This is a genomic window from Streptomyces sp. NBC_00576, assembly GCF_036345175.1.
Taxonomy (GTDB): Bacteria; Actinomycetota; Actinomycetes; order Streptomycetales; family Streptomycetaceae; genus Streptomyces.
Genome location: NZ_CP107780.1, coordinates 10392836 through 10448596, shown reverse-complemented (window position 1 = coordinate 10448596; position 55761 = coordinate 10392836). Strand labels below are relative to the sequence as shown.

The 55761-nt window shown below is 70.5% G+C and carries 57 protein-coding genes and 4 pseudogenes (2 of these 61 only partly in view); 28 read left to right on the top strand and 33 right to left on the bottom strand.

Features of this window, described 5'->3' with window-relative positions:
- Together OG734_RS45565 and OG734_RS45560 are read left to right on the top strand one after the other, a co-directional pair.
- Positions 1-174 carry the final stretch of a DUF6250 domain-containing protein gene (locus OG734_RS45565; protein ID WP_330293255.1) on the top strand. It extends 558 nt beyond the left edge of the window, so 174 of the gene's 732 nt are visible here — the last part of the coding sequence; its start codon lies off the left edge, out of view; its stop codon occupies positions 172-174.
- On the top strand, positions 167-2929 hold the full coding sequence (locus OG734_RS45560) for an exo-rhamnogalacturonan lyase family protein (protein WP_330293254.1): 2763 nt from the start codon (positions 167-169) through the stop codon (positions 2927-2929). Before OG734_RS45565 ends, OG734_RS45560 begins: the two co-directional genes overlap by 8 nt.
- Positions 2930-3008: 79 nt before the next feature.
- Here OG734_RS45560 and OG734_RS45555 read toward each other — a convergent pair whose 3' ends face one another.
- The 4 genes and pseudogenes from OG734_RS45555 to OG734_RS45540 form a co-directional block, all read right to left on the bottom strand.
- A complete protein-coding gene (locus OG734_RS45555; protein ID WP_330293253.1) occupies positions 3009-5246 on the bottom strand; it encodes a S9 family peptidase in 2238 nt (745 codons plus the stop codon).
- Positions 5219-7003 carry an N-acetylglutaminylglutamine amidotransferase gene (locus OG734_RS45550; RefSeq protein WP_330293252.1) on the bottom strand — a complete coding sequence of 595 codons (1785 nt, stop codon included), beginning with the start codon at positions 7001-7003 and terminating at the stop codon, positions 5219-5221. Before OG734_RS45550 ends, OG734_RS45555 begins: the two co-directional genes overlap by 28 nt.
- Before the next feature lie 196 nt (positions 7004-7199).
- Positions 7200-8384 (bottom strand): carboxylate-amine ligase, encoded by a 1185-nt coding sequence (locus OG734_RS45545; RefSeq protein ID WP_443065131.1) that lies wholly within the window; start codon positions 8382-8384, stop codon positions 7200-7202.
- Positions 8385-8598: 214 nt separating this feature from the next.
- A pseudogene (locus OG734_RS45540) lies at positions 8599-8852 on the bottom strand (catalase); the annotation flags it as partial.
- 205 nt (positions 8853-9057) lie between these two features.
- Here OG734_RS45540 and OG734_RS45535 point away from each other — a divergent pair.
- The gene (locus OG734_RS45535) at positions 9058-10023 is read left to right on the top strand and encodes a YihY/virulence factor BrkB family protein (protein WP_330293250.1); all 966 of its coding nucleotides are present in this window, start codon (positions 9058-9060) and stop codon (positions 10021-10023) included.
- Between the two features lie 50 nt (positions 10024-10073).
- On the opposite strand, the gene OG734_RS45530 is transcribed toward OG734_RS45535, so the two are convergent.
- From OG734_RS45530 to OG734_RS45515, 4 genes are all read right to left on the bottom strand, one after another.
- On the bottom strand, positions 10074-10373 hold the full coding sequence (locus OG734_RS45530; RefSeq protein ID WP_330293249.1) for a hypothetical protein: 300 nt from the start codon (positions 10371-10373) through the stop codon (positions 10074-10076).
- Between the two features lie 160 nt (positions 10374-10533).
- The gene (locus OG734_RS45525; RefSeq protein ID WP_330294025.1) at positions 10534-11676 is read right to left on the bottom strand and encodes an RNA polymerase sigma factor; all 1143 of its coding nucleotides are present in this window, start codon (positions 11674-11676) and stop codon (positions 10534-10536) included.
- Between the two features lie 17 nt (positions 11677-11693).
- Complete coding sequence (locus OG734_RS45520) at positions 11694-12101, bottom strand: YciI family protein (RefSeq protein ID WP_330293248.1); 408 nt, start codon at positions 12099-12101, stop codon at positions 11694-11696.
- Positions 12102-12244: 143 nt separating this feature from the next.
- A complete protein-coding gene (locus OG734_RS45515; RefSeq protein WP_330293247.1) occupies positions 12245-12892 on the bottom strand; it encodes a hypothetical protein in 648 nt (215 codons plus the stop codon).
- An 87-nt stretch (positions 12893-12979) separates the two neighbouring features.
- Between OG734_RS45515 and OG734_RS45510 the strand changes: the two genes are divergently transcribed.
- The 8 genes from OG734_RS45510 (at position 12980) to OG734_RS45475 (ending at position 19595) form a co-directional block, all read left to right on the top strand.
- On the top strand, positions 12980-13729 hold the full coding sequence (locus OG734_RS45510) for a hypothetical protein (protein WP_330293246.1): 750 nt from the start codon (positions 12980-12982) through the stop codon (positions 13727-13729).
- Positions 13713-14381 (top strand): hypothetical protein, encoded by a 669-nt coding sequence (locus OG734_RS45505; RefSeq protein WP_330293245.1) that lies wholly within the window; start codon positions 13713-13715, stop codon positions 14379-14381. The genes OG734_RS45510 and OG734_RS45505 overlap by 17 nt, the downstream gene beginning before the upstream one ends.
- 69 nt (positions 14382-14450) lie before the next feature.
- Positions 14451-14861 carry a VOC family protein gene (locus OG734_RS45500; protein WP_330293244.1) on the top strand — a complete coding sequence of 137 codons (411 nt, stop codon included), beginning with the start codon at positions 14451-14453 and terminating at the stop codon, positions 14859-14861.
- A gap of 87 nt (positions 14862-14948) precedes the next feature.
- Positions 14949-15470: a helix-turn-helix transcriptional regulator gene (locus tag OG734_RS45495; RefSeq protein ID WP_330293243.1), complete on the top strand. Its 522-nt coding sequence runs from the start codon at positions 14949-14951 to the stop codon at positions 15468-15470.
- Complete coding sequence (locus tag OG734_RS45490; protein ID WP_330293242.1) at positions 15470-16153, top strand: glyoxalase; 684 nt, start codon at positions 15470-15472, stop codon at positions 16151-16153. The genes OG734_RS45495 and OG734_RS45490 overlap by 1 nt, the downstream gene beginning before the upstream one ends.
- 234 nt (positions 16154-16387) lie before the next feature.
- A complete protein-coding gene (gene abc-f / locus OG734_RS45485; protein ID WP_330293241.1) occupies positions 16388-18034 on the top strand; it encodes a ribosomal protection-like ABC-F family protein in 1647 nt (548 codons plus the stop codon).
- Between the two features lie 300 nt (positions 18035-18334).
- Positions 18335-18991 (top strand): ClpP family protease, encoded by a 657-nt coding sequence (locus tag OG734_RS45480; RefSeq protein ID WP_330293240.1) that lies wholly within the window; start codon positions 18335-18337, stop codon positions 18989-18991.
- Position 18992: 1 nt separating this feature from the next.
- Positions 18993-19595, top strand: a complete 603-nt coding sequence (locus OG734_RS45475) for a ClpP family protease (protein ID WP_330293239.1) — start codon at positions 18993-18995, stop codon at positions 19593-19595.
- 40 nt (positions 19596-19635) lie between these two features.
- Here OG734_RS45475 and OG734_RS45470 read toward each other — a convergent pair whose 3' ends face one another.
- Complete coding sequence (locus tag OG734_RS45470) at positions 19636-20043, bottom strand: helix-turn-helix domain-containing protein (RefSeq protein WP_330293238.1); 408 nt, start codon at positions 20041-20043, stop codon at positions 19636-19638.
- A gap of 102 nt (positions 20044-20145) precedes the next feature.
- Here OG734_RS45470 and OG734_RS45465 point away from each other — a divergent pair, with 102 nt between their 5' ends.
- Positions 20146-20922: a class I SAM-dependent methyltransferase gene (locus tag OG734_RS45465; protein ID WP_330293237.1), complete on the top strand. Its 777-nt coding sequence runs from the start codon at positions 20146-20148 to the stop codon at positions 20920-20922.
- Between the two features lie 292 nt (positions 20923-21214).
- The gene (locus tag OG734_RS45460) at positions 21215-22102 is read left to right on the top strand and encodes an RNA polymerase sigma factor SigF (protein WP_330293236.1); all 888 of its coding nucleotides are present in this window, start codon (positions 21215-21217) and stop codon (positions 22100-22102) included.
- Positions 22103-22177: 75 nt separating this feature from the next.
- Here OG734_RS45460 and OG734_RS45455 read toward each other — a convergent pair whose 3' ends face one another.
- The gene (locus OG734_RS45455) at positions 22178-22630 is read right to left on the bottom strand and encodes an ATP-binding protein (protein ID WP_330293235.1); all 453 of its coding nucleotides are present in this window, start codon (positions 22628-22630) and stop codon (positions 22178-22180) included.
- Positions 22631-22741: 111 nt separating this feature from the next.
- Positions 22742-24094 (bottom strand): DUF6777 domain-containing protein, encoded by a 1353-nt coding sequence (locus OG734_RS45450; protein ID WP_330293234.1) that lies wholly within the window; start codon positions 24092-24094, stop codon positions 22742-22744.
- A gap of 161 nt (positions 24095-24255) precedes the next feature.
- On the opposite strand from OG734_RS45450, the gene OG734_RS45445 reads away from it, so the two are divergent.
- Both OG734_RS45445 and OG734_RS45440 read left to right on the top strand, forming a co-directional pair.
- Positions 24256-25545, top strand: coding sequence for a streptophobe family protein (locus OG734_RS45445; RefSeq protein ID WP_330293233.1), 1290 nt, complete (start codon positions 24256-24258; stop codon positions 25543-25545).
- 38 nt (positions 25546-25583) lie between these two features.
- Positions 25584-25991, top strand: a complete 408-nt coding sequence (locus tag OG734_RS45440) for a nuclear transport factor 2 family protein (protein ID WP_330293232.1) — start codon at positions 25584-25586, stop codon at positions 25989-25991.
- Between the two features lie 27 nt (positions 25992-26018).
- Here the strand turns inward: OG734_RS45440 and OG734_RS45435 are convergent, their stop codons facing one another.
- The 4 genes from OG734_RS45435 to OG734_RS45420 form a co-directional block, all read right to left on the bottom strand.
- On the bottom strand, positions 26019-27035 hold the full coding sequence (locus tag OG734_RS45435; protein ID WP_330293231.1) for a serine/threonine-protein kinase: 1017 nt from the start codon (positions 27033-27035) through the stop codon (positions 26019-26021).
- Entirely contained in the window at positions 27035-27637 is a 603-nt protein-coding gene (locus OG734_RS45430; protein WP_330293230.1) for a hypothetical protein, read from the bottom strand. Before OG734_RS45430 ends, OG734_RS45435 begins: the two co-directional genes overlap by 1 nt.
- A 14-nt stretch (positions 27638-27651) precedes the next feature.
- Complete coding sequence (locus tag OG734_RS45425; RefSeq protein ID WP_330293229.1) at positions 27652-29994, bottom strand: FHA domain-containing protein; 2343 nt, start codon at positions 29992-29994, stop codon at positions 27652-27654.
- Between the two features lie 67 nt (positions 29995-30061).
- Positions 30062-30472, bottom strand: coding sequence for a hypothetical protein (locus tag OG734_RS45420; RefSeq protein ID WP_330293228.1), 411 nt, complete (start codon positions 30470-30472; stop codon positions 30062-30064).
- Between the two features lie 331 nt (positions 30473-30803).
- Here OG734_RS45420 and OG734_RS45415 point away from each other — a divergent pair, with 331 nt between their 5' ends.
- Positions 30804-31100 carry a DUF1905 domain-containing protein gene (locus OG734_RS45415; RefSeq protein ID WP_330293227.1) on the top strand — a complete coding sequence of 99 codons (297 nt, stop codon included), beginning with the start codon at positions 30804-30806 and terminating at the stop codon, positions 31098-31100.
- Positions 31101-31126: 26 nt separating this feature from the next.
- Here the strand turns inward: OG734_RS45415 and mgrA are convergent, their stop codons facing one another.
- Positions 31127-32119, bottom strand: coding sequence for an L-glyceraldehyde 3-phosphate reductase (mgrA, locus tag OG734_RS45410; protein WP_330293226.1), 993 nt, complete (start codon positions 32117-32119; stop codon positions 31127-31129).
- A gap of 120 nt (positions 32120-32239) precedes the next feature.
- Between mgrA and OG734_RS45405 the strand changes: the two genes are divergently transcribed.
- Both OG734_RS45405 and OG734_RS45400 read left to right on the top strand, forming a co-directional pair.
- Positions 32240-33127, top strand: a complete 888-nt coding sequence (locus tag OG734_RS45405; RefSeq protein ID WP_330293225.1) for a LysR family transcriptional regulator — start codon at positions 32240-32242, stop codon at positions 33125-33127.
- A gap of 54 nt (positions 33128-33181) precedes the next feature.
- Positions 33182-33697: a mycothiol transferase gene (locus OG734_RS45400; RefSeq protein ID WP_330293224.1), complete on the top strand. Its 516-nt coding sequence runs from the start codon at positions 33182-33184 to the stop codon at positions 33695-33697.
- On the opposite strand, the gene OG734_RS45395 is transcribed toward OG734_RS45400, so the two are convergent.
- Positions 33679-34749 carry an adenosine deaminase gene (locus OG734_RS45395; protein ID WP_330293223.1) on the bottom strand — a complete coding sequence of 357 codons (1071 nt, stop codon included), beginning with the start codon at positions 34747-34749 and terminating at the stop codon, positions 33679-33681. The two genes, OG734_RS45400 and OG734_RS45395, sit on opposite strands and share 19 nt — an antisense overlap.
- A 59-nt stretch (positions 34750-34808) precedes the next feature.
- Entirely contained in the window at positions 34809-35204 is a 396-nt protein-coding gene (locus tag OG734_RS45390; protein WP_330293222.1) for a VOC family protein, read from the bottom strand.
- A 185-nt stretch (positions 35205-35389) separates the two neighbouring features.
- On the opposite strand from OG734_RS45390, the gene OG734_RS45385 reads away from it, so the two are divergent.
- Complete coding sequence (locus OG734_RS45385) at positions 35390-36271, top strand: phosphatase PAP2 family protein (RefSeq protein WP_330293221.1); 882 nt, start codon at positions 35390-35392, stop codon at positions 36269-36271.
- Complete coding sequence (locus OG734_RS45380; protein ID WP_330293220.1) at positions 36207-36914, top strand: dienelactone hydrolase family protein; 708 nt, start codon at positions 36207-36209, stop codon at positions 36912-36914. The genes OG734_RS45385 and OG734_RS45380 overlap by 65 nt, the downstream gene beginning before the upstream one ends.
- A gap of 83 nt (positions 36915-36997) precedes the next feature.
- Here the strand turns inward: OG734_RS45380 and OG734_RS45375 are convergent.
- The 3 genes and pseudogenes from OG734_RS45375 to OG734_RS45365 form a co-directional block, all read right to left on the bottom strand.
- A pseudogene (locus OG734_RS45375) lies at positions 36998-37951 on the bottom strand (hydrolase); the annotation flags it as partial.
- 210 nt (positions 37952-38161) lie between these two features.
- Positions 38162-39061 (bottom strand): aldo/keto reductase, encoded by a 900-nt coding sequence (locus OG734_RS45370; protein WP_330293219.1) that lies wholly within the window; start codon positions 39059-39061, stop codon positions 38162-38164.
- Positions 39062-39157: 96 nt separating this feature from the next.
- Positions 39158-40528, bottom strand: coding sequence for an RICIN domain-containing protein (locus tag OG734_RS45365; RefSeq protein ID WP_330293218.1), 1371 nt, complete (start codon positions 40526-40528; stop codon positions 39158-39160).
- A gap of 186 nt (positions 40529-40714) precedes the next feature.
- Between OG734_RS45365 and OG734_RS45360 the strand changes: the two genes are divergently transcribed.
- From OG734_RS45360 to OG734_RS45345, 3 genes and pseudogenes are all read left to right on the top strand, one after another.
- Positions 40715-41023 (top strand): hypothetical protein, encoded by a 309-nt coding sequence (locus tag OG734_RS45360; RefSeq protein ID WP_330293217.1) that lies wholly within the window; start codon positions 40715-40717, stop codon positions 41021-41023.
- A gap of 83 nt (positions 41024-41106) precedes the next feature.
- Positions 41107-41873: pseudogene (locus OG734_RS48235) on the top strand (SDR family NAD(P)-dependent oxidoreductase).
- Positions 41874-42115: 242 nt separating this feature from the next.
- Entirely contained in the window at positions 42116-42886 is a 771-nt protein-coding gene (locus OG734_RS45345) for a FadR/GntR family transcriptional regulator (RefSeq protein WP_330293215.1), read from the top strand.
- 95 nt (positions 42887-42981) lie between these two features.
- Here OG734_RS45345 and OG734_RS45340 read toward each other — a convergent pair whose 3' ends face one another.
- From OG734_RS45340 to OG734_RS45330, 3 genes are read right to left on the bottom strand one after another with little or no spacing between them, the layout of a single operon-like run.
- A complete protein-coding gene (locus tag OG734_RS45340) occupies positions 42982-43242 on the bottom strand; it encodes an NAD(P)-binding domain-containing protein (protein WP_330293214.1) in 261 nt (86 codons plus the stop codon).
- A 41-nt stretch (positions 43243-43283) separates the two neighbouring features.
- Entirely contained in the window at positions 43284-43847 is a 564-nt protein-coding gene (locus OG734_RS45335; protein WP_330293213.1) for a DoxX family protein, read from the bottom strand.
- On the bottom strand, positions 43844-44458 hold the full coding sequence (locus OG734_RS45330) for a hypothetical protein (RefSeq protein WP_330293212.1): 615 nt from the start codon (positions 44456-44458) through the stop codon (positions 43844-43846). Before OG734_RS45330 ends, OG734_RS45335 begins: the two co-directional genes overlap by 4 nt.
- 571 nt (positions 44459-45029) lie before the next feature.
- Between OG734_RS45330 and OG734_RS45325 the strand changes: the two genes are divergently transcribed.
- Positions 45030-45680: a TetR/AcrR family transcriptional regulator gene (locus OG734_RS45325; protein WP_330293211.1), complete on the top strand. Its 651-nt coding sequence runs from the start codon at positions 45030-45032 to the stop codon at positions 45678-45680.
- A 98-nt stretch (positions 45681-45778) separates the two neighbouring features.
- Here the strand turns inward: OG734_RS45325 and OG734_RS45320 are convergent, their stop codons facing one another.
- From OG734_RS45320 to OG734_RS45310, 3 genes are all read right to left on the bottom strand, one after another.
- Complete coding sequence (locus OG734_RS45320) at positions 45779-47104, bottom strand: aldehyde dehydrogenase family protein (RefSeq protein ID WP_330293210.1); 1326 nt, start codon at positions 47102-47104, stop codon at positions 45779-45781.
- Between the two features lie 166 nt (positions 47105-47270).
- Positions 47271-47711: a MarR family winged helix-turn-helix transcriptional regulator gene (locus OG734_RS45315; RefSeq protein ID WP_330293209.1), complete on the bottom strand. Its 441-nt coding sequence runs from the start codon at positions 47709-47711 to the stop codon at positions 47271-47273.
- An 89-nt stretch (positions 47712-47800) separates the two neighbouring features.
- Positions 47801-48154, bottom strand: a complete 354-nt coding sequence (locus tag OG734_RS45310) for a YciI family protein (RefSeq protein ID WP_330294023.1) — start codon at positions 48152-48154, stop codon at positions 47801-47803.
- A gap of 98 nt (positions 48155-48252) precedes the next feature.
- Here OG734_RS45310 and OG734_RS45305 point away from each other — a divergent pair, with 98 nt between their 5' ends.
- Positions 48253-49302 (top strand): acyl-CoA dehydrogenase family protein, encoded by a 1050-nt coding sequence (locus OG734_RS45305; protein WP_330293208.1) that lies wholly within the window; start codon positions 48253-48255, stop codon positions 49300-49302.
- On the opposite strand, the gene OG734_RS45300 is transcribed toward OG734_RS45305, so the two are convergent.
- The gene (locus tag OG734_RS45300) at positions 49299-50141 is read right to left on the bottom strand and encodes a helix-turn-helix transcriptional regulator (protein WP_330293207.1); all 843 of its coding nucleotides are present in this window, start codon (positions 50139-50141) and stop codon (positions 49299-49301) included. The genes OG734_RS45305 and OG734_RS45300 overlap by 4 nt on opposite strands.
- Positions 50142-50242: 101 nt before the next feature.
- On the opposite strand from OG734_RS45300, the gene OG734_RS45295 reads away from it, so the two are divergent.
- The gene (locus OG734_RS45295; protein ID WP_330293206.1) at positions 50243-51004 is read left to right on the top strand and encodes an SDR family oxidoreductase; all 762 of its coding nucleotides are present in this window, start codon (positions 50243-50245) and stop codon (positions 51002-51004) included.
- An 88-nt stretch (positions 51005-51092) separates the two neighbouring features.
- On the opposite strand, the gene OG734_RS45290 is transcribed toward OG734_RS45295, so the two are convergent.
- The 5 genes and pseudogenes from OG734_RS45290 to OG734_RS48225 all read right to left on the bottom strand — a co-directional run bounded on the left by OG734_RS45290 (position 51093) and on the right by OG734_RS48225 (position 54487).
- The gene (locus tag OG734_RS45290) at positions 51093-52238 is read right to left on the bottom strand and encodes an LLM class flavin-dependent oxidoreductase (protein WP_330293205.1); all 1146 of its coding nucleotides are present in this window, start codon (positions 52236-52238) and stop codon (positions 51093-51095) included.
- Positions 52239-52274: 36 nt separating this feature from the next.
- Positions 52275-53459 (bottom strand): SfnB family sulfur acquisition oxidoreductase, encoded by a 1185-nt coding sequence (locus OG734_RS45285; protein WP_330293204.1) that lies wholly within the window; start codon positions 53457-53459, stop codon positions 52275-52277.
- 5 nt (positions 53460-53464) lie between these two features.
- Positions 53465-54019, bottom strand: a complete 555-nt coding sequence (gene ssuE, locus OG734_RS45280; protein WP_330293203.1) for an NADPH-dependent FMN reductase — start codon at positions 54017-54019, stop codon at positions 53465-53467.
- 98 nt (positions 54020-54117) lie between these two features.
- Positions 54118-54340 (bottom strand): annotated as a pseudogene (locus tag OG734_RS48230) (hypothetical protein); the annotation flags it as partial.
- A 69-nt stretch (positions 54341-54409) separates the two neighbouring features.
- Positions 54410-54487 (bottom strand): putative leader peptide, encoded by a 78-nt coding sequence (locus OG734_RS48225; protein WP_359016820.1) that lies wholly within the window; start codon positions 54485-54487, stop codon positions 54410-54412.
- A 143-nt stretch (positions 54488-54630) separates the two neighbouring features.
- Here OG734_RS48225 and OG734_RS45270 point away from each other — a divergent pair, with 143 nt between their 5' ends.
- Together OG734_RS45270 and OG734_RS45265 are read left to right on the top strand one after the other, a co-directional pair.
- Positions 54631-55593 (top strand): LysR family transcriptional regulator, encoded by a 963-nt coding sequence (locus OG734_RS45270; protein WP_330293202.1) that lies wholly within the window; start codon positions 54631-54633, stop codon positions 55591-55593.
- A 79-nt stretch (positions 55594-55672) separates the two neighbouring features.
- Positions 55673-55761, top strand: partial view of an SPW repeat protein gene (locus OG734_RS45265; RefSeq protein ID WP_330293201.1) — the 5' portion only. Its footprint extends 352 nt past the window's final position; only the first 89 of its 441 coding nucleotides appear in the window; it begins with the start codon at positions 55673-55675; its stop codon lies off the right edge, out of view.

Genomic DNA, 55761 nt, shown 5'->3' with positions numbered 1-55761 from the left:
CGGCTGGTGTCCGACGGCAAGCACATCCAGTACTGGGACAACGGCGAGCTCGTCTTCGACTACACCGACGAGGACCCGTACACCAGCGGCTGGTTCGCCTTCCGGACCACCTGGAGTCACTTCCACATCACCGACTTCCGCGTCTGGCGGCTCCAGGACGGTCACCGTGGCTGAGATATCGCGAAGAGACGCCCTCAAGGCGGCAGCGGCAGCCGTTGCGGCGACCCAGCTCTCCTGGGCGCTCGCCGCCGACCCTGCCGCGGCAGCGCCGGCCGACGCCACCACCGCCGACCCCGTGAAGCTCACCTGGCTGGAGGGCGGCGCCCCGGCCGAGGCTCCCGGCACCACCTTCGGCGTGGCCTGGCCCCAGGGCTCGCTCCCCGCCGACCAGGCCTTCGCCCTCACCGCCGGCAACGGCACCTCCGTCCCCGTCCAGTCCTGGCCCACCGCCTACTGGCCCGACGGCACCCTGAAATGGACCGCCCACGCGGTCGGCGGCACCGCGGAGAACGACGCCGGCTACACCCTGGCCCCGGGCACACCCGCGAAGGCGGACACCGCGCTCACCGTGGACACCAAGGGCGGCACGATCGACGTCGACACCGGCGTCATCCAGGTCAGCATCGCCAAGGCCGGCGCACATGACGTCGTACGAAGCATCAGACGCGGCAACACCAGGATCGCGAGCAAGGCCGAACTGGTCGTACTGCGCCAGCCGGAGATCGACGACGACCACGACGGCAGCGGTTCCAGCACCCGATGGGAACGCTTCACCGGCCGCGTCGGCTCCGTCACCGTCGAGCAGGCGGGACCGGTGCGCGCCGTCATCCGTATCGAGGGCGAGCACGAGCGCGGCGGCCGCTCCTGGCTGCCCTTCGTCATCCGCCTCTACCTGTACGCGGGGTCCGAGGCGATCCGCGTCGTCCACACCATCACGTACGACGGCACGCAAGAGGCCGGCAAGGCAGGCGGCGACTTCATCAAGGGCCTGGGCCTGCGTATCCGTGTCCCCCTGTCAGACGAGCTCTACAACCGTCACGTCCGCCTCGCAGGCGCCGACGACGGCTTCCTCACCGAGGCCGTCCAGGGCGTCACCGGTCTGCGCCGCGACCCGGGCGCGGCCGTGCGTACCGCGCAGGTGAAGGGCGAGAGGCTGCCGGACATCTCCACCTGGGACACCCGAGTCTCCTCCGCCCTCCAGTACGTCCCGGCCTGGGGCGACTACTCCCTCGCCCAGCTGTCTGCGGACGGCTTCACCGTCCGCAAGCGCACCAAGGCCGGCCACGGCTGGATCCACACCACCGGCGGCACCCGGGCCCCCGGATTCGGCTACGTCGGCGGGGTCAGCGGCGGGCTCTCCTTCGGACTGCGGGACTTCTGGCAGAAGCACCCCGCCCAGCTCGACATCCGCGGCGCCGCCTCCGACGAGGCGACCGTCACCCTCTGGCTCTGGTCGCCCGAGGCCCAGCCGCTCGACCTGCGCTTCTACCACGACGGCCTCGGCCAGGACACCTACGACGAGCAGACCGCCGGGCTCAACATCACCTACGAGGACTACGAACCCGGGTTCGGCACCCCGTACGGCATCGCCCGCACCTCCGAGCTCTACCTGTGGGCCAACGCCGCCACCCCAACCGCCGGCACCCTGGTCGCGCAGAAGGACGCGCTGACCACCCCGCCGCAGCTCGTCGCCGCCCCCGAGACCCTGCACAAGGCGGGCGTCTTCGCCGGCCTCTGGTCCCCCGTGGACCGCTCGACCACCTCGAGGAAGACCGTCGAGGACCGCCTCGACCTGCTCTTCACCTACTACCAGGACCAGCGCGAACAGCGCCGCTGGTACGGCTTCCTGGACTACGGCGACGTCCAGCACACCTACGACCCGGCCCGCCACACCTGGTGCTACGACGTCGGCGGCTACGCCTGGGACAACTCCGAGCTCTCCACCGACCTGTGGCTCTGGCTGGCCTACCTGCGCTCCGGACGCGCCGACATCTACCGCTTCGCCGAGGCCATGACCCGCCACACCGGCGAGGTCGACGTCTACCACCTCGGGAAATGGGCCGGCCTGGGCACCCGGCACGGAGTGCAGCACTTCGGCGACAGCGCCAAGCAGGTCCGTATCTCGACGCCCGTCTACCGCCGCCTCTTCTACTACCTCACCGCGGACGAGCGCACCGGCGACCTGATGCACGCGCAGGTCGACGCGGACAAGACCTTCCTGGCCCTCGATCCCAACCGCAAGGTCCGCGCCGACGGCTACACGCCCGGGGACCGGCACGCCCTGTCCATCGGCTTCGGCACCGACTGGAGCGGCCTCGGCTGGGCCTGGTGGACCGAGTGGGAGCGGCGCGGCCCCAAGTGGCAGACGGCGAGGAAGAAACTGCTGGCCAGCGCCTCGACCATCGCCGCCCAGCCCAACGGCTTCGTGCAGGGCAGCGGCCTGTACGACCTCGACACGGGCGCCTTCGCCATCCAGACCACGCCGGTCATTGCCGTCTCCCACCTCTCCGCGAGCTTCGGCCTGCCCGAACTGGCCACCGAGCTGATCGACGCCCTCGACGAGAGCGACATCCCTGGCTTCAGGGCCGCCTGGCTGGACTACTGCCGCTACTTCAACGCCACCTCCGCCGAGCAGAAGGCCCGCTACGGCGCGAGTTTCAAGGTGAGCCTGGTCCAGGGCCACTCCCGCCTGGACGCGTACGCGGCGAGCCTGACCGGCGAGGCCGCGCTCGCCGCCCGGGCCTGGACCAAGTTCAGTGCGGGCGACGGCTACCCGGACGCGAGCACCTCCTGGGCGACGACGAAGATCAACGGCCCCACCGTGCTCAACGCCGGGAGCGACGCCCCCTGGATCAGCACCAACTCCACAGCGCTGTACGGGATCGCGGCCATCGAGAACCTCGCTCTGGTCGGTGAGGCACTGAACTGAGCCCGGGGCCCGCGCCGGTCATCAGGAGAAGCTCACGCCATGAAGCGGCCGGAACAACCGGCATGCCGTGCCCGCCCGGTCAGCTGCCGAGGTGCCGTTGCAGCCAGTCCGCGGCGGCCCGGCGGAACAGTCGCCGGTTGTCCGCGCGGAGAAAGGCGTGGCCCTCGTCGCGCAGGGCGAGCAGTTCGGCGGGGATGCCACGTTCCCTGGCGGCCCTGACGAACTGCTCGGACTCCCCCGGCGGCACGTTGGTGTCGTGTTCGCCGTGGACGGCGAGCAGCGGGACACGCAGTGCGTCGACGCGGCTCATCGGGGAGAGTGCGCGCAGCAGTGCGCGGTCGTGCTCGGGATGGCCGTACTTGTGCGCCGCCGACTCCGCGAGCCATGGCTCCGTACCGGCGAAGAAGGTCAGGAGGTCGGACATGCCGCAGACGGCGACCCCGGTGCGGAAGAGGTCCGGATGCCACACGAGGGAGGCGAACGTCAGATAGCCGCCGTACGAGCGGCCCATGACCGCCAGGCGGGTCGGGTCGGCGGGGCCCGCCGTCACCGCGTGGGCCGTGCAGTCCGCGACGTCGTCCAGGGCGGCGAAGCGGCCGGTGCCCAGGTCGGCGTCGACGAAGGACCTGCCGTGCCCCGAGGAACCGCGGACGTCGGGGGCGAAGACGTCCAGCCCGCGGCCGAGCAGTTCGTGGTAAAGCGGGTTGAAAACGGGGCGTTCCTGCTCTTCCGGGCCGCCGTGCAGATGGATCACGCAGGGCGCCGGCTCGCCCGGGGCGCGTCCCGGCGCCCTGTAGTACCAGCCGCTCAGGGGCAGCCCGTCCCGTGCGGTGAGGCGCTGGGGAACCGGAGTCACAGGTGGGCGGCCCGGCGGTACGGCGTCCTCGTCACGGGAGGACCACCGGGTGCGCAGCAGGGACACGCCTTCATGGGCCCACCACACACCCGGGCGGCGTCGCGAACCGGACAGCGCGAGCAGCATGCGCCTCGGTCCGGCAGCCACCACACGCGTGACGACCTCGTGCGGCAGCGAGACGGGTCTCGCCGGCCCCGTGTCGTCCGGGGCGTGTCGCGCCGGGAAGGTCTCGACGAGTTCGAGTTCTCCGGCGCCCTGTGCGTTCCACACCAGCACGGCTGTGCGGCCGTCGTGGGCCATCGCCAGGAGTTCCAGTTCCTGGTCCTCGCGCTGTGCCACGACCGACCTCTCGCGCGGCTCGCCGTCGGCGTCGAGAGTGACCGCGAGCAGCGCCGCGTACTCCCGGTCGGCGTCGCTGCGCAGCCAGAGGGTCAGCCCGTCCGGGGAGAACCGGCCGATCCACGGGTCCCCGTCGGCTACCGGCACCGTGCAGGTCGTCGCCGAGTCGACCGTGCGCCGTACGACCGCCTCGCGCCGTCCACGCGGTCCCCGGCGCAGCAACGCGAGTGTTCCGTCGCGGCTGAGGTCGCACACCCGCAGCGTGGCGGCATGCGTCTCCGTGGCGAGGAGCGCCGGGGATGCCTGGCCGTCGGGATCGATCAGGTAGGCCGACAGACCGCCGCCGGACCGGACCGCCGGCGCCTGCGGTGCCCTGAGGTCGACCGGCAGCGGTGCCGTCCGCTGCCCGGTGTGGTACCGGGCGCCGCCCAATAGCGTCCCACGGCCGTCCCGGTCAGCCCGGTCGGGTGGGAGCGGGGCACCGGCGGGATCGGCGTCCGCCGAGGTGGATCCCGTGCGCTCCAGGTAGGCGGGGGCGGTCGGTGCGGCGACGGTGACGGCGACGGTCGACCCGTCGTGCGTCCAGCACCCCAGGTAGGCGGAACTGCCCGGGTCCGCTCCGGCCAGGAGGCGGCGGCCGGTGCCGTCGGGCCGCACACACAGCACCCGGGTGAGCTCGCCGCCGCCCGGCGCGGTGGTGTACGCGATCCAGCGGCCGTCCGGCGACCAGGACACCTCCTTGACGGGATCCGGGGAGGAGTCGAGCAGCCGCACCTCGTCACCGTCCACCGGCCCGGCCCACAACTGCGGGACACCTCCCCGGTCGCAGATGAAGGCCGCCTCGGTGCCGTCGGCATTGGCGGAGGGGTACCAGCAGCCGTGTGCGTGGAGCCGGGTCACGGCGTCCCGCGGGCCTCCCGCCTCGGGCAACGGCACCGGGACGGGCGCGGGGGCGGCAGGCTCGTGTGTGTCCGCCGACCGCGCGTCCGGCGGTTCCGGAGCCGGTGAGGCGAGGCCGGGTGCCTCGGGGCGGGCCACAGCTGACGGCCGGGCGGCCGCCGCTGTGGGCACGGCCCGCGTTCCCGGCTCGTCGGTCACTTGATTCCGTGCGTCTGCAGCCATATCTCCAGGAGAGCCACCTGCCACAGGGCGTTGGCTCCGCGCTTGGTCCGGTGCTCGTCGGGTGCCGCCAGGAGGTCGGCCACGTACGACGTCTGGAAGACGCCGCGTTTCTTCGCCTCGGGTGCTTCGAGCGCCTCGCGCACCCGGTCCAGGACGGGGCCCGCCATGTGCTTGACGGCCGGGACCGGGAAGTAGCCCTTGGGCCGGTCGACGATCTCCCGGGGCAGGAGCTTTCGGCCCGCCTCCTTCAGTACGCCCTTGCCACCGTCGGCCAGTTTGAGCTCCGGCGGGCAGGCCGCCGCCAGTTCCACCAGTTCGTGGTCGAGGAACGGCACCCGTGCCTCCAGGCCCCAGGCCATGGTCATGTTGTCGACGCGCTTGACGGGATCGTCGACCAGCATGACGTGGGTGTCCAGCCGAAGGGCCGCGTCCAGGGCCGTCTCCGCGCCCGGCACGGCCATGTGTTCCCTGACGAAACGGGCTGAGACATCGTCATGGGGCAGCAGGTGGGGCTGCAGGATCCGGGCGAGGTCGGCGTGCGGCCGGTCGAAGTACGTCTCGGCGTACCTTTCCGGCTCCTCCTCACGGGCGACCTCCGCCAGCTCCGGGTACCAGTGGTAGCCGGCGAACACCTCGTCCGCGCCCTGCCCGCTCTGTACGACCTTCACCTCCTTCGCCACCTGCTCGGACAACAGGTAGAAGGCGACCGCGTCATGGCTGGTCATCGGCTCGCTCATCGCCGCGACGGCCCCGTCCAGGGCCGCCGAAACACGGCCGGAGGGAATCATCAGCCGACGGTGGTCGGTGTTGAACTCCCGGGCCACCAGATCCGAGTACCGGAACTCGTCCCCCTCCTCTCCGCCCTCGGCCTCGAATCCCACGCTGAACGTCCTCAGGTCATGCTGACCCTCGTCGGCCAGCAACGCGACGACCAGGCTGGAGTCCAGTCCGCCGGAGAGCAGGACGCCGACCGGCACGTCGGAGACCGTCCGACGGCGTACGGCGGTGCGCAGCGCCTCCAGCACCGCGTCGCGCCATTCGTCCGGGGCCATGTCGGCGTACTCGGGCCGCCGTGTGTAGGACGGCTGCCAGTAGCAGTGGTCGCTCTGGGTGCCGTCCGGCTCCACGACTCGCACGGTGGCCGGTGGCAGCTTGCGGACGCCGTTGAGGACGGTGCGCGGCGCCGCCACCGTGGCGTGCCAGCTCAGGTACTGGTGAAGGGCCACCGGATCGAGGGAGGTGTCCACGTCCCCGGCGGCGAGAAGGGCCGGCAGCGAGGAGGCGAACCGCAGCCGCCCCGGCGTCCGTGCCAGATACAGGGGCTTGATCCCGAGCCGGTCACGGCCCAGGACCAGCCGGCCGGTGCGGTGCTCCACGATGGCGAAGGCGAACATGCCGTAGAAGTGTTCGACGCAGGCGGTTCCCCACTGCTGGTAGCCCTTCAGCACCACCTCGGTGTCGGACGTCGACTCGAAGCGGTGACCCAGCTCTCGGAGCTCTTCGCGCAGCTCCTGGTAGTTGTACACGCAGCCGTTGAAGACGCCGGTGAGCTGTCCCCGGACGTCGGTCATCGGCTGTGCTCCGTGTTCCGACAGATCGATGATCTTCAGGCGGCGATGCCCCAGTGCGACCGCGCCCCGCGTCCGGATGCCCTGTCCGTCGGGGCCGCGGGCGGCCAGCCTGTCGCTCATACGCTCGACGGCGGCGAGGTCGGGTCGCCGGCCGTCGAAGCGGATCTCCCCGCTCAGACCGCACATGACTTACCGCCTCCCTTCCGTACACCGGCGGCCGCGCGACGCGACGCAAGGGCCGGGGCGCGTTTTCGGCGCACGATTAGGGCGATGTCGCTGGACATGACGAAACATCTCCTGACCAGATGGGTGAGAGACAGGGCGTGGTACGGCAGCCGTGGTGACCACGGGCTGTGCCGGCCTCATGACGTTCACTGGCATGTCAGCGGCCGATGACCTCCGGTGCCCCGGAGCCGAACGGCGGGCCTTGCACGTCCGCGCCGACGTTCGGAGGGTCGACGCGGCCGAGCGATGGTGACGTGCGGTTTCTGCGTTCGCCGCGGGTTTCGGCGATCAGCAGGTCGACACAGGCCAGTAGATCCTCTTCCTGCGCCGCACGCCGTATCCGGGCGGCGGCGCTGCCCTCGGCGAGGGCCTCGTCCGTCAGCGCCCTCACGGTCGGCCAGTCCCCGTGGGCCTCGAGTGCGGGGCGCAGCCGTGTCAGCAGCTTCCGGACGACCTGCGGCGCGGGCAGTTCCCGGTGCGTCGCGGGGTCCACCAGGGTGCCCTCCAGGCCGGATCGTGCGGCCCGCCAGGCGGCGCCGCGCAGCCACTCGTGTCGGCCCGGGCAGGGCGCGTCGTCCTGGCGCAGCCGCTCACGGGCCTCGGTCACCAGTGCGCGGAACAGTCCGGCGATGAGCACGACGGTCTCCGCACGCGGGCAGGCGTCGCAGATCCGCAGTTCCAGGGTGCGTAGATGCGCGGAGGGACGTATGTCGTAATAGATCATCCCGGCGTCGCTGATGATCCCGGCCCGGACCAGGTCGCGCACCGCGGCGTCGTACTCGGTCGCGCTCGGGAAGCAGCCGATCGGGCCGGCGGTGGGCCAGCGCTGCCAGAGCATCGTGCGCCAGCTCGCGTAGCCGGTGTCGGTGCCCTGCCAGAACGGTGAGCTGGCGGACAGCGCCAGGAGCACGGGCAGCCAGGGCGAGACCTCGCACATCACCCGTACCGCGGTGTCGCGGTCGGGTATGTCCACGTGGACCTGGGCTCCGCAGATGAGCTGCTCGTCGGCGACCTGACGGTATTCCTCGACCATGTGGCGATAGCGCGCCTCTGCGGTGGGGGGGCCGGAGGAGGCGGGTGCGAGGGGCGCCGTACCCGCGGCCACCGCGGCGAGCCCCAGCGAGGCGGCGGCCGCGTCGAGCCGCTGTCTCGTTCCGGCGAGATCGGCGTACAGGTCGTGCAGGGACGCGTGCACCCCGCTGTTCGATTCCACGATGGACCGGTGAAGTTCACTGGTGAAGGTCCGCCGAGGCAGCCGTCGAAGGACCGGATCGGCACGCGGCACGAGCAGGCCGCTCTCTACCTCCAGAACGTGGAACTCTTCTTCCACTCCGATGCAGATACTCACGGTCAACTCCTTGAGGGCCTCAATGCCTTCCGTCCCGGGAGTGCGGTCCCCCACCGGGAGGCTGCAGCGGCTGTGACAGGCCCCGAGTTCCCCGGGCACCCACACGTAAGCTCAGATATGCACCTCTGGATCGATATCATCACAAATGAGCGCATCGCGCATATTGCAGATCCTGCCGCTCGGGTCCTTACCGCGTCACGACGTGCCGTTCGTCGCCCCAGCTGCCGTAAGCCTCGAAATAGCCGTATGCCAGGACGCCCCGGGCGTGCACGACACGCTCGGGGATGCGCTCCCGGTCGAAGTGGCTGATCTTCTCCAGGAACTGGTAGTTCTCCAGCGTGGCGGGGCCCCGGGCACCGACCGTGCGCTGGTTCTGGTTGTCGTGGACCGGATGCCCTGCCGGTTGGTGAGCACCCTCCCGTCATCGCCGGGAGCGGGGCCGGTACTGGATACGTCCGCCATGATCATGAACTCCTTCGGGCTCGTCCCCACGGCAGCGGGCGGGGGTGGTCCTGCCGGGTACCCGGCAGGACCTCGGAGTCACCTCGATCGGTAGTCTCATGCGGAACGTCCAACGGTGACGGCCGGTGAACCGGCCGTTCGCAGGCAGGCCAACAGGGCATACGCGGGGGTCGGGCCCCGGTCAAGTGGAGGGAACCGGTACGCGATGGGAACCGCCGTCCACGTCCCGCAGACCAGGGACATGATCGGAGAGGAGCTCTCCGGGGACGAGGCGTTCACCGCACTGCGGCGCTACGGCGGCGTCCCGCTACTGATGGACTCGTTCGCCCGCTTCCGCTACGCCGACGGCTTCACCAACGCACGTGCCCTGGCATTCCAGATCGTGCTCGGACTGGTTCCCCTCAGCCTGGCTCTGGTGGGCCTTGCCACGTCCGTGGACACCGAGTCGGTGGGCCGGGTCGTCGAAGGTGCTCTCGGCGACATCGTCCCCGGTGCCGGCGCCGGCGTGCTCGACGAGGCGTTCGCCGGGACGCGGCGCAGCGCCCAGGGTGGTGTCTGGAGCACCCTCGCACTGTGGCTGGGGCTCGCCTTCGCCGTACTGAACCTCACGTCGGCGATGAGCCAGATCGAGCGAGGTGCCAACCGCATCTACGGCATCGAGCGCGACCGCCCCTTCGCCAGTAAGTACGGTCGTGCGCTGCTGCTGTCGATGGCGGGCGGCCTGCCCATGGTGCTCGGGTTCGTGGTGCTCGTGGGCGGTGAGGCGGTCGGAGACGCCGTCGCGCGGACCCTGGGCTCCGCCGGCGGCAACGACCGCTGGTGGGGCGCCCTTGAAGTCCCGGTGGGACTGGCGCTGGCGTGGATCGCCTCCGCCGTGATCTTCCGCTGGTCGCCGCGCCGCAGCCAACCGGGCTACACCTGGCTCGCGTTCGGCAGCGCGGTCCATCTCGTCCTGTGGGTCTCGGCCACCTGGCTGCTGTCGCTGTACGTCAGCAAGAGCGATGCGTTCGGAGCCGTGTACGGGCCGCTCACCGCGTTCGTCGCCCTGCTGCTGTGGGCCAACGTCACTGGCGTCGCCCTGTTCCTCGGTATCGCCTTCGCCGCCCAGCTGGAAGCGGCACGCGCCGGGATCGAGTCCGCCGTACGTCCGGATCCCGGGCCCGGGTCCTGAGGCGACAGCTCCGGGGCGGCTGTGACCGTCCCGGAGACGACTGCCTGCCGTCAGGCGGCGCCGGTGACCCCAGGGGCGATGAAACGCCTGTACAGGGGGCTGAAGCCGGTGGTCGGGGCGCCTTCGATGCCGGCCTTCTCGATCGCGGGTGCCAGTCGCTGGGCGAAGAAGGTCTCGAAGGCCTGCTCCGACTCCCAGACGTCGATCACATGCAGCCCTTGGGCGTCGAACCAGGCCACGTGCACTTCACCGCCGCCCGGGGCGACCTCCTCCCAGCCGACCGTGTCCCGCACCATGTCGTACTGCTCAGGGCTGACCCCGGCCCAGCTCATCGACATCACTACCGTCATTTTCCCGCCCCCTGTGTCCAGCTCTGTGTGTGCCCGAGCATCGTCCCGCCGGAGTGGCCGCCGGCGAAGAGCGCACAGAGGCAGCACATGACCGCGCTCCACCCCCGCACGCCCGGCGTGCGGCGGACTCAGCGGCAGAGCCGCGCCGAGTTCTTCCGGCTCAACGCCCGCGGGCGTTGAGCCGGGCCGCCTGGCGGGTGAGGTGGTCGCGTTCGGCGAGGTTGGGGGCTTTCTGGGCCGCCTCGACGTACAGACGTGCCGCTGACGCCAGGTCGCCGTCGCGCTCGTGGAGGTAGGCCGCGACCGCGGTGTGGCGGGGCAGTGACTCGTTCAGTGCCGCGAGCGCGGCCAGACCGGCGCGCGGTCCGTCGGCCTCGCCGACGGCGACCGCGCGGTTGAGCCGGACGACGGGGCTGTCGGTCAGGCGTACGAGTTCGTCGTACCACTCGACGATCTGCACCCAGTCGGTCTCCTCGGCGGTGTACGCGTCGGCGTGGAGGGCTGCGACGGCGGCCTGGGCCTGGAACTCGCCCAGCCGGTCACGGGCGAGGGCCACCTGGAGGATGGTGATGCCCTCGGCGATCGCGGTCGTGTCCCATCGGCTGCGGTCCTGCTCGGCGAGCGGGACGAGGCTGCCGTCGGGCGCGGTGCGGGCGGTGCGGCGGGCGTGGTGGAGCAGCATGAGGGCGAGCAGTCCCGCCACCTCGGGGTGGTCGATGGCGGCCGCGAGCTGGCGGGTGAGGCGGATGGCCTCGGCGGCGAGGTCGAGGTCGCCGGAGTAGCCCTCGTTGAAGACGAGGTAGAGGACGCGCAGGACGGTGGCGACATCGCCGGGCGTCTCGAAGCGCACGCCGGCCACGGTGCGTTTGGCCCGGCTGATGCGCTGGGCCATGGTCGCCTCGGGCACCAGGTAGGCCTCGGCGATCTGGCGGGTGGTCAGCCCGCCCACGGCGCGCAGGGTGAGCGCGACCGCGGACGATGGCGTCAGCGACGGGTGCGCGCACAGGAAGTACAGCTGGAGGGTGTCGTCCGCCGCGGGGGCGGGCCCTGGCGCCGGCTCCTCGTCGAGGCGGTCCTCACGCCGGCGGCGGGCGGTGTCCGCGCGGGTCGCGTCGAGGAACCGCCGCCAGGCCACGGTGACCAGCCAGCCCTTCGCATCCCGTGGCGCATCGGCCGGCCAGACGCGGACCGCCTCGACGAGGGCGTCCTGTACGGCGTCCTCGGCCGCCGCGAAGTCGGCTCCGCGGCGGACGAGGACGGCGAGCACGCTCGGGGTGAGGCTGCGGAGCAGGGCCTCGTTGATCTGGGGCACCTGAGTGGTCACTCCGTGATGGTGGGCGGCTCGGCCAGGAACGGGCGCAGCTCCAGCCACTCGTGGATCGGCCTGCCGCCCGCTCCGGGGGCCGCCGACAGTTGCCCGGCCAGCTCGACGGCGCGTTCGTAGCTGTCGACGTCGATGATCATCCAGCCGGCGATGAGGTCCTTGGTCTCGGCGAACGGGCCGTCGGTGACCGGCGGGCGCCCCTCGCCGTCGTACTTGACCCACGTCCCCTCGGGGGCGAGCGCCTGGCCGTCGACGAACTCGCCGGTTCCTTCGAGGCGGGCCGCGAAGTCCCGCATGTACTGCACGTGGTCCGAGATCTCCTGCGGCGTCCACTTGTCCATGGGGATGTCGTTCACCGCAGCGGGGGCGCCGCGGTAGTGCTTCAGAAGCAGGTACTTGGCCATGATGGTTCTCCTCCGTGCGGCTGCGACCCATTCTGGTCGCGTTCACTACGGAGACGAAGCCAGCCACGGGTTCTCGACATCGCCGGCCGAATTCGCCGAAATTATTTTTTGTTGGGGGACTGGGACCGGGACCGGGGTGCCTGTCACAGGTTGACCGCGCCGGCCACGACCGCCGCCACTCCGGCGATCAGCAGGATGACGATCATGCCGATGGTCGCCTCGTGGTCACGTCGCTCAGCTGCGAGGTCCGGGGTGTGGACCGTCAGGTCGTCGGGGGCGTAGTGGAGGGTGAGGTCGCGCCCGAGGGACCGACTGGGGTCAGGGATGCCGTCACGTGAGAGGACGGTGACGTGGGTGCCCTCGCGGGTGGTGAAGGTGACGACGGGGGCGTGATTGACGATCTCGCTGCCCTCCCCGTCCTTGTACACGTCCTTGGTGACGGCCACGACTCCCGCCGGGACGGCGACGGCCGAGGACAGCAGGGCGTCACGGGTACGCACCGTGCGGAGGTCGCCGCCTGTCACCGTGCGTACTGTGAGCAGGGCGCCGAAGCCGAGCAGCGCCCACGGGTAGCCCCAGGCGACGGTCGCCTGGACGACCAGGCCGACCAGGAGCAGGGCGACCGTGCAGTTCGGGACGACCCGACCGTTCTTCTCGTCCCCGGTGTCGTCCACGACGCGGAACCGGTCCGGCCGCCCGCGGGTAGCGCACCGCGAGTTCACGGCAAACGGGGTGAACTCGACCTCGCGGAGCGGCTGTTCGCCGAGGCGTCCGCGTTCTTCGAGCGGCAACAGTGGTTCGGAGACCTGGCGGTCTGCGAACAGGCCCGCGCCTTCCTCGCCGGCCGGCGCGGCGACAGCGTCGGCGCGGGCGACCTGATGGCTGCGAGCCTCGCCCCGTTCGAGGAACTCGGCGCCTCGATCGCGGCCGCCGACACCATACTGTTGGGTGCCCAACTCGCCTACGACCAGGGCGACATCACCGAGATGAAGCGGCTGGCCCAAGGGGCCCGCGACGTCTACCAGGCGCGGGAGGTGTACGAGCGGTGCGCACAGGTCGACCTCATGCTCGCGAGAACCCTTGAGGACAACCTGAACCGGACCGACCACGGCGTCCACGAGAGGCGGTCCGTCGACAACGCGCTCTCCCTCGCGCTTCCCGCCGCACTGACCCTTCAGGCGGCGCGCTACGACTTCACCACCGCCCACGCTCGCCATCAGTGGCTCCAACTCGCGGACGAGGCGATGGAGTTGGCCTTCCGTCTTGCCGTACGCCGCCAGGACCAGGGGCTGCTCTTCGAACTGGTGGAACAGCGCAGCGCGGGCGCCCTGCTGGCGCTGGACCGTACGCCGCCCTCGGCGCCACGTACCTCTCCCCCAGGGTCCGTCGAAGACGCCGGATCGGTCTTTCCGAGCGCGGCCATGAAGACGTACGCGCGCGCCGACGGCCCGATGACCCTCGGCGGTGTGGCCGCGGAGGCCGCCGCCTCCGCCGGCCTGCGTGTCGCGCCGCCGCCGAAGGTGCGGATGGCGGCGCAGGGACCCGGGCGTGTCGCGCTGCAGGAGTACATCGCTGGGGCCGCCCGGATCGGACCCGGAGCTGCTGTCCTTCGTGCAGGGGCGTCTTGACGCGGGTGCCGTCGTGCCGTCCGTCTCCACCCCGGTGGAGGCGTTCCGCCGCACCGACCTGGATCGGGACTGGCTGAGCGATGTGCTCCGCAAGGGGGCCCGCAGACTTCTGTACGTCGGACATGTGAGCGGCGCGCCGGTCGAGGGCGGGCAGAGCGAGGACGGCACACTCCATCTGTGCTGCGATCCGGGAACCGCCGACCTGGCCGACCCGGTCCGCGGCCATCGCCCGTTGTCGGCCAAGGACCTCCTGCTGGGCACGCTGCCTCTGCGCGCCGACGGCGAGCCGGGGGCAGGGCTGTGGCCCGCGCCGCCGCGTGTCGCGCTCATCGGCTGCGAGAGCGGCGGCGACCTCCGCTTCGCCGAGTCGTTCGGCCTCGCGACGGCGATGATCCACAACGGTGCCGAACTCGTCACCGCCACCCGCTGGGTGCTGCCGACCAACTTCGCCTTCCACCAGCTGGCGGGCCTGCCCAAGTCCGTACGCCCGCTGACCGAAGCGATCGTCGCCGTCGACACCGCCCACGAAGACCCCGACCCCGTGGAACGGCTCGGCCGCTGGCAGCGCGACCGACTCGACCGCTGGCGGGCCGGCGGCGGGATCGAGCACTCGCCGCTGCTGTGGGCGGCCATTCCTTCCATCGTCGTTTGACCTGGGATTGAGGAACATCGGTCAGCAATCGAGAAGCGCGGACCGTGGAGCCGCCATAACCTACCCGCCATGGACATCACGATTCACACGACGTCTCTCCCGCACGACGACCCGGATGCGTCGCTCGCCTTCTACCGCGAGGTCCTCGGCTTCGAGGTCCGCAGCGACGTCGGGCAGGGCAGGATGCGCTGGATCACGGTCGGCCCTGCCGGTCAGCCCGACACATCGATCCTTCTGGCACCGCCGGCCGCTGATCCGGGAGTGACGGAGGACGAGCGCCGCACCATCACCGAGATGATGGCCAAGGGCACCTACGGTTGGATCCTGCTGGCCACCCGGGACCTCGATGCCACGTTCGAGAAGGTGCAGGCCGGCGATACCGAGGTCGTCCAGGAGCCGACCGAGCAGCCGTACGGCATTCGCGACTGCGCGATCCGCGACCCTGCGGGCAACCTGATCCGTATCCAGGAGCTTCGCTGAACCGCGCGGGCGCCGATACGGCCGTACGGGCCTGCATCGCGAGCACCCGCAAGTCATCACCGGACGAAAAAAAGGGGGAGTGTTCTCATGTGTCAGCCCGAGTGGCGGCGTGCACGCGTCGAGGCGCAGCGTCTGGCTGATCTCGCGCGGTTGCGCCGCGTCCGCGACCGGATCGACAGGGAGTACGCGCAGCCACTGAACGTGGAGGCGCTCGCCCGGGGTGTGAACATGTCCGCCGGGCATCTCAGCCGTCAGTTTCGGGCCGCCTACGGTGAGTCGCCGTACTCGTACCTCATGACGCGTCGCATCGAGCGCGCGACAGCACTGCTGCGGCGGGGCGATCTCAGCGTCACCGAGATCTGCTTCGCGGTCGGCTGTGCGTCGTTGGGCACGTTCACCACCCGCTTCACGGAGTTGGTCGGCATGCCGCCCGGGGCCTTCCGGCGCCAGGCGGCGGAGATGGCGGATACGGCGGGCGACCCTGCGGGTGCTGCGGGTGCTGCGGGTGCTGCGATCACGGTGGAGGGGATGCCGGCGTGTGTGGCGAAGCAGGTGACAAGACCGGTCAGGAATCGAGAAGCCCCGGCCGCCGAGCACCCCCTAGCGTGATGGCCATGGCAATCACCGCTTCCACCGCATCCACCACGTCCATCGCATCCGTCACCCTCGAGGTGGCAGACCCCGAGGCCGCCCACCGCTTCTACTCCGCCTTCGGAGTGGACACGCACATACACCTGAGGGCGTCCGAGGCACACTCCACCGGATTCCGCGGCTTCACCCTGGCGCTCACAGTGTCCCAGCCGGCCACTGTCGACAGCTTCCTGGGCGCGGCAGTGGACGCCGGCGCCACAGTGCTGAAGCCCGCCGCGAAGTCACTGTGGGGCTACGGCGGCGTCGTCCAGGCCCCGGACGGGACGATCTGGAAGGTCGCGACCTCGGCGAAGAAGGACACCGGCCCGGCCACCCACGACATCGACGAGATCGTCCTTCTGCTCGGTGTCGAGGACGTGAAGGCCAGCAAGCAGTTCTACGTCGGCCGGGGCCTGACCGTGGCCAGAAGCTTCGGCGGCAAGTACGCCGAGTTCACCTCCGGCGAGTCCAGCCCCGTCAAGCTCGCGCTGTACAAGCGGCGGGGCCTGGCGAAGGATCTCGGCGTCCCCGCCGACGGCACCGGCTCTCACCGCATCGCCCTCGGCAGCACCGCCGGCCCCTTCACCGATCCGGACGGATTCGCCTGGGAGACCGCCGGCCCCCTCGCCTCCGCGCCGTCCCCGGCGCCTGAACTGTCCTGACCCACGGCCTCGCGCTCCCGCCCCGACCCGCCCCGTCCCGTCCCGAGCCGTCCCGTCCCGTCCCGTCCCGTCCTTCTATGAGGCACGGACTTCGCGGCGCAAACGAGTAGAGGCGAGACGTATCGTCTTGCTATGGTGAGGGCATGGCTTTCTTCTACTTTCTCTGAGTCCGGGCACGGCCGACGCCGCCGTTTCTGCTGCCCGCAGACCCTTCGCATTCCCAAGGAAAGCCATATGCGCGAACGCGCCCATACCGCTGTGCCCACTGCCGTGGCGCAGCTGTCGGTCACAGACGTCACCAAGTCCTACGGCACCCGGACCGTTCTCGACCAGGTCCGTTTCACCGTCCGCCCGGGTGAAAGGGCGGCAGTCATCGGCGAGAACGGCTCCGGCAAGTCCACCTTGCTGCGGCTGCTGGCCGCGGCCGAGACGCCGGACGCCGGGGAGATCACCGTCAGCTTCCCCGGCGGCACCGGACATCTCGCCCAGACCCTCGACCTCGACCCGGCGTGCACCGTACAGGACGCTGTCGATCTCGCGCTGGCCGAACTGCGCGGCATGGAGCGCCGCTTGCGCATGGCGGAGGAGCGCCTCGGCGAGGCGTCGGAGGGGGAACTCGCCGCGTACGGCGAGCTGCTGATCGTGTACGAGGAACACGGCGGCTACGAGGCGGACGCCCGCGTGGATGCCGCCATGCACGGACTCGGGCTCGCCGGGATCACCCGCGACCGCGTGCTCGGCTCGCTCTCCGGCGGCGAGCAGTCGCGGCTCGCACTGGCCTGCGTGCTGGCCGCCTCCCCCGAGTTACTGCTGCTCGACGAGCCTACGAACCATCTTGACGCGGCGGCCGTGCGCTGGCTGGAGGAGCACCTGCGCGCGCACCGAGGCACCGTTGTCGCGGTCACCCATGACCGCGGCTTCCTGGAGCGCGTGGCCACCACGATCCTTGAAGTCGACCGGGATGCGCGCACGGTGCACCGGTACGGCGACGGCTGGGCGGGCTACCGCGCCGCGAAGGCCGCCGCCCGACGCCGAGCGAAGCAGGAATTCGCGGACTGGCTCCAGGAGGTGGCCCGTACCGAGGAGCTGCTCGAAGCCGCCGGCAGGCGGCTGGGCGGTACCGGCAAGGACCCGCGGCAGGGCTTCGGCAAGCATCGCCGCTCGCATGAGGCAAAGCTCGGCGGGCAGGTGCGCTCGATCCGGGAGCGGTTGGCCCATCTGCGGCGCAATCCGGTGGCGGCGCCGCCCGAATCGCTGCGGTTCACGGCGGCACTGTCGGCGGCGGGCGACGCACATCCTGTCGCGGGCCCGCTTGCCGAGCTCGACGGCGTGAGCGTCGGCGAGCGGCTGCGTCTGGACGGGCTGCTGGCGATCGAGCCCGGGCAACGGCTGCTGGTCACGGGCGAGAACGGGGCGGGCAAGACGACCCTGCTGCGTGTCCTGGCGGGCGACCTGGAGCCGGATACGGGCACGGTACGCCGTCCGGCTCGAGTCGGGTACCTGGCCCAGGAGCTGCCCGCGCGCTCCACGCGGCTCCCGCTGCTCACCGCCTTCGCGTCCGGGCGGCCCGGGCTGGCGGAGGAGTACGCGGATGAGCTCCTGACGCTGGGGCTGTTCCGGGAGGAGGATCTGCACGTACCGGTCACGGCGCTGTCCGTGGGGCAGCAACGGCGGTTGCAGATCGCGAGGCTGGTGACCCGGCCCGTCGACCTTCTCGTACTCGACGAGCCGACGAACCACATAGCGCTCGACCTGATCGAGGACCTGGAGGCGGCCCTCGCGGCGTACCCGGGGGCGGTGGTCGCGGTCTCGCACGACCGCGGCTTCCGTGAACGCTTCCCGGCGGAGCGGCTGGGACTGCGCGGCGGCCGCAGAGGCTGACCCGTAAACGCTGGGCGGCGGATTCTCCCGCGGGTGGACATCCACGGTCCGGGGTCTGCCGAATCCGGCGGCGCCGGCCGCCTCACCCGGCCGGGCCCGACGGACCGTCGGGCCCGCGCTCGGCACACCAGCCCGCCCGGCCCCGACAACACCGCCGCCCGCCGCGCTACCGGCGCCTCTGCCGTCAGCGAATCTGCTGCGGGCCGAGAAACCGGCCGCAGGCGTCGAGTCGGGCCGAGAGTGGGAGTGCGGCACCATCCGCCGTACGACCCACAACCCACGACTCGACGAGGAGCCCCGATGTCCCCACTCACCGCGACCGGCCCCTGGCCGGCGCTGCTGCCCCGGGCCGAGGAGGGCGACACGCCTGCCTCCCGGTTCGACGACCATCTGGCCGCCCAACTGCTCGCCCAGCGCATCGTGTTCCTCGGTACGCAGGTCGACGAGGTCTCGGCGAACCGGATCTGCGCCCAGCTGCTTCTGCTGTCCGCGGAGGACCCGCGCACCGACATCAGTCTGTACATCAACAGCCCCGGCGGCTCCGTGACGGCGGGCCTCGCCATCTACGACACCATGCAGCTGATCCCGAACGACGTGTCCACGCTCACCATGGGATTCGCGGCCAGCATGGGCCAGTTCCTGCTCAGCGTGGGCTCGGCCGGCAAGAGGTACGCGCTGCCGAACGCGCGGATCATGATGCACCAGCCGTCGGCCGGTATCGGCGGCACCACCTCCGACATCGAGATCCAGGCGGAGAACCTGGAGTTCACGAAGCGGACCGTCGAGCGGATCACCGCCCAGCACACCGGCCAGAGCGAGGAGACGATCTCGCGGGACGGCGACCGCGACCGCTGGTTCACGGCCGAACAGGCCAAGGAGTACGGCCTGGTGGACCGGGTGGTCGACTCGCTGACCGACGTACGCCCTGCCGCCTCACGACGACGGATGGGGCTCTGACATGGGGACGTACACGATTCCGAACGTCGTCGAGCGCACCCCGCAGGGCGAGCGGTCGTACGACGTGTTCAGCCGGCTGCTGTCCGAGCGGATCATCTTTCTCGGCACCGAGATCGACGACGGCGTGGCCAACGTCGTGATCGCGCAACTCCTGCATCTGGAGTCGTCGTCACCGGAGCAGGAGATCGCGATCTACATCAACTCGCCCGGCGGCTCGTTCACCTCGCTCATGGCGATCTACGACACCATGACCTACGTACAGGCGCCGATCTCGACTTTCTGTGTCGGGCAGGCGGCCTCGACCGCGGCGGTGCTGCTGGCCGGGGGCGATCCCGGGCGTCGATTCGTACTCGAACACGCGCGGGTGCTGCTGGGCCAGCCGGCGAGCAGCGGTCACCGGGGCATGGTCTCCGACCTGGCCGTCCAGGCAAGGGAGATGGTCCGCATCCGCGCGCAGGTCGAGGAGGTGCTCTCCCGGCACACGCATCACGACGTGATGACGCTGCGCGCGGACATGGACCGCGACAAGGTGTTCACCGCGGCGGAGGCGGTGGCGTACGGCCTGGCAGACGAGGTGGTGAGCCGCCGCCTCGCCGGCGTCTGACGGAGCACGTCCGACGGGCTCGCGCCTGCCTGCATGCCTGCTAGGCGACCAGGCAGAGCCCGTTGTACGGCGCGGAGGTCGTCGTACGCGCGCGGGTACGGCTTATGGTGTGCCGCGTCAGCTCGCTCTGGGCCAGGGACAACAGGTCTCCCAGGCCCAGGCCGAGAGCATGGGCGGCTGCCGCGAGGACCTCCGAGGAGGCTTCCTTGCGGCCCCGCTCCAGCTCGGACAGGTACGGCATGGAGATCCTGGCCGCGTCCGCCACATCCTTGAGGGTGCGTTCCTGGGCGAGCCGCTCGCGGCGCAGGACGTCGCCGACCAGGTCCCGGAAGAGCGGTTCCCTGGGGGCGGGCACCGCCGGGGCCACCGGGGTGGCGGGAGCCGGTGCCGGCATGGTTTTCGGACGCAGCGGGATCACCCGGGCCTGGTTCGGCGCTTGATTGCTCACTCCCTCAGCCTAAAAGCCATCGCTTCCAGGGGAAGGGATCGGCATTCTGCCCTGGGTGGAATCACCACGGCAGGACGAACGACGAATGGGGTGAAGGGCGACATGCTGCGTGACACCTTCAACGAGGCGGCGGAACTGTACGACCGGGCACGCCCCCGGTATCCGCAGGCCCTCGTGGACGATCTGGCCCGCGCGGCCGGTCTCGGCCCGGGCAGCCGAGTCCTGGAGGTCGCCCCGGGTACGGGCCAACTCACCGTCCCGCTGGCCACGTCGGGGTGTCGGCTCACTGCCGTCGAACTGGGTCCGTCCATGGCGGCCGTGGCCCGGCACAACCTGCGGGGATTCCCGCTCGCGGCGGTGACGGTCGCCGACTTCGAACACTGGCCGCTGCCACCCGAACCGTTCGACCTGGTCGTCTGCGCTACCGCTTTCCACTGGCTCGACCCGGCGGTACGGCTGCCCAGGATGGCTCAGGCCCTCCGGCCGGGCGGGCTGCTCGCGCTCGTCACCACCCACCATGTCAAGGGCGGCACCGTCGACTTCTTCGAGCGGGTACAGCGCTGCTACGAGCAGTGGGACCCCGCCACGCCGCCCGACCTGCAACAGGTCGACGAGGCCGACACGGCCACGGACACCGGCGAGTTGGCGCACTCCGAGCACTTCGACCAGATCACCGTCCGGCGCCATGCCCGGGACATCGCGTACTCCGTCGACGAGTACATCGACGTCCTGCTCACCTACTCGAACCACCGCGCACTCGACGCACCCTCACGTCACGGCCTGCTCACCTGCATCCGGGACCTGCTCGAGACGCGGTACGGCGGCCGGATCACCAAGCGCTACCTCCATGAGCTGATCATGGCGCCCCGGGCCTCCTGAGCGAACAACGAAGCTCGCCGCACCGGGTTCTCCGCACCGGGTTCCCTACGCCAATCCTCCGCGCTGTGGACCGCAATCGCCCCACGGTGTCTACGTCGGCGCCGCGATCGGCCCGCGGATCCTTAGTGCCAGGTCAACACCCATGGTTCTGCGGGCTTTTCCCACCTCGTGTCCGGCCCGTCCTTTGCACGGAGCACGATGTGTGGCATGCACGGCGATCGATCGGGTACGCGCAGTCGGGAACCGTTCCATCGTCCGCAGCTCGAGGTTTTCGTGGGAGAGGTAACAGGTAATGGACACCGCCATGATCCGGTCGAAGGCAGAGGTCGTTGTGGACACCGCCGGAACCAGGACGGGTGACGCCCCACTGCCCGGAGTCCCGGAACCGCGAAAGGTGGCCCCGCGTGACGCGCGCGAGCTGTCCCGCCAGTTCTTCCAGCGCCTGTCCGAACTCGAAGAGGGCACACACGAACACCAGTACGCGCGCAACACCCTGATAGAGATGAACATGTCGCTCGTGCGGTTCGCCGCCGGGCGCTTCCGGGGTCGCGGCGACGACATGGAGGACATAGTCCAGGTCGGGATGATCGGCCTGATCAAGGCCATCGACCGGTTCGAGCTGTCCCGCGAGGTGGAGTTCACGTCGTTCGCGGTGCCCTACATCGTCGGGGAGATCAAACGGTTCTTCCGCGACACGACCTGGGCGGTGCACGTACCGCGCCGGCTCCAGGAGCTGCGCGTCGAACTGGCCAAGGCCCGCGAGGAACTGTCGAGCAGGCTGGACCGCGATCCGACGGTCGCCGAACTCGCCACGCTGATGAACCTGTCCGAGGACGAGGTGGTCGAGGGCCAGATCGCCTCCAACGGCTACAACTCCGCCTCCCTCGACGCCGCGTTGACCGGCGACGGACCCGACGACGGCGAGGCGGTGCTGGCCGACTTCATCGGGGTCGAGGAGCACGGGATGAGGCTGGTCGAGGACTTCCAGTCGCTGGCCCCGCTGCTCGCCGAACTCAGCGACCGGGACCGGGAGATCATCCATCTGCGGTTCGTCGAGGAGGCCACCCAGGCGGAGATCGGCGAGCTGCTCGGCTGCTCGCAGATGCATGTCTCCCGGCTGATCAAGCGCATCATCACGCAGTTGCGCGAGGGCATGCTCGGAGAGCTGGACTACGCCTGACTCGCCGTCTCACTACACCTGACTCACCGGTCGACCGGACCGTGGTGCCTCTCACCTCGCTCACTGGGTGCTCGCTCACTGGGTGAGGGGCAGCACGGCCCGGACATACTTGCCGACCGGCACCCGGCGGGCGGTCACCTCGGTGGCGAGTGCGTGGACGATCTCCAGGCCGTGCCGGCCGATCCGCTCCGGGTCCCTGGGGTAGCGGAGGGGCAGGGTGGCGCTGCTGTCGTACACGGACACCGTCACCGAGGTGTCCGTGCCCTCCAGTTCGAGGACGTACGGGCCGTGACTGTGCCGGTCCGCGTTGGTCACCAACTCACTGACCACCAGCACCAGTTCACCGTCCACACGGGTGTCGCCCGAAGCGCACCAGTCTTTCCTCAACTGCTCGAGGAAGATCTCGGCGAAGGCGCGTGCCTCCGCGATGCAGCCCGGCTCGCCGGTGTAGTGCGTCGCCCGTCGCAGCGGTTCGACGGGCTTGTCGAAACCAGTCGGTGTCACTGCTCCGCCCAGGTGGTCGATCATGCGTTTCTCTCTCGGTGACCGGTCCGGCAGTACCCGGCCGCACCACTGCACGTACCCCGAGCCGCGCGTCGCAGTCCCCCCTTCGAAGTGGCCTTCACCCCTGAGGGGACCTCAGGAGGACGGCGAGGTGGAGGCAGGCTGGGGCGTCGTGCCGGAAAGGTCGTCATCGGGTGGGGACTGAGGCGACCCGGCCGCCGAGGACGGGGGCGAGGAGGAGGGTGCGCTCGATGTCGGCGGGCACGGTGCGGCCGGCGGGCTCACGGTGGCCGGTGACGCGGGCGATGCCGGCGTCCCGGGCGAGGCGGCGGGCGAGGACACACACGGCACCGGTGACTGCGGCTGCAGCAGGCCGGGCTCCGAGGACGGGGGCTCAGAGGACGGGGGCTCAGAGGATGGGGACTCCGAGGACGTCGACTCCGAGGACGTGGGCTCCGAGGAGGCTGTCGAGGGTGTCGAGGGTGTTGACGAACTCACCGACGGGCTCGGCCGGTCGACCGGCGGGTCGGTCTTCTGGTCGTGCCTGCCCGTGTCGCCGTGGTGACGGTGGAACCAGTCGCCGCGGTCGGGGTCGTAGACCACGAAAATGTTGATGACGGTCGTCGCGGGCGCCACGACAACCACGTTCGAGGTGCGGTACGACGGCCACGCGTCGCCCCTGGGACGCGGGGTGCTCTGCTGTCGTACCGGGTCGGCAAGCGGGTTGCCGCAGGCGCAGCGCACGCGCGGCCGCCCCCGGTCGTCGACGAGGACGGCCGTGCCGGTCTGCAGGACGGCCTGGTAGCTGGTGGCGGCGCCGTCACGGTAGCCGTGGTTGGTGACGCGCGTGTCCATGCGGAGCTGTACGGGGGTGAGTGCGCGCAGATACGCGGGGACGCCGGCCGGCTGGAGGCCGAGGACCGACGCGAACGCCCCGTTCTTCGCGGGGGCCGCCCGGAGCACCCTGATCTGCTTCTCCACGTCGCAGCTGGCGACCTTGCGGGTGCCGCCGTACAGGCCCGCCGCGCCGCCGTCCACGCGCCGTACGACGTTCGCGGTGGCTGTTTCCGAGGCCGAGGCCGTGGCGGTGGGGGTGGCGGCCGGCGGGGCGGAGCTGTCCCTGGCCGTGGACTCGGTGAAGGGGTCGGGTCCCGACTTGTCCGCGGCCTGGAGGAAGATCTCGCCGCCCGCCCGGTCTGAGGTGCCGTCGGAGCGGGTGAGAACGACGATCAGGGCCACGGCGGCCAGGACCGTGGTGGCGAGCACCGCGATACGGGGCACCGACCTCCACCAGGGCCGTCCGCGCTCGGGCCCGGGTCCCGTGCCGGACCCGCCGCCCGCGCCCCCTGCTCCCCCTCCCCCGTCTCCCCTGTCTCCGCCGTCTGCCGGCGGCTGGGACGGGGGCCCCGCGGGCGGCTGAGAGGGGCCCGACAGGGGGCCGGAGGGCGGTCCTGTGGGGCGGTCGGAGGACGGCTGTTCGATGCTCACGGGCTCTTCTTCCGACGTGGGCTCCTGCGGCATCCACCCCGATTTCTACCGCTTTCTTCCACAACGTGCCCATTGTGTGCCCTGGTACCGGGTCACCCGCAAGCGGACGCTCTCGCTCCTCCCGACAGGCGCACCGTCCGCGTGCTGCTTAGCGTGGCAGGGTGAGTACGCGAACCCCCGCTCCTGTGCCGGTCCTCGCCGAGGAGCGGACCGCCTCCCGGCACGGCTGGGCACAGGCCCTGGCCGCGGTGCTGGCCGCACTGGGCGCCATGGTGCTGGCCGCCGGGCTGGGGCTGTGGGCTGCCGGTGCGGGCGATCTACCGGACGGCGCGTTCCCCCGCGTCGTCGCGGCAACCGTCGTGACGGCGGTCGGCGGGAGCATCGAACTCACGGGCGACGCCGGAGACCTCGCCGAGACAGCGGGCGACCTCACCGTGATGCCGCTGTCGGTGACCCTGGTCGGGGCGCTGGTGACCGGCGCGGGCTTTCTGCGCCCGCTGCGGCACCGGGCCGTCGCCGGGGCGCCGGAGCTGGCCGGGTGGGCCGCGCGCGTCGCCGTCCTGTGGGTGCTGGGCCTGGCCGGTCTGGCGTTCGCGGCCCGCCAGACCTTCGCGGTCTCGCTGGGCAACGGAACACTCGCCGACATCGGCGACATCTTCGGCGCCGCACCGAGAATCGGCTTCGCGGCGGACGTACCGCTGACACTCCTCGCGGGCGTGCTGTGGCTCGCGGGGGTACTGGCGCTGGCCCTGCTGGTCTCGCGCGGGGCCCCGCTGCCGGCGCGGCTGCTGCGCTTCCAGGAGTCGGTGCGCCCGGCCGCGTACGCCATGGTCGTGCTGCTGCTCGCCTTCGTGGCCCTGGGGACCGTGATCGGGCTCGTCGTGGCGGTGACGCGCGGGGAGCCCGCGCAGTCGCTCGCGCTGGTGCTGCTGGGCATGCCGAACGTGACCTGGCTCGCCCTCACCACCGGCCTGGGCGCCACCTGGGAGGGGCGCGTCGACGGTCCCTTCGGGCTGCCGATGCCGCACGTCCTCGACGAGGTGCTGCGCACCTCCGACACCGCCGCGCTCAACCTGAACACCCTCTCCGGGCACGACGGCAGGGTGTGGTGGCTGTTGGTCGCCGACGTCGTGCTGCTGCTTGCCGCGGCGTTCCTGATGGCGGCGCGTTCACCGGCCCGGGTGCGGGCCTGGCAGCACGCCGTGCACATGGCGGTCGCGCTCGCGCTGACGGTCCTGATGATCTGCCTGATCGGCCGGATCTCCGCCCGCTACGGCCTGTCCGTGCTCGGCATCGGCGACCTCGGCGGCAACCTTTCCGGCAGCCTGTTCCTACGCCCCCGACTGTGGGGCGCGCTCGGCCTCGCGTTGCTGTGGGGGCTGGTCACCGGATTCCTGGGGGCGCTGCCGGCCCGGCTGGTGCACCGGCGGGGCGAGGTCGAAAACCGCTAGTCGAGGGTCCGACACCGTGGGAGCGTGGCCCCAGTACGTTGAGTGTCGAAGACCGGCTGGCCGTCACGGAGTTGATCGCGCTGCACGGTCACCTCGTCGACGAAGGACACCTCGACCGCACGGCGGAGGTGTTCACCCCGGACGTGGTGTACGACCTCTCCGACTTCGGCCAGGACCGGGTCACCGGCCTCGTCGCGCTCACGGACGCGGCACTCGCCCTCGGCGCGGCGAATCCCGTGGCCCACCACGTCACGAACGTGGTCGTCACCGAGACGACCGACGGCCAGGTCCACGCCCGCTCCAAGGGACTGGGAGTCATGGCCGACGGCAACTGCGGCTCGGTGACGTACGACGACACGGTGGTGCGGGTCGACGGGGGCTGGCGCATCTCGTACCGGAAGGTGTCCGCGCGACGGGTGCCGTTGGGCGGGCTCGGGCGGCCGTAGGACCAACCGCACGTCGCCCAGGGCCGGTTACCCCGACCGCCGGTGGCCCTCCCGGGTGAACACCGGGCGGGCCCAGACCGGTGGCCGCGGTGGCCCTTCCTCGCCCGACCCGGACGACCGGACCATCTGCGTGGGTGTGTGGCCCGCGTGCACGGCTCCTGTCGAGGCCGCGCGGAGGGCGGCGACGAAGTCGAGGCAGGAGTCGTAGCGGTCGTCGGGGCTCTTGGCGAGGGCCTTCGCGAACACCGGGTCGACGGCGGCGGGGAGTTCGGGGCGCTGCTCGGTCACAGGCGGGGGCTGGTCGTACTGGTGGGCCCACAACAGGGCCATGTCGTCGTCGCGTTGGAAGGGCGGGCGGCCCGTCAGGGTCTCGTGGACGACGCAGGCGAAGCCGTAGACGTCGCAGCGGCCGTCGACCGGGCGCCCCGAGATCTGCTCGGGAGCCACGTAGTCGAGGGTGCCGACGAACTGGCCGACGGTCGTGAAGCCGGTGAGTGACAGCGACTTCTTGGTCAGGCCGAAGTCGGTGAGGTAGACGTGCTCGGGGTGGTCGGTGTCGGTGCCCCGGGCGACCAGGATGTTGCCGGGTTTGACGTCCCGGTGGACCAGGCCGTGGTCGTGGGCGGCGTCGAGCGCCGAGGCCACCTGGGCGGCGATGCGGAGGGCGTCGGGGAGCGGCAACGGGCCCTTGTTGTCGAGGAGATGACGCAGGTCGCTGCCGGCGACGTACCGCATGGCGATGTAGAGGATGCCGTCCGTCTCGTCGGCCTCGAAGACCGGGACGATGTGCGGATGGTCGATCGCGGCGGCCACCCGGGACTCGTGGGTGAAGCGTTTGCGGAAGGTGTCGTTGCGGGCGAGTTCGGGGGCGAGGAGTTTCAGGGCGACAGTGCGGTCGAGCCGCAGGTCCCGGGCCCGGTAGACCACGGCCATGCCACCGCGGCCGATCTCCTCCTCGACGCGGTAGCCGGCGATCTGCTTCCCGAGCAGGTCGGAGGGTCGTCCCGCGTGCGACCGCGTGTCGTGGTCCGGGTCGCGCGCCATCAGCCGCCACCGTCTGCACTGCCGATGCCGCCGTCCCTGACGATCTGGGTGGGCGCGTGACCCAGGTCGGGCACCACCTGGGTCGGCTCCCGGGCGGAGGTCGCGGGTTCCCGGTCGGCGGCGTACGTGCTCACCCGGGTGCCGTCGGTGTACACCCAGCGCTCGTGCTCGGCGTCGTACAGCCACACGGACTCGCCGTCGACGACGATCCCGATGCGCTGTCCGTGCGTGCGGTCCCGGAACGACTCCCCGTCGAGTGCGCCCCCGGTCAGCTCCTCCACGGCGCCGCGGTACCGGGCCAGCGCCTGTTCCGCGCGGGCCAGCAGTGGGCGTGGGTCGGCGGTGCGGGCGAGCGGGGCGCCGGCGGCGGGCGGGTCCTGCGGTACGGCGACCAGGAGCCGCCCGTCGACCCAGGCGGACCAGCCGTTCGCGCACCGGACGTGCCCCCAGTCGCCACGCCGTTCGACCAGCTCGACCGGCAGCAGCGCGTCGAGCGGCACGGTGGGCCGGGACGGGTCAGGCTCCTCCCAGGTGGCCAGGCCGTCCTGCGGGACGACGTGCGTGGGCCGGAACCCGGAGATGCGGAATCCGGGGGACGTCATCTCACCCACCCCCTCTACTTCCGCATGACAGCCGGTTCGTGCCGCCGCAGCAGCCGCAGGACCATGTACCCGAACGCCACCGAGAGCACGACCAGCATGCCCGCGTTGAGCAGCCAGACCCAGGCCGAGTGTTCGAACAGCGGATCGGCGGTCAGTTCGCCCGGGACGATCCGCGACAGTCCGATCGTGCCCGCCATCGCGCCGAGCGCCCACCGCGAGGGCACCAGCCAGGAGAGCTGTTCGATGCCGGGGACGCCGTCGAGTTTGAGCAGGGCCCCGCAGAACACGACCTGGACGATGGCCAGGAGCACGAGCAGCGGCATCGTCACCTCCTCCTTTCGGACGAGTGCCGAGACCAGCAGGCCGAGCATCATCGCCGTGAAGGAGAGCAGCGCGACGGCGACCGTGAGTTCCACGAGGGGTGGCATCAACACCCCTTTCCCTCCGGGTGCGTTGAGGTCGACGCCGAGGAGGGCGACGAGGGTCAGCACGACGGCCTGGGCGACGGTGATCGTCCCGAGGACCACGACCTTCGACATCAGGTACGCCGATCTGGACAGGCCGACGGCCCGTTCGCGCTGGTAGATCACGCGTTCCTTGACCAGTTCGCGCACGGCGTTGGCCGCCCCCGTCAGGACGCCGCCGACACACAGGATGAGCAGCGCGTTCATCGCCGTCTCCTGGGTCAACTTGCCGCCCGCCAGCGCCCGGGCCATCGCGCCCATGACGAACGGCAGCGCGACCATGATGGCGAGGAAGGTGCGGTCGGCGCTCAGCGCGGCGGTGTAGCGGCGGACCAGGGTGCTCAGCTGGGCGCCCCAGCTCTGCGGCTTGGGCGGTGGCGGGGCCGCGTCGACCGGGCCCGGCCTCGGCAGCCGTGGCTGGGCGGTCGAGTTGACGATGTACTGCCGGTGGAACGGCGAGGCACGGTAGTCCCCCGCCCAGTCCCGTGCCTGGTCACGTTCGAAGGCCTCGAACGCCTCCGGCCACTGCTCGTACCCGAAGTAGGCGAGCGTGTCCTCGGGCGGCCCGTAGTACGCGACCTTGCCACCGGGCGCGAGCACGAGCAGCCGGTCGCAGACGTCGAGGCTGAGCACGCTGTGGGTGACGACGATGACGGTCCGGCCGTCGTCGGCGAGGCCGCGCAGCATGTGCATCACCGAGCGGTCCATCCCCGGATCGAGGCCCGAGGTCGGTTCGTCGAGGAAGAGCAGGGACGGTTTGGTGAGCAGCTCCAGGGCCACGCTGACCCGCTTGCGCTGGCCGCCGGAGAGGCTGTGCACGGGCTGGTGGACCCGCTGTTCCAGGCCGAGTTCGCGCACCACCTCGTCGACGCGTGCGCGTCGCTCCGCCTTCGCGGTGTCCTGCGGAAAGCGCAGTTCGGCGGCGTAGGTGAGAGCCCCGCGCACGGTCAGCTGGGCGTGCAGGATGTCGTCCTGCGGGACCAGGCCGATGCGCTGGCGCAGTTCTGCGTAGTCGCGGTAGAGGTCGCGCCCGTCGTACAGGACCGTGCCGTGGTCGGCGGGGCGCTGGCCGGTCAGGGCGTTGAGGAGGGTGGACTTGCCGGCGCCGCTGGGACCGACGACCGCGAGCAGGCACTTCTCCCCCACCGGGAAGGACACGCCCTCCAGGAGCGTCTTGCGGCCGTGGTCGACGGCGACGGTGAGCTCCTGGACGTCGAGGGAGACCTCGCCGGTGTCGACGTACTCCTGGAGCTGGTCGCCGACCAGGCAGAACGCGGAGTGGCCGACCCCGACGATGTCCCCGGGAGTGACAGTTCCCCGGCCGACGGGCCGGCCGTTGAGAAACGTGCCGTTGTGGCTGCCTAGGTCGACGATCTCGTACGTCCCGTCCGGGTGGGCGCGCAGTTCGGCATGCCGCCGGGAGACGAGGAGGTCGTCGACGACCAGGTCGTTGTCTGGGGCGCGGCCGATGCGGACGGTAGGGGCGGACAGTGGCCGCACGGTGGTGGGCTGCCGGAAGGTGCCGGTCATGGCCGGCATGGAGACCGCCGAGGGGCGTTCACGGGCCGGCGGGGCCGGGGTGACGAGGACGGCTCGCGGGCCGTCGGCGGGGCTGCCGAAGCGCAGGACGCTGCCGGGTCCGACGTCCCGTTCGCGGACGCGCAGGCCGTCGGCGTACGTACCGTTGGTGCTGTTCTCGTCCTCGACCGTCCAGTGGTCGTCCTCGGGCCTGAGCACCGCGTGGTGCCACGAGACCCGGGCGTCTTCGATGACGATCTCGCTGAGCGGGTCGCGTCCGACGTGATAGTCGTGGCCCGGGCTCATCACCGTGGAACCCGTCGCCGTCTCCAGGACGAGTTCGGGCGCAGCCGGCGCGACCGAGCGGTCTACCATGCCCAGAATTCTAGCGATTCGTCCGTATATACGCCTGGTCAGCCCCAGGGGCCGGAAGCCCCGTCGGCTAGGCGACCGGTACGACCAGTGCCGGGTTGGTCCGCTGCATCCGCAGCGCGTCCACGGACTCGGCGAGCAGTTCGTACTCGGTGGTCTCGTCGTACGTGGCGATCCGGACGAGCCTGCCGGCCGCCAACTCGTCGGCGACCAGCTCCTGTTGGTACGGGTCCATGGACCAGGCGCGCAGCAGGCCGGGCACGTCGGGTGTGGTGGCGGCCACCGGGATGAGCGAGTTCGGCGGGAAGTACGGTTCGTCGGGCTGCGGGTCGAGCCGTTCGGCGATCCAGTTCGCGCGGTCCCGTAACCACCACAGGGCCAGCGCCAGGGTGGGCGCGCGATAGGTACCCAGCGGTACGCCGATACGTCGGCCCGCACAGACGCCGTACGCCGTGACATGGCAAAGGAACTCGTCGTGCACGATCTTTCCCCCGATCGCCCGCCGGCCGTGCCTCGCTTTCCCTGCGACTCACTCGCTGTACACATTGGTGCTGGTCACTCGATGGTCACTCAGTGGTGCACTGTTCTACCAGTTGAGTATCTTCACTATTGACACTCTGTCACCACGCCTTTCCAGCCAGTCTCCACGCATTCTCCTGGCATATTCAAGACAGGTATGGACCGGAATCCGACGGGAGAGTCTCTTTTCCTGCGACCGGATCCCCGGAGATTCTCGAAGATCATGGGATTCGCGATGAGTTTCAGCTTCCCAGTGGTCTCTTGAGCGAAGACCACTGGAAATGGAGGGCCCCATGGCCACCAGCGAAAAAGTCGACAAGATCGACGAGGAATTCACAGCAGTACTGCGAAAAAGCCCGGCACCCGGCGGCTGGACCTACCTGGTCTGGCCGGAATCCGTCACGTTCTTCGGCACCCGAGGCCTGGTCAAGGTCGGCGGGACGATCGACGGGCAGCCTTTCCGCAGCTCGTTCATGGCGCTGGGCGACGGCACCCACAAACTCCCCGTGAAGGCCGAGATCCGGAAGGCCATCGGAAAGGAAGAGGGTGCCACCGTGACAGTACGGCTGGCCGAGCGGTTCCGTTCATAACGGAGCCAGGAAGGACCGGGAAAAGATCAGGCCTTGATGATGGCGTCGATCCGGGCCAGCTCCTCGTCGGAGAACTCCAGGTTGGCGATGGCCGCGACGCTGTCCTCCAGCTGCCGCGGGCTGCTCGCGCCGACCAGGGCGGAGGTCACCCGGCCGCCGCGCAGGACCCAGGCCAGGGCCAGCTGGGCCAGGCTCTGGCCGCGGGACTTGGCGATGCCGTCGAGGGCGCGCAGCTGCTGCACCAGGTCCTCGGTGATCCGGTCGGAGTTGAGGAAGGGGCTGTCGCTCGCCGCCCGCGAGTCCGCCGGGATGCCGTCGAGGTAACGGCCGGTGAGCACGCCCTGCTCCAGCGGGGAGAAGACGATGGAGCCGACCTGGAGCTCGTCCAGCGCGTCCAGCAGGCCCGTCTCCTCCGGGCGGCGGTCGAGCATCGAGTACCGGGGCTGGTGGATCAGCAGCGGGGTGCCCAGGTCGGCCAGGATGCGGGCGGCCTCGCGGGTCTGCTCCGGCGAGTAGTTGGAGATGCCGACGTAGAGCGCCTTGCCCTGCTGGACGGCCGTGTGCAGGGCGCCCATCGTCTCTTCCAGCGGAGTCTCAGGGTCGGGGCGGTGCGAGTAGAAGATGTCGACGTAGTCCAGGCCCATGCGGGTCAGGCTCTGGTCGAGGGAGGAGAGCAGGTACTTGCGCGAGCCCCATTCGCCGTACGGGCCCGGCCACATGAGGTAGCCCGCCTTGGTGGAGATCACCAGTTCGTCGCGGTACGGGGCGAAGTCGGCCTTGAGGGCCTCACCCAGGGCGGACTCGGCGGCACCGGGCGGCGGGCCGTAGTTGTTGGCCAGGTCGAAGTGGGTGACGCCGAGATCGAAGGCGCGGCGCAGGATGGCGCGCTGGGTGTCGACCGTACGGTCGGGGCCGAAGTTGTGCCACAGGCCGAGCGACAGCGCGGGGAGCTTCAGACCGCTGCGTCCGGTGCGTCGGTAGGGCATGTCCGCGTAACGGTCGGTGTGTGCGGTGTACAACGCGACTCCAGAAGGGTTGGCACAGCGGATGTGATCATTGCTGGTCCCACTCTTCCCCCGCAGGCGGGCAGTGGTCCAACAGGAGAATCCGATGGAATTCAGCGGATAGGCTTCTCAATCATGGAGCTACGCCATCTTCAGCACTTCGTCGCGGTCGCGGAGGACCAGCACTTCACCCGGGCCGCCGAACGGCTGATGGTGTCCCAGTCGGGCCTGTCGGCCTCCATCCGTGCGCTGGAGCGGGAGCTGCAGACCCCGCTGTTCGTGCGGACCACCCGCCGGGTGGCGCTCACCGAGGCGGGGCGGGCGCTGCTGGGCGAGGCGGAACGCATCCTGACACAGGTGCGGGCGGCGCACGACGCCGTGGCCGCCGTACAGGGCGTGCTGCGCGGGACGCTCTCGCTGGGCGCGGAGCAGTGCATCGGAGGGGTCGATGTCCCCGGGCTGCTCGCCGCGTTCCGGCGGCGTCATCCGGACGTGGAGATCCGGTTGCGCCAGGCGGGTTCCGAGGCGCTCGCGGACGAGGTGACCGCCGGGCGGCTCGACCTGGCCTTCGCCATCCGCACCCGTGGGGACTCCGACCAGCTGCGGTCCGAACCCCTGAGCAGCGAGCCGATGACCGCGCTCTGCCATCCGAGCCATCCGCTCGCCCTCGCGGGGGCGGTGACGCCGGAGGAACTGGGCGGGGAGGCGTTCGTCGACTTCCATCCGGACTGGGGGCCGCGCCGCATCACGGACGAGGTGTTCGCCGCCGCGTGCGTACGGCGGACCGTGGCCCTGGAGGTCAACGACGTGCACAGTCTCCTGGACCTGGTCGGGGAGGGGCTCGGCGTCGCGGTCGTGCCCCGGCACTTCGCGCACAAGCGCGCGGCTCTCACCGCGCTGCCCGTGAAGGGCACCGGCGAGACGGTGTACGAGACGGTCGCGATGCTGCCGCCGTCCCAGGCCACGAGCCCGGCGGCCCGGGCGCTGATGAACCTGCTGGAGCGCCCGGACCGGCAGCGCTGATGCCGGTGTCCTGTTTCTGATGCGGCGGGCGTCGCGGTGCCTATGGTGGGAGGCATGCATGCGAAGGACGTTCTCATCGACGCGTACAGCCGGATCCAGGAAGAGGTGCACGCCGCCGTGGACGGCCTGTCGCCGGACGATCTCCACGCCCGGCCCGCCCCCGACGCCAACTCCGTGGCCTGGCTGGTCTGGCATCTCACCCGGGTCCAGGACGACCATGTCGCCGACGCGGCCGGGTTCGACCAGATCTGGCTGACCGAGGGCTGGGAGAAACGGTTCGGGCTCGGGCTGGAGCCCGGGGACATCGGCTACGGCCACAGCTCCGCGCAGGTCGCCCGGGTACGGGTGGAGTCGGGCGACCTGCTGCTCGGCTACTACGACGCGGTGCACGCGCAGAGCCTCACATTCCTACGTGGCCTGACCGCGGGCGACTTCGAGCGCATCGTCGACGAGCGCTGGGACCCGCCGGTGACTCTCGGCGTACGGCTGGTCAGTGTCCTGGCCGACGATCTCCAGCACGTCGGCCAGGCCGCCTATCTACGGGGACTGCTTCAGAGCGCGGAGGCGTAGCCCGGCAGGACGACGTCCTCGATGAGGGCGTTTCGCTCGTCGAACGGGATGAAGGCGCTCTTGACCGCGTTGACGGTCACCGTGCGCAGGTCCTCGACCGTCCAGCCGGCCTCCTCGACCAGGAGGGACATCTCGCGCGTCATCGTCGTCCCCGACACCAGCCGGTTGTCGGTGTTGAGGGTGACGCGGAAGCCCAGGTCGCGCAGTGCGGTGATGGGGTGCTCGGCGATCGACGTGGCCGCGCCCGTCTGGAGGTTGGAGGTCGGGCACATCTCCAGGGCGATCCGGCGGTCGCGCACCCAGCCCGCGAGCCGGCCGAGCTTGCCGTCCACAATGTCGTCGGTGATGCGGACGCCGTGGCCGATGCGCTGGGCGCCGCAGACCTGGAGGGCCTGGTGGATGCTGGGCAGACCGTGGGCCTCGCCGGCGTGGATGGTGAACGGCACGCTCTCGCTGCGCAGGTGTTCGAAGGCAGCGAGGTGGTCGGCGGGCGGGAAGCCGTCCTCGGCGCCGGCGATGTCGAAGCCGACGACACCGGCGTCCCGGAAGGCGACGGCCAGGTCGGCGGACTCACGGACCCGGTCGAACATGCGCATCCCGCACAGCAGCGTCCCGACCCGCACCGGGGTGCCCGCTGCGGCGGCCTTCGCCATGCCCGCCGCCAGGCCCTCCTGGACGGCCTCGACGACCTCGGGGAGGGTCAGGCCGCCGTTCACGTTCAGTTCGGGGGCGTAGCGCACCTCGCCGTAGACGACGCCGTCCTCGGCGAGGTCGAGGACGTACTCCTCGGCGGTGCGCAGCAGGCCCTCGCGGGTCTGCAGCACGGCGAGGGTGTGCTCGAAGGTGGCTATGTAGCGCACCAGGTCACCGGAGTTGGCGGCCTCGTAGTACCAGGCGGCCAACTCGTCGGGGTCGGTGGTGGGCAGGGTGTGGCCGACCTCGGCGGCGAGCTCGACCAGGGTGGCGGGGCGCAGGCCTCCGTCGAGGTGGTCGTGCAGCACGGCCTTGGGGAGGCGGCGGATGGTGGCGGTGTCGACGGGGGACGCGGTCATGTGCGGTGTTTCCTCGGCAGGTGGTGGTGCGGTGGAGTGGTGGAGTGGTGTGCTGTGGGTCAGTCGGTGGCGGGCTGGAGGAGGTCCCAGCGGTTGCCGTACAGGTCCTGGAAGACGGCGACCGAGCCGTACGGCTCATGGCGCGGCGCCTCCAGGAAGGTCACGCCGGCGGCGCTCATCCGGGCGTGGTCGCGGGCGAAGTCGTCGGTGTGCAGGAAGAAGCCCACGCGTCCGCCGGTCTGGTCGCCGACCCGGGCACGCTGGTCCTCGTCCTTGGCCCGGGCGAGCACCAGGCCGGTGCCGGTTCCTCCGGTGCCAGGCTCGACGACGACCCAGCGGGAGCCGTCGGGGCGCGGGGTGTCCTCGGCGAGCCGGAAGCCGAGCGCGTCGGTGTAGAAGCGGATCGCCTCGTCGTAGTCGTCGACGACGAGGGTGACCAGGGCGATGCGTCTCATGGGCTTTCCTCGGCCGGTGGTGTGGTGGGGTGGCGGCTGGTTCGGCCGACGCGCGAATCACGTGCGGTTGACGGGTGAGGTTATACGTAACACCCAAGGCGTGTCACCTTCGCACCCACACGTGTGATCTCCTCCGCATCCGCGGGGCGCGGGAACGATCGCCGGGGCGTGATCGTCGAGCAGGTGTGAACCGTGACCATGCCGTCGCAAGGGCCGGCCACCCCGTGCTGGGGAGCCTGGTCGCCTTTGTGCTGCTGGCGCTGCTCGCCGTCACGGTCGTGGCCCAGGGCGGCGGCACCCTCTTCGGCGACCGCGATCTGCTGGAGTGGTCGCTCGCCCACCGCCCGGACCTGGCCGTCACCCTCGCCCGGCTGGTGACCCACACCGGCACGGGCTTCGTTCCGTACGCCCTGGTCGCCCTCGCCGGATTCCTGCTCGGCCGGACCGCGCGGCAGCGGATCCAGGCAGCCGCCGCCTGCCTCGCCTGCCTGGTCACCGCCCAGGCCGTGCGATTCTCGGTGATGGCGCTGCTGTCCCGGCCCCGCCCCGACGTGGCGCACTGGGCGACGGACGCCGGCCACTGGTCGTTCCCCTCGGGCCACACCACCACATCGGCCGTCACCGCCGGACTGCTCGTCCTGGCCGTCTGGATACGGGCCCCGCGCGGCCGGCGCCTGATCGCCGCCGCGGTCGGCTGCTGGGCTGTGCTGGTCGGGCTGAGCCGGGTCTATCTGGGCGTCCACTGGTTCTCGGACGTCGTCGGCGGCTGGCTGTTCGCCGTGTGGTGGCTGGGCCTGGTGGCGTACGGAGTGGCGCGCCTCGCCCCGGACGCGTGGGCGGACGTGCTGCGCGGCGACGGAAATGTGCCGCGTGGGGTGCTGTCACCCGGCATACCGGGGCCGGGACCAGCGGCCGAGTTCACACGTGGCAAGGTGGAGATCGCGTCGGAGTCCGACTGCGGCGCACCACCACCGAGCGCTGCACTTCCTGGAGTTGACTGCCATGTCCGAGCTGCCGAAGCCGACCGGATCGCCCTCCCACCAGAACGTGACGTTTCCCAGCGCTGACAGCACCGCGCACGGATATCTGGCGCTGCCTCCGTCCAGCAGCGGGCCCGGCGTCATCGTCATCCAGGAGTGGTGGGGCCTGACCGACCACATCGCGGACGTCACCGACCGGCTCGCGCAGGAGGGCTTCGTCGCCCTCGCCCCCGACCTCTACGGCGGCAATGTGGCGCACGAGAGCGAGGAGGCGCTGCGCATGATGCAGGCACTGCCGGTGCCGAAGGGTGTCGAACTGCTCTCCGGCGCGGTCGACTACCTGCTGGCGCGACCGGAGGTCACCTCGGAGACGGTCGGCTCGGTCGGCTTCTGCATGGGTGGCGACTTCGTGCTCTACCAGGCCGCGGCCGACCCGCGGGTCAGCGCCGCCGTACCGTTCTACGGTGTGATCCGGGGCGAACTGCCCGACTTCTCGGGCCTCAAGGCCGAGGTGCTGGGCCACTACGGCGAGCACGACGCGAGTATCCCGGTGGAGAGCCTGGATCCGCTGCGCGAGGCCATCAAGCAGCAGTCCGGTATCGCTGCGGACCTGCGCGTCTACCCGGCCGACCACGCCTTCTTCAACGACGCCCGCCCGGTGTACGACGCCGAGTCGGCGGCCCGGGCATGGGAGAGCACGGTGCCGTTCCTGAAGGAGCGGGTGCGCTGAACGCGGGTGCCTGACGCGATGGTGGGCGGGCCCGGGGAGTTTCCCCGGGCCCGCCCAGACCCTCCCGGTCCGGTACGTCAGCTGCTCGCGCCCGCGAGCCAGGCCGTGGCGTTGAGGGCGAGGGGCCCATTGGTGGCGCCGGTGTCGTTCCAGCCGTCGTAGAGGGTGTTGCCGGACTGGCCGGTGCCGTCGTCGATCGGGGAGCTGTCGCCCCAGAACGCGATCCGGCCGCTGCCGAAGGTGCTGGTCAGGAAGAAGGCGCCGGTGTTGCCGGAATAGCCGGAGCGGTAGAGCAGTCCCTTCACGGCGGAGTTGTCGGCGGGCTTGAGGGTGGCCGTCGTACCGCTGGCGATGAGGCTCTTGGTGACCGTGCCGAAGGTGCCGTGCAGGACCGGGTTCGAGGCGGCACTGACGGCGGCCGGATAACCGGAGCTGATGCTCAGGGAGTCGATGGAGAAGCCGAACGGGTCGGTGGAGTCGACGCTGTTGTTGGTCATCAGGTCGTTGAGGATCTCGACCGCGTCCTCGCCGTCGTTGTTACGGTCGGCGCCGGTGTGGTCGGAGATCATGAACAGTCCGCCGCCGTTCTGGACGAACTTCATGATGGCGGTCTTCTCGGCCGTGGTGAACAGCGTGTTGGGCTCAGGCAGCACCAGCGTGTCGAAGTTCGCCAGGTCGGTCGCCGTGGAGCCGCCGTAGGCGAGGGCGGAGCCCGAGGGCAGCGTCTTGAGGCTGTAGTCACCGGTCTGCTGGAGGGCGACGCCCCAGGAGGAGAGCGCGCCGGTCCAGTCGGTCTCGCCGGAGGGGGCGGAGTCCTCCGAGAGCGGGTTGGGCTGGCTGCTGGAGATGATCCAGTCGGCGTTGCCGGCCGTCTCGGCGTGGGCGTTGTCGAAGAGGATGCGATGCGGGGTGGCCGCGGTCGCGGCGGTAGCGGTGGTCGCGGTGACGGTGGCCTGGACGGCGACGCCGGTGGCGATCAGGCCGAGCACGGCCAGGGCCGAGGTGATTCTGTGCCGGGACCCGGTGATGGCGTACATCTGGCATTCCTCCATGGGTGGGGGGAGAGCTGGGGGAAGGCGGTGCGGGTGACGAATCTGCGCGCGTAGACCAGGCGTTGACGGCTTCCCGGTGCACACAAGGCAGGACCGTACCGACAAGATCCACGCCACCGGGAGGCCCGGCCGGGGTTTCACGTAAAGCTCTTACACACGTGTAACCACCAGCCGGTAAGGGGCATTTGACGGTGATTACGGGCGATGTGAGGCGCCGAGCCTGGCCAACTCGTCGTCCGTCAACCGCAGTCCGCCCGCCGCCACGTTGTCCGCCACGTGTTCCGGGTTGCCCGTGCCCGGGATGGCAAGCACATGCGCCCCCTGGTGCAGGCTCCAGGCGAGCCGCACCTGGGCGGGGCTCGCGTCGTGCGCGCCGGCGACGGCAAGGACCGCGTCGTCGTGGGTGTCGGTGGCACCCCGGGCTCCCCCGCTGCCCGCGACGGCGAAGAAGGGCACGAAGGCGATGCCCGACTCCCCGCACAGGCGCATGAGTTCGTCGCCCTCCGGGTCGGGACGATCCAGCGCGTACCGGTTCTGCACGCACACGACCGGGGCGATCGCCTGCGCCTCGGCGAGGTGCTTCGGCTCGACGCCGGAGATGCCGAGGTGGCGGATCAGGCCGGCCTCGCGCAGTTCGGCGAGCGCTCCGAAGTGCTCGGCGACGGAGTCCTGGTCCATGCGGCGCAGGTTTACGACGTCGAGGTGGTCTCGGCCGAGTTGGCGCAGGTTCTCCTCGACGTGGCCGCGCAGTTGGTCGGGACGGGCGGAGGTGGCCCACTCCCCCGAGTAGTCGCGGTAGGGGCCGACCTTGGTGACGATGACGAGTTCGTCCCCGTACGGGGCGAGCGCGCTGTTGATGAGTTCGTTGGCGGAGCGCAGTGCGGAGAAGTAGAAGGCGGCGGTGTCGATGTGGTTGACGCCGAGTTCGACAGCCTTCCTCAGCACGGCCAGCGACCGTTCGCGATCGCTGGGCGTGCCGAGGTGGAAGGCCGCGCTACCGGTGAGCCGCATGGCTCCGAATCCGAGCCGGTTGACGGTGAGATCGCCGAGCTTCCAGGTACCCGCGGCGTCCGCGGTGATCGTCTCCGAAGTCATCGACGGAGTCTCGCACGCGCCCCGGGCTCCGGACCGGCGCTGGAGCCTCCCTTTTGGCGTCCTTATGCCGTCCTTTTAGCGTTCCTTTGGCACCCTTTACGGATAGACGTAGGTGTTCAGCGTGGCCACCGCCGAGGAGGAGTTGCCGAGGTCGTAGCGGTCCACGGCAAGGAAGTTGGGCTTCTTGCGGGCGGCCGGCTGACAGAACCGCTGGGCCCGGTCGGCGAGTTTGGTGTTGTCGGTCGTCGCCGTGGAGGCGATCGCCACGTCCCGGAAGTGGTTCATGACGAAGAGGGGCTTGAAGGCGCCCTCGGTGCGGGTCAGCGGGGTGTTGGAGTCGGCGCCGTACCAGCGGCTGTAGCAGGACCAGTCCGAGGAGCCGAGGCCGCCGCCCATTGACCAGTAGTTCTCCACGGTCCACTCGCGCTGGTACATCACGCCGAAGGTGTCCCGGGTGAGTCCGGCACTCTGGTCGGCGGAGCGGCTGTGGTCGGTGAAGATCAGCAGCCGGTCGTCGGCGGCGATGAGATCGGCGATCTTCGGCCAGCCGTTCTGCCGTACGCCGGTCTGGTCTGGCCGGTACAGGACGTCCGACAGGCCGCTGACGCGGGCGAGTTCACCGCGCAGGACGCCCGGATCGACGTAGTCCTCCAGGAAGACGGTGACGACCTGGGTGGGGTTCTGCTTGAGGAAGTCGACCATCCGCTGGAGGTCGACCCAGAGGGCGACGGGGCTGCCGACGAGGGTGCAGCTGTTGTGGCAGAGGATCGCGCCGTCGGAGGTCTGGTGGATGTCCAGCATGAACCCCCGTACACCGTCGGTGAGTTGCTGGTTGATGCCGCGCGCCTGGTTCGGGACGAGGTTGACGAAGGGCGGGGCGAAACCGCCGTCGACGCCGTTGGCGTAGGCGTTGTGGGCAGTGAGGAACGTGACCTGGTCCAGGGTCCGTTGGTCGGCGGACGGCATCGGGGCGACGGTGGTGGCGACCGGGGTGAGGTACCAGGCGGCCAGGCTGCCCGAGCCGCCGATGGCCAGCTGGTCGGGGTAGTTGGCGCCGGACGGCTTGGCGGCGACCGTCAGATAGCGGGTGGTTCCCGGGGCCTTGAGGGTGTACTGGTCGGTGCCGGAGGGGGTGATCTCCCAGGCCGCGTCGGCGCTCGTACAGGCGACGGTCCTGACCTGGTCACCGGAGCGGCCGAGACAGCTGCCCGCGGTGTCGACGCTCTCCAGGAGGTACGAGGTTCCGCTCGCGCGCAGGGTCCACTGCTGGTGGTCCTCGTTGCCCTTGGGTCTGTGCTGTTCGACGGCTCCGGCGTCGTCGGCGGCGTTGAGTCCGGTGGTGGCGCTCTGGACGTAGTAGGCGCCGGCGGCCGGAACCGGGGCGGCCAGGGCGGGCGGCGCGGGGGCGACAACTACCGCTGCCAGTGCGGCTGTTGCCGTGAGCAGAGCGGTGCGGGGGGTTCGCATTTACGGGGGCCCTTCATGAACTCGGCGACTCGATGACTCGATCGGCAGGGGCATGACATCACGAAGCCCGGCATGAAGTCAGCACACCCGGCACACCCGCACCTCAACCACCGGAACCCGTCTACTACTTCGGTCTGACCTTTGATATGTTTCGACGCCACCGAGGCTGCGGGAGGCGTTCGAACTGTGGACTTCGAGCTGACCGAGGATCAGGAAACGATCCGCAAGGCCGTCGCCGGGCTGCTGCGCGACTTCGACGACCGGTACTGGATGGAGAAGGACCGGGACCACGAGTTCCCGGCCGAGTTCTACGACGTCGTCGCGCGCGGCGGCTGGCTGGCTGGGGCTCACCATCCCCGAGGAGCACGGCGGCCACGGGCTCGGCATCACCGAGGCCACGCTGCTTCCGGAGCGATGCGGATCGCACCGATCAGCCAGGAAATGATCCTCAGCTATCTCGGCTCCCATGTGCTGGGGCTGCCGAGGAGTTACTGACCATCGCTGATGGTGCGTCGGTTGATGGTCCATCGGTTATCGCTTGCCAGAAGCCTGATGATCCTGATGACGGGGAGTCGGTCATGAACGACAACAGCGGACTGTTCGATCTCACCGGCCGGTCGGCTCTGGTCACCGGAGCGGCGGGCGGTATCGGGGCCGCCGTCGCCCAGGCGCTCGCCCGCGCCGGTGCCGCCGTGCTCGTGACGGACGTGGACGGGGAAGCGGCTGCCGCCGTCGCCGGGAACTTCCGCGCCGCCGGTCTGACGGCGGACAGCGCAGCCCTCGACGTACGGGACCGGGCCGCCGCAGATGCCGCAGCGGCGCGGGCGGCCGAACTGGCGGACGGGACACTCCACATCGTCGTCAACAACGCGGGAGTCACCGCGCCCGCCATGTTCGACAATCTGGCGGAGGACGACTTCCGGCGGATCGTCGACATCCATCTGATGGGACCTTCCACACCTCCCAGGCGGCGCTGCCCTACCTCCCGGAGGACGGCAAGGGGCGGATCATCAACGTCACGTCGTCGGCCGGTCTCGTCGGGACGCTCGGCCAGGTGAACTACTCTGCGGCGAAGGTGGGCATCATCGGTCTCACGAAGTCACTTGCGCGTGAACTGGCGCGCCGGCAGATCCTGGTGAACGCGCTGGCCCCGCTCGCCGCGACGCCGATGACGGAGACGATCCGCACCAACGAGAAGTTCGCGGCGCCCATGCTCGCGCGCATCCCGCTGGGCCGCTGGGCGGCGCCCGAGGAGATCGCCGGGAGTTTCGTCTTCCTCGCCTCGGACGCCGCGTCGTTCATCACCGGGCAGGTGCTGCCGGTGGACGGGGGTCTGGTCATGTGAACCCTCCCCCAGCCGAGTTGGAACCAGCCCGGTTCGGGACAGCAGAGCAAGGTTGCGTGTGTCAGCTGGACTCTCGCTCGACACGATGTACGCGCTTGGTTCTCGCAACGCGCAGAACGCACTTACCCGATCGTGCGGGGCGGTGAAGGTGACAGGCGAGGCGACTTGTCGTGTGACAGGCAGCGCGGGTCCCGTATTGAATGGTCCGGCCGAAGTGGTGTCGTCGACGAGAGGCCTGACCCGTGCAGAGCGCCGGACATTCCGCCAGTGACCCGCGCTTCGACGTGGTGAGGGTGCCCAAGGCGTCGGACGTGCTGGCCGCCGAGGTGCGTGAGCGGATCCTCTCCGGCGAGTTCACCGAGGGCATGGCGCTGCCGCCGGAGCGTCAGCTGGTCGAGCAGACGGGGCTGAGCCGGGCGACGGTGCGCGAGGCGCTGCGCATCCTCGAAGTCGAACGGCTGGTGCGGATCAGGCCGGGGCGCGGCGGCGGTGCCTTCGTGCACCGACCGGGCCACGAGTCGGTGGCGAACACGGTACGGCTGGTCATCCGGGGCCAGCAGATCCGCCTTGAGGCGCTGCACGAGACACGCGAGGCTATCGAGCCGACGTGCGCGGCACTGGCCGCGAAGCGGCGTACGGCGGCCGACCTCGCCGAACTCGACGCGGCGCACGCCGAGTTGGTGACCGCCGACGACGACATTCCGCGTTTTCTGCGGGCCAACGTCCGCTGGCACACCGCGGTGGCGAAGGCCGGCGACAACGAGCTGCTGATCGGTTTCATGACCGCGCTCTCCCAGTCGATCTACGCCGCCACGGACATCGACCAGTTCATGGACGCGGAGATCCGCGAGGTCACCACCCGTGCCCATGCCCGGATCACCGAGGCGATCCGGGCGCAGGACGGCCCCGCGGCGATGCGGCGGATGACTCGGCACGTCTGCGGGTTCGCCCGCGCGGCGGCCGAGGTGGACCAGCGGCAGCGGGTGGAGTTGCCCGAACCGGGCGACGACTGACAGGGCGCTCCTGCCCCCTCCCGGGCCGAGCCACGCCTGTACGAGAATGAGATTTTCAGTAAGCGTGAACAACACTCTTCACTTTTGGTCTGACCTTAACTAGCATCCGAGGTCGACCGACCAGACAGTGCGAGGAGAGGGTGCGCATGGGCGAGGCCGGCTCCGTCCTGACCGTGACCGCCGACGGCGATGTCCGGGTCGTCACCGACACAGACGCACACGAGGTCGCTGGCGGCGGCCAACTCGGCGGCGGATACGGCACGTTGGGCTGACGTGCCGACGAACGGGGTGAGCGACGCGGGCCTTCTCGCCCACAGCGTCGTCGGGAACCCGGCGTCGGCGATCCGCTGTGCCATGGGCCCGCCCTGGCTCCCGAGCCCGATGAACCCGACCCGTATCAACCGGCCTCCTGCCCGGCCGCTCCGGTGCCGGCCGGGTCCTCCGTTGCCGGGTCCTCCGTCCTCGCAGGCCGCTCGGGACGCCAGAACGTCGCAAGCAGCCCCGCCGTGGCCACCACGGCGACCCCGAGCGCGATGCCGCCCCCGGCCCAGCCGGTGACCTCGATGTCCGCCGCGTGGTCCACGGAGACCTTGCCGGGCCCCAGTACCCCGAGCGCCAGGCAGATCGCGGCCAGCATCAGGACGTACTCGTAGCCGTCCTTGAACACGAAGAACCCGTTGGGCCGGTGGGCTAGGAGCCCCGCGACCAGCATCACCGAGACGACCGCCGCGCAGGCCAGCGGGGTGAACAGGCCGAGGATCAGGAGCGCGCCCGCGCCGATCTCGGTGACCACGCTCATCCATGCCTGCAGCGTCCCGTGCCGCAGCCCGAGCCCGCCGAACCAGCGGGCCGTGCCCTCGATCTTTCCGCCGCCCCGCCAGTGGTTGAGCCCGTGCGCGATCATGATGACGCCCAGGACGACTCTGACGACCAGTACCGCGACCGCTTCCGCGTTCGTCAACTTGCTCTCCCCTGCTGCCGTTCGGCGACCTCCGCCGCCGAATCCTGTTCCTCGCGTGCGAGCACGCACTCCTCCACGAACGACAGCACCTTGAGGTGATAGGCCATAGAGGTCAACCCAATGCTCAAGTTGTGTCCGCCGCCCGCCTGTTCGTCGACGGCAACCCTGGGCGACGAGGTGAACAGGGAGGCGATGTCGGCGAGCGCCGAGGGCCCGGAGCTCCATACCCGCTCGTGTTCGCCGAGGGTGTAGTGGACGGGGACCCGGACAAGGGGGGCGAGCTGGGGAAACGTGTCGATCCAGCTCCGGGCCACGAAACCCTCGTACGCGGGTGAGCGCGAGGAGATGCGGGCGCCGCCGACCACGTCGTCCGCGTACAGACGGGACGGCTGCCACAGCAGGTCGCGCACCCCGCTGTTCGGTGGCCGGTGCCGCCAGTCGCCGAGGATGCCGGCCGCGTCGTCGTGTTGGCGGCGTCCGGTGCCGGCGAGTTCCAGGCCTAGCAGGTCCGGTCCGCGCCGTTCGTCGGCCGCCATGCGGACCCCGAGTTCGCTGCCGATGGAGTGGGCCAGCACGAAGACGCCGGCGCCGCGCGGGCGGGCGGGCCGCAAGGAGTCGCTCCACGGCCCCGTAGGCGACGTCGACGCGCCGCTGCGGGGACGTGAACTCCTCGGCGCGCGGGGCCGAACTGCCGTACCCGGGACGGTCGATGGCGATGACGGTGACGCCGAGGGCCTCGCCGGTGCGCAGCAGGGACAGCCGGGGCCGGTCCGGGTAGTCGAAGTAGCCCGAGAACGCGGCCCGCCGTGCAGCGCGAGGACGACGGCGCGCGGCTGCCGTGCCTCGCACAGCAGTGCCGACACGGCGATGCCGTCCACGTCGACGACGACGCGTGAGGCACCGGTCATGTGTCGGCCCGGAAAGAGGATCGCGCCGCTGGGCGCGGAACCGCCTGATCCACTCCAGTTCTCCTCGAACTCGGGCTCGGTGGAAAAGTCCCATGCCATGTCAGACGACCCTCGTTTCGACGACTCGATGCCGCGCGGGCACTGCTCCGGACGTCCGCGATGCAGATGAGAATAACATTCTCATTCTGTGCAAGTAAGGGTCTCGAAAGTTGCGGTGCGTGATTCGTTAGGGAGCTTCGACTGATTACCGCTGAAGTGCAGTATCGTTCTACAAGTGACCGCCATCCCCGAAGAGCCCGCCTGGCGCCAGCGCGCCGTAGAGCGATCCACCCGCGCCGCGAAACAGCGCGCCGAGCAGCGCGTTCAGCGCTTCCTGGACGCCGCGCAGGAACTCATCGCGGAGAAGGGGGCCACAGACTTCACCGTCCAGGAGGTCGTCGACCGCTCCAAGCAGTCGCTGCGCAGCTTCTACCAGCACTTCGACGGCAAGCACGAACTGCTGCTCGCCCTGTTCGAAGACGCCCTCTCCACATCGGCGATCGAGATCCGCGAGGCCACCTCGGGCGCCGGGGATCCGCTGCCCCGACTCCGGATCGCGGTGGAATTGCTGTTCGAGCAGTCGCTGCCCAACCCCGGTGTCCAGCGCCCCCTGTTCAGCGACTTCGCACTGCAGCTGCTGGTCAAGCACCCCGCCCAGGTAGCCACCGCACACCTGCCCCTGCTGAACCTGTTCACCGAGCTGCTGGAGCAGGCCGCCGAGGCGGGCAGCATCCACGCGGACAAGCCCCGCAGGCTGGCGGCGCTCCTCATGCAGACCGTCATGTTCGCCGCGCAGGCCAATGGCGTCCCCTCGGACAGCCACGCCCACCCGGTGACCGCCGACGAGGTGTGGCAGTTCTGCCTCGGTGGCATCTCCGGCGCCTGAGCCACTCCACGCACACCGACACTGAATCGCCCGCGTTGCCGAGAATGTCATTCTCGGCAACGCGGGCGATTGGCGTCCCGCCCCGGCGGGACCTCGGCTCAGCTCAGGGGCTTCGCCAGCACCGCCTTGCGGTGGCTGAACGTCTCGATCGAGTAGCGGCCGTGATAACTGCCCATCCCGCTCTCCCCCACCCCGCCGAACGGCAGGTCGGAGACGGTGAGATGGGCGAGCGGCAGACCGTAGCCGACAGCGCCGGAGGACGTCTCGGCGGCGATCCGCTCCCGGGTCGTGCCGGACTCGGTGAACACGTACAGCGCGAGCGGCTTGTCGCGGTCGTTGATGAAGCCGATCGCGTCGTCCAGTCCGGCCACCGTGACGATCGGCAGGATCGGGCCGAAGATCTCCTCCCGCATCACGGGCGAGGTGGGGTCGACGTCGGCGAGGACGGTCGGCGCGATGTACTTCGTCGTACGGTCCTTGACGCCGCCGGTGACGACCCGACCCGAGTCGAGCAGACCGCCGAGGCGGTCGAAGTGGCGTTCGTTGACGATACGGCCGTACTCGGTGGAGGTGGCCGGGTCCGCGCCGAAGAGGTTCTCGACGGCCTTGGCGAGCGCGGGCTCCAGCGCGGCGGCGGTCTCCGGGTCGGTGAGAACGTAGTCGGGGGCTACGCAGGTCTGGCCGGCGTTGAGGAACTTGCCCCGGACCAGCCGGTCGGCGACGACGTCCACGTCGATATCGGTGTCGACGAACGCCGGGGACTTGCCGCCGAGTTCGAGGGCGACCGGGGTGAGGTGCTCGGCGGCGGCGCGCATCACGATACGGCCGACGGTGCCGTTGCCGGTGTAGAAGATGTGGTCGAAGCGCTCGGCCAGCAGCGCCGTGGTCTCCGGGACGCCGCCCTCGACGACGGCGACCGCGTCCGTGTCAAGGTACTGGGGCAGCAGCCGGGCCACGATCTCGGAGGTGGCGGGGGCCAGTTCGCTCGGCTTGATCACCACCGCGTTGCCTGCGGCCAGTGCGCCGACGACCGGGGTGAGCAACAGCTGGACCGGATAGTTCCAGGGCGCGATGACCAGGACGACGCCCAGCGGGTCGTACTGCGTCCAGGCCGTGGTGTCGACGCCGAGCCGCTCGGGGACAGGGGCGGGCTCGGGGCGCAGCCAGCCGTCGAGGTGCTCGAGGGTGTGGTCGATCTCCCGGATCGTGAAGTCGATCTCCGTACGGAAGGATTCGGCCGAGCTCTTGCCGAGGTCCGCGTGGAGGGCGGCGGCCACGTCCGTGCCGTGCTCCGTGAGCAGTTCGCGCAGGCGGCCGAGCTGTGCCCTGCGCCACTCGACGGGCTTGGTGCGGCCCGTACGGAAGGTGGCGCGCAGGCGCGCCACGATGTCGGCGGGCTGCTCGGGGGGCGTGGGGTGGTTCACGGTGCCTCGCTCACGATGGTCTGATGCGGTGGTCTCGGGCGCGGATGGCCGGCTCGATGTACTCGACTTACCTGCCAACCTTTCATGCGGCAAAATATATTCCCTATACATGAAGATGACTGTGAGTGACCGATCGTCGCCGTGCGTGTCAGCGTCGATGAAGGCGTCAGACCTGGGCCGTCGTCCCGTCGAGCGTCACGGCCAGCCGATCCAGGAGGGCGCCGAGAAGTTCGTCGTCGCCGTCGCTGAGCAGCGGCCAGTCGGCGCGGACCTGGCGATCGAGGCGGCGCCAGTACTCCTGACCGCGTGGGGTGAGGTGGACGAGGATGCGCCGCCGGTCGTGGACGTCGACCCGGCGGTGCACGAGGTTCTGGTCGACGAGGTGGTCGACCAGCCGGGTCAGCGTCGGCGGCGGCAGGAAGGCGGCCTCGGCGATCGCGGTCATGTGGTGACCGGCACCGTCGGAGAGCAGGGCGAGGACGCGCCAGGCGTCGAGCGAGCAGCCGTGCTCGTCCAGGACGGGCTGGAGGTGGCGTGCGGCCAGCCGCTCGGCCCGCGTCAGGAGCCGCAGAAGGTCCTGGGGCCGACGCTGCGAAGGTGTGGGCATCCTGCTGCTCCTCGGTCCCGGGGATACGTACATCGTATGAGATGGCGGGGAGTTCACCGGGACCGCCCCGCCATCACGGTGGCGACCCCTCAGTCGTCCACCTCGCCCAGGAAGGGTCGGACCTCGACCGGCAGAGTCGTCGCCAGTGCCGCCTTGCGCCCCCACTCCAGCGCGGTGTCGAGGTCGGGTGCCATGAGAAGGCAGATCCCGCCGAGGAACTCCTTGTCCTCGGCGTAGGGCCCCTCGATTACCTCGACCTCGTCGCCCTGGGGCCGCAGTACGGTCGCCGCGTCAGGACGGTGGAGTCCGCCCGCGAAGACCCAGGCTCCGGCCTCACGCAACTCGTCATGGAAGACGCTCAGTCTGTGGTTGATCTCCACCATCGTCTCGGGCGCGGACGGTTCGCCGACCGGCTTCATCGCGCTGAGCAGGTAGTACTTCATCGCGTCCTCCTGGGCATCACGGCTCTGCCCCATCTCCTACACGAAGGGAGCACTTCTGTAGAGGCACAACGCACCGCGACACCGGGAGAATCTTGTTCATGACCGCCATCCCGCACCCGCTCGTCACCGTCGCCCGCCGGCTCGCCGCCGATGTCCTAGCCCCACAGGCCGGCCGGGTCGACCAGGAGGGCGTGCCCGCGAGCAGTATCAAGGCCATCAAGCGGTCGGGGCTGCTCGGGGTGAGCGCGCCGAAGGAGTACGGGGGTGCGGGCGCGTCCGCCGCGGTGGCCCGGGAGGTCGCCGAGATCCTGGCCGGGGCGTGCTGCTCGACCTGGTTCGTGCAGACCCAGCACCACACACCGGTGAAGCTGCTGACGGAGTCCCAGTTCCCGGTACGGGACCGCCTGTTGGGCCCGCTGTCGACGGGAGCCCTGCTCTCGGGGATCGCGTACGCGCACCTGCGTTCCTTCCCTCGCGTCCCGGTGCGGGTCGGGTACGAGCGCGGCGGCTGGCGCTTCGACGGAACGGTGCCCTGGTACACGGGCTGGGGGCTGAACGACGTCATGCTGCTCGCGGGGTTGTCCGACACGGACGAGGTGGTGTTCGCCTTCGCCGACGCCCGCGAACAGTCGGGGCTGCGTGCCTCGCCGCCCATGCGTCTGGCGGCGCTGACGGCCGCCCGTACGGTGTCCCTGGAGCTGAAGGGCCTGCGGCTGCCGGAGGAGGCGGTCGTTCTGCGTACCCCGCGTGAGAAGTTCGCCCTGGTCGACCTGCCGAGGGCCGCCAACACGAGCCCGGCAGTGTTCGGGGTGGCGTACGCGGCCCTCGAACTCCTCGCCGCCCACCCGGACGCCACGGCGACCGCGCGCTCACTGCGCACCCGCCTCGACGCCGTGCGCCGCACCGCGTACGCCCTCGCGGACCACCGTCGGCCGCAGGAGCACATGGCGGATCGGCTGGCGCTCAAGACCCGGGCGTACGACCTGATGCGTACGGCGACGACCGCGGCGATCGTCGCCGGGGGCGGCCGGTCGCTGGACCTGAACAGCCCGGCCCAACGGCTGGCGCGCGAAGGGCTGTTCCTGCTGGTGCAGGGCCAGACGTCCGATGTGCGGGGCGCACACCTGGGGTTCCTCGCCTCGCCCTAGCCTCGTGTCGCCTGCCCCGGTTGCCGGGTCGCCGCGAGGCTGCCGAGAAGCGACAGGGACTGCGCGCTCGTCGAGCCCGGGACCGCGTGGTACACCACGAGTTCCTGCCCCGGGGCGCCTTTCACGTCGAACACGTGCACCCGCAGTTCAAGGAGGCCGACCTCGGGGTGCGTGAACCGCTTCGACTGGACACGTTTCCCCCGGGCGTTGTGCTGCTCCCACATCGTCACGAACTCGGGGCTCTTCACGCGGAGTTCGTCGACGATCGCGCGGATACGGGGGCTGCCCGGCGTGAGTCCGTCGGCGAGGCGGACCCCGGCGACCGTGTTCTCGGCGACGGCGTGCCAGTCCGGGTAGAACGTGCGCGCCCCCAGGTCGAGGAAGAGCGAGCGCGTCAGGTTCCTGGAGAACGGGAACCCGAGGAAGAGCGCCTCCCCCAGACGATTGCTCGCCAGGACGTCGTACGCCCGGCCGAGGACGAGCGCCGGACTGTCCGGCCAGGACTGCAGGAGTTCCAGCAACGAGACGTCTGCCTCCTCCACCGGCGCCGCCGCCTCCGGTCGCGGGCTGAGCCCGGCCAGCCGGTACAGGTGCTGGCGGCCGTCGTCGTCCAGGCGCAGGACTTCACCGAGCGAATCGAGTACCTGGGGCGACGGATTGACCTCCCGTCCCTGTTCGAGGCGCACGTAGTAGTCCACGCTGACGCCGGTGAGCATGGCCACCTCCTCGCGCCGGAGGCCGACGACCCGGCGCCTTCCGTAGACGGGAAGACCTAGTGCCTCGGGGGTGAGCTGCGAACGTCTGCTGCGCAGATAGTCGCCGAGTGGTGAGGGGGCCATGCGCCCAAGGCTAGGGGCGGCGAGTGAGCGTATCCAGGGTGTGCCGCACCCAGGTGAACGGCGACCTTCCTCGCCCCCGGCGGGCGGCCGAGTCTGGGGCCATGACCACAAGCACTTCAACATTCCCCGAGGCCACCCCCTCCTCCCGGGTCGTCCTCGTGACCGGTGCCAGCAGCGGCATCGGCGAGGCCACCGCACTGCGGCTCGCCTCCGAGGGCCACCGGATCGTCCTCGGCGCCCGGCGCACGGACCGCCTTGCGGCACTGTCCTCCCACATCCGTGCGGAAGGCGGCCGGGCAGGCCATCGACGGCTCGACGTGACCGATGCCGCCGACGTGCGCGCGGCCGTCGACGACACCGTCGCCGAGTACGGACGGATCGACGCGATCGTGAACAACGCCGGTGTGATGCCCCTTGCGAGACTCGACGCGCTACTCGTCGACGAATGGGACCGCATGATCGACGTGAACGTGCGGGGACTGCTCCACGGCATCGCGGCGGTCCTTCCCCACTTCCGGCGGCAAGGAGCCGGCCACGTCGTGACGGTCGCCTCCGTCGGCGCCCACGAGGTGGTCCCGACCTCGGCGGTCTACTCGGCAACGAAGTTCGCGGCCTGGGCGATCACGGAAGGCCTGCGGCTGGAATCGGAGCCGGGCATCCGGGTCACCACGATCTCCCCGGGCGTGGTCGAGAGCGAACTCGCCGACCACATCTCGGACCCGCACGCGCAGGACGCGATGCGCGTCTACCGGCGCAACGCCATGCCGGCCGACGCGATCGCCCGGGCGATCTCGTACGCCCTCGGCCAGCCGGCGGACGTCGACGTGAACGAGATCGTCGTCCGCCCGGTGGGCCAGCGCTGACGCGGCAGCCGCCTTCGCCACGGTAGGCCCGGCGCGGGCCCAGCCCCCGCCGGGCGTGGTGAACGAGCCGCATACCCCCGCGAAGCGCTCAGCTCGCGAACGGCACCTGCGCCGCCGGGGCCGCGGTCGGCGCGAACGGGTGCTGCCACAGGCCGCGGGCGGCCAGCCGCGGCAGGACGCCCTCGCCGAACCAGTACGCCTCCTCCAGGTGCGGATAGCCGGAGAGGACGAACTCGTCGATTCCCAGGGCGTGGTACTCGGCTATGCGGTCGGCGACCTCGTCGTGGCTGCCCACGAGCGCGGTGCCCGCGCCGCCGCGCACCAGGCCGATGCCGGCCCACAGATTGGGGTGGATCTCCAGGCCGTCGCGGTTGCCGCCGCCGTGCAGGGCGAGCATCCGCTGCTGTCCCTCCGACTCGCTGCGGGCCAGCCCCGCCTGAATGTCCCGTACGGTCCCCGGGTCGAAGCCCGCGAGGATCCGGTCCGCCTCCGCCCACGCCGCCTCGGCGGTGTCGCGGGTGATGACATGCAGCCGAATGCCGAACCGCAGGGTGCGCCCCTGCTTGGCGGCCAGTCCCCTGACCCGGGCGATCTTCTCGGCGACCTGCGCGGGTGGTTCGCCCCAGGTGAGGTAGACGTCGACGTGCCGGGCGGCGACCTCACCGGCGATGGGCGAGGAGCCTCCGAAGTACACCTCGGGGACCGGATCGGGCACGCGGGCCAGCTTGGCGTCCTCGACCCGGAGGTGTTCGCCGGTCAGACTGACCGTCTTGCCCTCCCACAACTCCTTTACGACTTCGAGGAATTCGCCCGTGCGACGGTACCGGTCGTCTTTGTCGAGGAAGTCGCCGTAGGCCTTCTGTTCGTGGCTCTCGCCACCCGTGACCACGTTGAGGAGGAGCCGTCCGCCGGACTGGCGCTGGAAGGTGGACGCCATCTGCGCGGCGAGGGTCGGGGAGACGAAACCGGGGCGGAAGGCGACCAGGAACTTCAGGCGCTCGGTGTGCTGGCTGACCATGGCGGTGGTCAGCCAGGCGTCCTCGCACCAGGCGCCGGTGGGGGTGAGCGCGCCGACGAAGCCCAGGTTCTCGGCGGCGCGGGCGATCTGGCTCAGATAGGCGACCGTCGGCGGCCGGTTCTGTCCGAAGGCGGTGGCCGGGGTGCCGTGACCGCCGCCGACGACGTGGCGGCTGTCTCCGTTGGTGGGGAGGAACCAGTGGAAGGTGAGGGACACCGAAGATCTCCGATCGGGAACGTAGCGCACGTCGCGCTACAGCAGGCCGTGGCGGGGCGGTTTCGTGCCGTTCAGCACGTAGCGGCCGATGTGCTGGATCTTCCAGCGGGCCGGGTCGTGCAGGGTATGGGTGCGGGCGTCGCGCCAATGCCGGTGCAGATTCAGGGAGTTGAGGGCCGAGCGGGTACCGGCGACCTCGAAGAGGGCACCGGTGACCTCCACCGCGGTGGTCGCCGCGTGCGCCTTCGCCACAGCCACCGCGATGGACGCCTCGGCCGCCGAGTCGTCGGTGAGGTCGGCGCGGGCCTCGTCCACGGCCCGGGCCGCCTCGCGCAGCAGTACCTCGGACGCCCGTAGCTGCACGGCGAGTTCACCGAACCGCTGGATCAGCAGCGGGTCGTCGGCGGCGGTCTCGGCGCCGCTCTCGAACCAGGGCCGGCTCTTGGTCCGCACGAACTCCGCGGCCTCGGCGAACGCACCCCCGGCGATGCCCACATCAATGGCCGTGTGCAGCAACTGGGCTACGGCGCCATGGAGTTGGGGCCCCTGAAAGGTGAGGTGGTGCGGGAGGACCCGGTCGGCCGGGACGGGCACCGCGTCGAGCCGGACGGTGCCGCTGGCCGTCGTACGCTGGCCCATGCCGTCCCAGTCGTCCACGACCGTGAGACCGGGCGCGTCGCGCGGAACGTACGCCACGTGCAGGTTGTCGTCCTCGGTGCGGGCGAGGGCCGGGATCCAGTCGGCGAACAGGGCGCCGGTGGAGTAGTGCTTGACGCCGGTCAGCGTGAACGAGCCGTCGGGCTGCCGGTCCAGGCGGGTGCGGATGTCCTGGACGTGTTTCGTGCCCGCCTCCGACTGGGCGTTGCCGAGCCGCCGCCCCGCGAGGATCTCACCGAAGAAGAACTCCCTTTGCTCCGGCGTTCCCTGACGACGGATCACATTGACGTAGGCGAAATGGCTCTGCGGGGTCTGGGCGAGGCTGGCGTCGGCCGAGGCGAGCAGTCGGAAGACCTCGGCCAGGGTCTCCTGACGTACGTCCGCTCCCCCGTACTCGGCGGGCACGGTGACCGCGAGCAGTCCCGATACCGAGAGGCGGTCCAACTCCGCCCGGGGAAGGCGTCGTTCGGCGTCTCGGGCGGCGGCCCCGGTGCGGAACTCGTCCGCCAGGGCCGCCGCCACGGTCAGGGCCTCCACCTCGTCGGCGATGACTTTCGCGGTCATGGGAGTCAGACCGCCGCGGCGAGGAGCGGGGAGCGGCCGAGCGCCGCCGAGAACTGGTCGAGGACCTGTGTGAGTGCCTCGGCGGTGGCCGGGGCGACAGAGATGGAACCGTCCTCGTGTGCGGTGATGTCCTTGTCGAGGGTGAACCAGCCCTGGACGATGTGGGCGGCGCCCATGGAGTTGAGAACCGGGCGCAGCGCGTAGTCGATGGCCAGGACATGGGCGGTGCTGCCGCCGGTGGCCAGCGGCAGCACGGTCTTGCCGGTGAGGGCGTACTGCGGGAGCAGGTCGAGGAGCGCCTTGAGGACGCCGGAGTAGGACGCCTTGTAGACCGGGGTGCCCACGACGACACCGTCGGCGCCCGCGAACAGCTCGGTGGCCTCGACGATCGCCGGATGCCGGAAGTCTGCGCCTAGCAGGGCCTCGGCGGGGATCGTGCGTACGTCGAGCGGGATCACCTTGTGTCCCTGGGCGACCAGACGGGTGTCCAGGTGACGCAGGAGCTTTCCGGTGCGCGACGAGACGGAGGGACTGCCGGAGACGGACAGGATGGTGGCCATGGGGTCCTCTTTCTGAGGGCTTTCCGGGGTCCGGGGGCGCCTGTTCATGGCAGCGCTCCGGGCGAGCGGGCGGGATGGGCTTGAGGCGCTGACCGCTACGGACCGGGGCTCGCTCTGCGGGAGTTGGGCTTCGGTTTCACGCATGCCGAGAAGTCGCGCAACCGATAGGAGTCACCGGCCAGTTCGGTGTGGTCCTCGGTCCAGATCCGGCGGAGGCCCTGGATGAACTCCTCGGAGCGGCGAATGGGCCCCTCCCGGTTCGGGCGAAGCCGAGAACTGGGGGAGCTCGTCGTGCTCCAGCCAGGGCACGCCAATTCCCGTCCGGAGTTGAATCCGGCAAAATTCAGGCGGTTGCGGAAACGGAACGGGCGCGGCGGATCAGGACGGGGATCAGGCCGCGAAGCAACAGGAGGCGCTGGAGACGCGCGCGAGGTCGACGTGCCGTCGCCGCGTGAGGTCCAGTCGCATATTCATGTCATCGATCGTGACAGTCGCCGAAGAGGGCAGTCAAGGAAAACCCGACCGGTCTCGCATCCCGGACCACCTGATTTCACGAAGGTGTGACAGGGAAACCCTTGAACGGGCCGCTCGTACGTCCGCATTCTGCTGCGGTGCGTATTGAACAGCTGGAATACATCGCGGCGGTCACCCGGCTCGGTTCGCTGCGCCGGGCGGCGGAGGAACTCCGCCTGTCGCAGCCCGCGTTGAGCGAGACCGTGCGCAATCTGGAGCGTGAACTCGGGGTCGACCTGCTGGAGCGGAAACGGTCCGGCGCGACGATGAGCGCGGAGGGCCGGGAGCTGCTGCCGCACATCATCGACGTCCTCGACGCGGTGGACCGGCTGCGTGGCGCGGCGGGCGAACAGCACCGCATCAGCCGCATGGTGCGCGTCGGCACGGTGAACGCGGCGACCGTGCCGCTGCTCATCCCCGCCGTGCGGGAGTTCCGCGCGACACACGAGCTGACACAGGTGGAGGTGGTCGACGTACAGCAGGCGGAGATCCACCGGGGGCTCACGGAGGGCGGTTTCGACCTCGGGCTGGTGAACCAGCTGGAGGGCGACGACGTACCGGCCGGCTTCGAGAGCACCGAACTGCTGCGCGGACGGCCCGTGGTGTGCCTACGTCCGGACAGTCCCCTCGCGGCCCGGTCGGCGGTGTCGGTGGCCGACCTGCTCGCCGGGCCGCTGATCGCGATGCGCTCCGGGTACGTCATGCACCGCTACCTCCACCGGCTGCTGGAGGGGCACGGCGCGGCCTTCGCGTACTCCACGGACGGCGCCGAGATGGGCAAGCTGATGGTCGCGGAGGGACTCGGGGCGACGGTGCTGCCCGACTTCAGCGTGGTCGGCGACCCGCTGGAGCGGCGCGGCTTCCTCACCTACCGGCCGATCGCGGACGACGACACCACCCAGGTGCTGCTGACACTTCAGCGCCGCCGGGCGGAGTCCGTACCACTGGCCGCGCGCGATCTGCACGAGGTGTTCGTGCGCCGGGCGCGGGCGCTGGGCGGGACACTCACCGTGCAGAGTAGGTCACTCAGCATCACAGACCTGCACATAAGGGATAAATAAGAGCACAATGTGAGTACGCGGCGTAAACCGCAGACCGCATCAGACGCGGTCAGGCCTGCACAGCCGAAGGAGACGAGTCATGGCCAATGTCTCGCACACCAGAGGTGACATCCACAGCCACCCTGATGTATCCGAAATGCGGGCACGGTACGCCCGTATGCTCGGCGG

Excerpts from the sequence above, each read along its gene's own strand:
- OG734_RS45555 (WP_330293253.1), bottom strand. The coding sequence starts at position 5,246 with ATGGCTGCAGACGCACGGAATCAAGTGACCGACGAGCCGGGAACGCGG.
- OG734_RS45550 (WP_330293252.1), bottom strand. The coding sequence starts at position 7,003 with ATGTGCGGTCTGAGCGGGGAGATCCGCTTCGACGGCCGGCGACCCGAC.
- OG734_RS45535 (WP_330293250.1), top strand. The coding sequence starts at position 9,058 with ATGGGAACCGCCGTCCACGTCCCGCAGACCAGGGACATGATCGGAGAG.
- OG734_RS45530 (WP_330293249.1), bottom strand. The coding sequence starts at position 10,373 with ATGACGGTAGTGATGTCGATGAGCTGGGCCGGGGTCAGCCCTGAGCAG.
- OG734_RS45520 (WP_330293248.1), bottom strand. The coding sequence starts at position 12,101 with ATGGCCAAGTACCTGCTTCTGAAGCACTACCGCGGCGCCCCCGCTGCG.
- OG734_RS45510 (WP_330293246.1), top strand. The coding sequence starts at position 12,980 with ATGGCTGCGAGCCTCGCCCCGTTCGAGGAACTCGGCGCCTCGATCGCG.
- OG734_RS45500 (WP_330293244.1), top strand. The coding sequence starts at position 14,451 with ATGGACATCACGATTCACACGACGTCTCTCCCGCACGACGACCCGGAT.
- OG734_RS45495 (WP_330293243.1), top strand. The coding sequence starts at position 14,949 with ATGTGTCAGCCCGAGTGGCGGCGTGCACGCGTCGAGGCGCAGCGTCTG.
- OG734_RS45490 (WP_330293242.1), top strand. The coding sequence starts at position 15,470 with ATGGCCATGGCAATCACCGCTTCCACCGCATCCACCACGTCCATCGCA.
- abc-f (WP_330293241.1), top strand. The coding sequence starts at position 16,388 with ATGCGCGAACGCGCCCATACCGCTGTGCCCACTGCCGTGGCGCAGCTG.
- OG734_RS45480 (WP_330293240.1), top strand. The coding sequence starts at position 18,335 with ATGTCCCCACTCACCGCGACCGGCCCCTGGCCGGCGCTGCTGCCCCGG.
- OG734_RS45475 (WP_330293239.1), top strand. The coding sequence starts at position 18,993 with ATGGGGACGTACACGATTCCGAACGTCGTCGAGCGCACCCCGCAGGGC.
- OG734_RS45465 (WP_330293237.1), top strand. The coding sequence starts at position 20,146 with ATGCTGCGTGACACCTTCAACGAGGCGGCGGAACTGTACGACCGGGCA.
- OG734_RS45460 (WP_330293236.1), top strand. The coding sequence starts at position 21,215 with ATGGACACCGCCATGATCCGGTCGAAGGCAGAGGTCGTTGTGGACACC.
- OG734_RS45455 (WP_330293235.1), bottom strand. The coding sequence starts at position 22,630 with ATGATCGACCACCTGGGCGGAGCAGTGACACCGACTGGTTTCGACAAG.
- OG734_RS45435 (WP_330293231.1), bottom strand. The coding sequence starts at position 27,035 with ATGGCGCGCGACCCGGACCACGACACGCGGTCGCACGCGGGACGACCC.
- OG734_RS45430 (WP_330293230.1), bottom strand. The coding sequence starts at position 27,637 with ATGACGTCCCCCGGATTCCGCATCTCCGGGTTCCGGCCCACGCACGTC.
- OG734_RS45425 (WP_330293229.1), bottom strand. The coding sequence starts at position 29,994 with ATGGTAGACCGCTCGGTCGCGCCGGCTGCGCCCGAACTCGTCCTGGAG.
- OG734_RS45415 (WP_330293227.1), top strand. The coding sequence starts at position 30,804 with ATGGCCACCAGCGAAAAAGTCGACAAGATCGACGAGGAATTCACAGCA.
- OG734_RS45405 (WP_330293225.1), top strand. The coding sequence starts at position 32,240 with ATGGAGCTACGCCATCTTCAGCACTTCGTCGCGGTCGCGGAGGACCAG.
- OG734_RS45400 (WP_330293224.1), top strand. The coding sequence starts at position 33,182 with ATGCATGCGAAGGACGTTCTCATCGACGCGTACAGCCGGATCCAGGAA.
- OG734_RS45395 (WP_330293223.1), bottom strand. The coding sequence starts at position 34,749 with ATGACCGCGTCCCCCGTCGACACCGCCACCATCCGCCGCCTCCCCAAG.
- OG734_RS45390 (WP_330293222.1), bottom strand. The coding sequence starts at position 35,204 with ATGAGACGCATCGCCCTGGTCACCCTCGTCGTCGACGACTACGACGAG.
- OG734_RS45380 (WP_330293220.1), top strand. The coding sequence starts at position 36,207 with ATGTCCGAGCTGCCGAAGCCGACCGGATCGCCCTCCCACCAGAACGTG.
- OG734_RS45370 (WP_330293219.1), bottom strand. The coding sequence starts at position 39,061 with ATGACTTCGGAGACGATCACCGCGGACGCCGCGGGTACCTGGAAGCTC.
- OG734_RS45365 (WP_330293218.1), bottom strand. The coding sequence starts at position 40,528 with ATGCGAACCCCCCGCACCGCTCTGCTCACGGCAACAGCCGCACTGGCA.
- OG734_RS45340 (WP_330293214.1), bottom strand. The coding sequence starts at position 43,242 with ATGGCACAGCGGATCGCCGACGCCGGGTTCCCGACGACGCTGTGGGCG.
- OG734_RS45315 (WP_330293209.1), bottom strand. The coding sequence starts at position 47,711 with ATGCCCACACCTTCGCAGCGTCGGCCCCAGGACCTTCTGCGGCTCCTG.
- OG734_RS45310 (WP_330294023.1), bottom strand. The coding sequence starts at position 48,154 with ATGAAGTACTACCTGCTCAGCGCGATGAAGCCGGTCGGCGAACCGTCC.
- OG734_RS45305 (WP_330293208.1), top strand. The coding sequence starts at position 48,253 with ATGACCGCCATCCCGCACCCGCTCGTCACCGTCGCCCGCCGGCTCGCC.
- OG734_RS45300 (WP_330293207.1), bottom strand. The coding sequence starts at position 50,141 with ATGGCCCCCTCACCACTCGGCGACTATCTGCGCAGCAGACGTTCGCAG.
- OG734_RS45295 (WP_330293206.1), top strand. The coding sequence starts at position 50,243 with ATGACCACAAGCACTTCAACATTCCCCGAGGCCACCCCCTCCTCCCGG.
- OG734_RS45285 (WP_330293204.1), bottom strand. The coding sequence starts at position 53,459 with ATGACCGCGAAAGTCATCGCCGACGAGGTGGAGGCCCTGACCGTGGCG.
- ssuE (WP_330293203.1), bottom strand. The coding sequence starts at position 54,019 with ATGGCCACCATCCTGTCCGTCTCCGGCAGTCCCTCCGTCTCGTCGCGC.
- OG734_RS48225 (WP_359016820.1), bottom strand. The coding sequence starts at position 54,487 with ATGCGACTGGACCTCACGCGGCGACGGCACGTCGACCTCGCGCGCGTC.